This is a genomic window from Nonomuraea sp. IBHARD001 (genome assembly GCF_056106265.1).
Map to the genome: position 1 here is coordinate 6939095 of NZ_JBWBBW010000002.1, position 56445 is coordinate 6995539.

Below are 56445 nucleotides of genomic sequence, written 5' to 3' on the forward strand. Positions count from 1 at the left end.
CGATGACCGTGGGGCCCTCGCCGAGATCCCTGAGCAGGCCGGTGGCGACGAAGTAGACCGCCGACTTGCCCCAGCCGGTGCGCTGCACGACCAGCACCCTGCGCCGCTGCACGACCAGCGCCTCGATGGCGCTCCACTGGTCTTCGCGCAGCCGCGCGTGCTCGCCGGCGAGCGCCCGCAGACGCTCCTCGGCCTGCTCGCGCAACATCGCCACTTCGGGGAGGACCTCACTCATGGGGTCCTTGTTACCAGGTTCGGCCGACGTTTTCCCCCAACCGGTCAGGCTCAGGGGTACGGCCGTGCGATTGGATGGCCGTCATGGACGTCACCACCTGGCATCTCGCCCAGAACTCGCCCGCCGACCTGATCCCGGCCAAGCCCTCGCGGCTGCCCGTCGAGATCCTTCGCGCCGAGGTGGCGGTGCCCGAGTTCAGCCGGTTCCTGTACACGGCGGTGGGCGGCGCGCACCACTGGGACGAGCGACTCGGCTGGAGCAGAAAGCAGTGGGCCGCCTACCTGGAACGACCCGGCGTGGAGACGTGGGTCGCCTACCACCGGGGCACGCCCGCCGGGTACGTGGAGTTCGAGCCGCAGGCCGGAGGCGTGGTCGAGGTGCTGTGCTTCGGGCTGCTGCCGTACGCCATGGGTGGCGGGCTCGGGGGGCATCTGCTGAGCGTGGGCACGGCTCGGGCGTGGGACCTGGCCTCCAGATGGCCCGGCCTCGCGCCGACCACGCGCGTATGGCTGCACACGTGCACGCTGGACGGGCCGCACGCGCTGGCCAACTACGAGGCGCGCGGGTATCGGGTGTTCAGGACGGAGATCGGGGCCGAGAAGGCGGAGGGCGAGCCGCCGGGTTCCTGGCCCGGAGCCTGACCGGCGGGGCGTTGATGTCGCGGGGTGCCCTTTCCTTTCGGCACAATGTTCGGATGGCCCGACGAACGACCAGCACGCCCCCTCCCGAGGACTTCGAGGAGCGGATCGTCGACATCGACGTGTCCGCCGAGATGCGCACGAGCTTCCTCGAATACGCCTACTCGGTCATCTACCAGCGGGCGCTTCCCGACGCGCGCGACGGCCTCAAGCCGGTGCAGCGCCGCATCCTGTACTCGATGAGCGAGATGGGCCTGCGTCCCGACCGGGGGCACGTGAAGTCCTCGCGTGTCGTCGGCGACGTCATGGGCAAGCTCCACCCCCATGGCGACACCGCCATCTACGACGCCCTGGTCCGCATGGCCCAGCCGTTCTCGATGCGGCTGCCGCTGGTCGACGGGCACGGCAACTTCGGCTCCCCTGACGACCTCCCGGCCGCGATGCGTTACACCGAGGCCAGGCTCGCGGCCTCGGCGATGCTCATGGTCGAGTCGATCAACGAGGACACCGCCGACTTCAAGGCCAACTACGACGGCCAGGAGACCGAGCCCGTCGTCATGCCGGCGGCGTTCCCCAACCTGCTGGTCAACGGCACCACGGGCATCGCCGTCGGCATGGCCACCAACATGGCGCCGCACAATCTGGGCGAGGTCATCGCCGCGGCCCGCCATCTGATCAAGAAGCCGGACGCCACGCTCGACGAGCTCATGCGGTTCGTGCCGGGCCCCGACCTGCCGACCGGCGGTTCGATCATCGGTCTTCAGGGCATCCGCGACGCTTACGAGAGCGGGCGCGGCACCTTCCGCATGCGGGCCAAGTGCGCGATCGACCAGGTCACGCCGCGCCGCAAGGGCATCGTGGTCACCGAACTGCCCTACAACGTCGGCCCCGAGCGTGTCGTCACCAAGATCAAGGAGCTGGTGACCAGCAAGAAGCTCCAGGGCATCTCCGACCTCAAGGACCTCACCGACAGGCACAAGGGCCTGCGCCTCGTCATCGAGATCAAGAACGGCTTCAACCCCGAGGCCGTCCTGGACGAGCTCTACCGGCTGACCCCGATGGAGGAGACGTTCGGCATCAACAACGTCGCCCTCGTCGACGGCGAACCCCGCACCCTCGGCCTGCGCCAGCTCCTGCAGGTCTACGTCGACCACCGCCTCGAGGTCGTACGGCGCCGCAGCGAGTACCGCCGCCGCAAGCGCGAGGAGCGCCTGCACCTGGTCGACGGTCTCATCATCGCGCTGCTCAACATCGACGAGGTCATCCAGGTCATCAGGACCTCCGACGACTCGGCCCAGGCGCGCACCCGGCTCATGGAGATCTTCGACCTGTCGGAGATCCAGGCCGCCTACATCCTCGACACGCCGCTGCGCCGGCTGACCCGTTTCGACAAGCTGGAGCTCGACCGCGAGAAGCAGGTGCTGAGCGACGAGATCGCCGAGCTGACCGCGATCCTGTCCTCGCCCGAACGGCTCCGCCAGGTCGTCTCGGCCGAGCTCGCCCAGGTGGCCAAGACCTACGGCACGCCTCGGCGCACGGTGCTGCTGGAGTCGTCCGGCGTGGCCCGTACCAGCTCGGTGCCGCTCGAGGTGCCCGACGACCCGTGCCTGGTGCTGATGTCGTCGACCGGGCTGCTCGCGCGCACCAACGACGCGACGCCGCTGGCCGGTGCGGGCGAACGCGCGGCGCACGACGTCCTGGTCTCGGTCGTACGCTCAAGCGTGCGCGGCGAGGTCGCGGTCGTCACCTCGCAGGGCCGCGCGATCCGCGTCTCGGTGATCGACCTGCCGACGCTGCCGCCTTCGGCCAATCCTCCGACGTTGTCGGGGGGGCATCCTGTGGCCGAGTACGTCTCGCTGAACCCCGACGAACGGGTCGTGGGGCTCGGCTCGCTCGATCCGGACGGGCCAGGTCTGGCGATCGGCACGGCGCAGGGGGTGGTCAAGCGGGTGGTGCCGGACTATCCGGCCAACCGTGACGACTTCGAGGTGATCGGTCTCAAGGACGGCGACACGGTGATCGGCGCGGCCGAGCTGGAGTCGGAGGAGCACGACCTGGTCTTCATCAGCTCCGACGCCCAGCTCCTTCGCTATCCCGCCTCGCTCGTACGCCCGCAGGGCAGGCCCGCCGGAGGCATGGCGGGCATCAGACTGGACGACGGGGCATCGGCGATCTGGTTCGGCGTGGTCGACCCTTCGCGTCCGGCCCAGGTCGTCACCGTGGCCGGTTCGGCGACCGCGCTGCCCGGCACGCAGGTGGGAGGCGGCAAGGTCTCCGACTACGCCGAGTTCCCCGCCAAGGGCAGGGCGACCGGCGGCGTACGCGCCCAGCGCTTCCTCAAGGGCGAGGACGTCCTCCTCCTGGCCTGGGCCGGCCCCGCCCCCGCCAAGGCCGTCTCCGCCGTGGGCAAGCCCATCCCCCTCCCCGACGAGATCAGCCGCCGCGACGGCTCCGGCCTCCGCCTCACCCACACCATCGCAGCCGTGGGGGGATCGCTCGGCGCGTCCTCGTCGGAGGAGCCTGGCGAGGGGTGACATCGTCTCGCCACTTTCCGGCCCGCACCTCCTGGGGAGGGGCGGGCTGGGGCGTTTTTGGGGGTGCTGGTGGTGGGGTTGGGGTGGGGGCGTTGGGGCTGGTGGCGGATGGGCTGGTGGATGGGTTTGGGGCGGGCGCGGTTTGATTGGGGACTTTTGGGCGTGAGGTCTCAGGAGGCGTGAGGTCTCAGGAGGCGTGAGGTCTCAGGAGGCGTGAGGTCTCAGGAGGCGTGAGGTCTCAGGAGGCGTGAGGTCTCAGGAGGCGTGAGGTCTCAGGAGGCGTGAGGTCTCAGGAGGCGTGAGGTCTCAGGAGGCGTGAGGTCTCAGGAGGCGTGAGGTTGCGGGGTTGCGGGGTTGCGGGGTTGCGGGGTTGCGGGGTTGCGGGGTTGCGGGGTTGCGGGGTTGCGGGGTTGCGGGGTTGCGGGGTTGCGGGGTTGCGGGGTTGCGGGGTTGGACGACGAAGAGCCGGGATCTCGTTCCCCGTCTCACGTCCCAGGTCCGTACATCTCCAGCCCGTGCACTCTTCTCGGGCTCGGACCGGTTTTCGCTTCCGGACCGGCACTCCACCCCCGGCCAAACCACGCCTGCGCCCGTCCACGCCAAGCTCATCCCGCGGCCAAGCTCATCCAGCCGCCAGGCTCAGCCGGCCGCCAGGCTCAACGCCTCCCGGGCCACCTCATCAGCAGAGCCATGGCTTCCCAGCCCACACACACCACGCCCTCCCACATCCCGCAGTTCCCGCGCCCCCACCCTCACGCGCCCCACACCCCGCGGAGAAGCACGCCCCCACCCCCAAGGGGAAATCCAGCCCCCCGAACCCCGTTCAGGCCGTAGCGGGCGACACAGCCAGCGCCAGAAGCAGATCCTGAGGATCACTCCCCTGCCAATCGCGGATCAGCAAGGCCCCGGCCTCACCAGGCGTGAACGCGTCGCCTCCCAGCCCCCCGAAGCACCCCGAAGCCTCAAGCAGCCCGACGACAGGCGCATCAGGCGGCAGCGTCTCGGCGTACGCGGCGGCGTCGAGGAGGGCCAGGGCGCATCGGGCGTTGCGTCCCTTGTCGTCGGTTTCGACGCGGTCGAGTCTGCTCCTGGCCTGCGATCGCAGGTACGCGGCCAGCGATTCGGTCCTACTCACGGCAATGACCTTCCACTTTGGGTGACGACATCATCACGCAAAGTTAGCGCTGATCGTGGCACGTTCGGTAACTCGACCGCCCGGTCAGGACCCGGAAACCTCCACCAAAAGGGCGTGAGGGATGATCGGTGCATGCCTTCTTTCGACGATCTGCTGGCTGCCAACAAAGAGTACGCCCGGACGTTCACCGACTCCGATCTCACCGGACGTGCGGCCCGAGGTCTCGCGGTCGTCACCTGCATGGACTCGCGCATCGACCCACTCGGCCTGCTCGGCCTCAAGCCGGGCGACGCCAAGATCCTGCGTAACGCGGGGGCCAGGGTCACCGACGACGTCCTGCGTACCCTCGTCCTGGGTGTCACGCTGCTCGGCGTCGAGCGCGTGCTGGTGATGCCGCACACCGACTGCGGCATGTCGAAGGTCACCGACGACGACGTGCACGCGCTGGCCGCCGCCCGGGGCGTGGACACGCGCAGCCTGGAGTTCCACACGGTTCCGGACCAGCCTGCCGCCCTGCTGCGCGACCTGACCCGGATCAGGACCAGCCCGTTCCTGCCTGCGGACATGCCCGTGGGCGGCGCCCTGTACGACGTCCGGACGGGCACCCTCAGCCCGGTCGACATCTGACCTGCCCAGGAGGCGCGCCCCGACTTACCGGGGCGCGCCGTCAGGCGTCGATGTGGTCGCGGTCGACCTCGGCGGCGCTGCTGACGATGAACTCGCGCCGCGGAGCGACGTCGCTGCCCATGAGCAGGTCGAAGATGCGCTCTCCGGCCTCGGCGTCCTCGATCCTGACGCGGCGCAGGATGCGGTGGCGCGGGTCCATGGTGGTCTCGGCCAGCTGGTCGGCGTCCATCTCGCCCAGACCCTTGTAGCGCTGCACGGGGTCCTTCCAGCGCTTGCCCCGGCGCTCCAGGTCACGCAGGACCTTGTGCAGCTCGTTGTCGGAGTAGCAGTAGATGTACTTCTCCTGGCCACGGCCGGGATTGGTCAGCTCGATGCGGTGCAGCGGCGGCACGGCGGCGAACACACGCCCGGCCTCCACGAGCGGACGCATGTAGCGGTGGAACAGCGTCAGCAGCAGGCAGCGGATGTGCGCGCCGTCGACATCGGCGTCGGCCATCAGGATGACCTTGCCGTAGCGGGCGGCCTCCAGGTCGAACGAGCGCCCGGACCCGGCGCCGACCACCTGGATGATCGCCGCGCACTCGGCGTTCTTGAGCATGTCGCTCACGGACGCCTTCTGCACGTTGAGGATCTTGCCGCGGATCGGCAGCAGCGCCTGGAACTCCGAGTCGCGGGCCAGCTTGGCCGTGCCGAGCGCCGAGTCGCCCTCGACGATGAACAGCTCACTGCGGTCGACGTCGTCGCTGCGGCAGTCGACCAGCTTGGCGGGCAGCGCGGAGTTCTCCAGGACGGACTTGCGCCGCTGGTTGTCGCGGTGCTCGCGGGCCGCGATGCGGGCCTTGGCGGCCGTGGCGATCTTTTCGAGGACCGAGCGCAACTGCTGCTTCAACGCGCGCTTGGGATTGGCGAACAGCTCCTTGAGCTCGCGCGAGACCACGTGCGAGACGATCCGGGTGGCCGCCGACGTGCCCAGGACCTCCTTGGTCTGGCCCTCGAACTGCGGCTCCGGCACCCGCACGGTGACGACGGCGGTCAGCCCTTCGAGGATGTCCTCCTTGGTGACCGGGTCGTCGCCGTTCTTCAGCAGCCTGGTCTCGCGCAGCTGCTCGTTGAGCGTCTTGGCCAGCGCCCGCTCGAACCCGGTCAGGTGGGTGCCGCCCTTGGGGGTGGCGATCACGTTGACGAAGGAGCGGACGGTGGTGTCGTAGCCCTTGCCCCAGCGCAGGGCCACGTCGACGGTCAGCTCGCGCTGGACCTCGGTCGGCGTCATGTGGCCCTGGTCGTCGAGCACGGGCACGGTCTCGTGGAAGTGGCCGACGCCCTGCAGCCGCAGCACCTCGACCAGGCCCTCGTCCCTGGCGAGGAACTCGGCGAACTCCGAGATGCCGCCGTCGAAGCGGAACTCCTCCTCGACGGCCTCCTCGCCGCGCCCGTCGCGCACGGCCAGCGTCAGGCCGGGGACCAGGAAGGCGGTCTGGCGGAGGCGCACGTGGATCTCGTCGAGCGAGACCTCGGCCTCGGGCAGGAAGATCTGGCGGTCGGCCCAGAAGCGCACCCGGGTGCCGGTCAGGCGCTTGGCGAGCTTGCCGCCGTCGCGCAGGCCGGACTTCTTCTTGAACTTGGCGGCGGGCCCGTCGCCGTCGAACACGCCGGGCACGCCGCGGCGGAAGCTGATCTCGTGGATGCGCCCGTCGCGGTCGACCTCGACGTCGAGGCGCGCGGACAGGGCGTTGACCACGGAGGCGCCGACGCCGTGCAGACCGCCGGAGGCGGCGTAGGAGCCGCCTCCGAACTTGCCGCCCGCGTGCAGCTTCGTGTAGACGAGCTCGACGCCGGGCAGGCCGCTCTTGGGCTCGATGTCGACGGGGATGCCGCGGCCGTTGTCGCGGACCTCGATGGAGCCGTCGGGGTAGAGCTCGACCTCGATGCGGGTGCAGTGGCCCGCCAGCGCCTCGTCGACGCCGTTGTCCACGATCTCCCACAGGCAGTGCATCAGGCCCCGGCTGTCGGTGGACCCGATGTACATGCCTGGACGCTTGCGGACGGCCTCGAGGCCCTCAAGCACCGACAGGTGACGAGCTGTATAACCCGCCTCCGCTACCGTCACGCCCGCTCCCCTGCAAGTAGCTCGAACACGTGTGCGCAGCCTACCGTTCTTCCCCGCTGTGCGCGTAATAGCTTGCCATCACGACACGTTTGTCGTTACCCAAGGCCAGTTCCGCGTTACCTTCCGCGACATTCCGCTCTGGGCGTAGCAGGTCAGCGGTTGGGAACGTTCGCGTCCGGTTAGATGTTGTCTCAAGTGACTGCGCCCGATCCTCGCTTCGGCGGGGGTGACCCGAAAGGCGATACGTGACTGGAGCACTCGCCCCCGCCAAGCCGCTGACGGCCCTCGACCGATGCGACCGTTGCGGCGCCCAGGCCTACATCCGTGCAACCCTGCCCGTGGGTGGGGAGCTGCTGTTCTGCGCTCATCATGGGCGTCAGCACGTAGCCGCGTTGCGGGACAAGGGCGCCGACATCCTGGACGAGTCCGCTCGCCTCAGTGAAACCAGGTCAACCGCACAGGAAAGCGAGCGCTGAGCCCGCTTTCCTGACGACATAACCACATATGCAGACAGCGCACGCGGCGGTCCCGCCATTCCGGGGCTCGTCGCGTTCGTGTTTCACGAGACGCCTGCCAAAGCCAGCGCCGCCAGCACATCGCGCGCCTGCCCCTCTGGCACCCGCTCCAGCGCCCGCACCGCCAGCCGGGCGTGCTCGCCCGCGAGGTCGCGCAGCTCGGCGGCGTCGCCCGGCGGTGTGAGCCCGATCCAGGAGTCCGGCCGCAGATGCCGGGAAAGCGCCTGGCTCACCCCGAGATGCCGCCCGTACACCGTGAGCGCGTCCACGACCGGCGCCCCGGCCCCCGCGAGCCGCCCGCCCAACCGGCACGGCAGCTCGAAGGCGAGCGCCATCCGGTCGGCCAGCAGCCCGGCATAGGCCCGCGCGTCCATCGGCCCGCCCCTGAGCTCGCGCGTACGCGCCTGCCCGGCCGAGGCCAGCGCCCCGGCGAAGTCGGCCACCGCCGAGCCACCCGCCCCGACGACCAGCTCGTACGCCCTGGCCAGCAGGAAGTCGGCCACCAGCACCGCGAACCGGTTGCCCCACGCCACCCCGCCCTCGCGCTCCTCCCGCGTCCCGTCCACGGCCATTCCGGCCAGCAGCCCGAGATCGACGGCCGCACCCAGCACGTGCGCAGCCGCCAGCCCCGCCCGCGCTCCCCCGGCGTAGGAGGCCAGCAGCAGCAGCACCGCAGGCCGTACGGCTCCCGCCGCCAGGTCCTCGCGCACGCCCGCGAACCTGACGAACATCGGCCAGTCCTCGCGCACACACCCGGCCAGCACCTCGCCCACGGCGGGCAGATCGCGCCTGAGCGAGCGCGACAGGGCGGCGGGCAGCGCCGGCAGCGGGTCGAGCAGCGCGTCGGCCCTGGCCCCGTCGGGAAAGAGCGCCAGGCGGCGGCACAGGGCGAACAGCGGCCGGTCGTCGTGGAAGGTGGCATCCAGCACCCGCCAGGCCAGCAGGTAGCGCCGTGCGGAGTGCCTGCCGGTCTCGAAGTACCCGCCGTGCCTGGCCGCCAGCCGCCTGGCGTAGGGCTCGGGCCGTACCCGAACACGGCCCGAGGTGGTGAGGCTGGCGTCGATGTGCTCGGCGGCCAGCGCCCCCGACTCCAGCGCGAAGCCGATGCCCTCCCCGGTGAACGGACTGATCAGCCCGGCCGCGTCGCCCGCGAGCAGCAGTCCGGGCACTCCGCATCGGCCGGGCTCGAAGTCCATGCGCAGCGGCGCCCCGCTCATCGGCCCTTCGGCGCGCGCACCGGCGAAGCGGGGATCGCCGCCGGTCAGCGAGGCGACGAACCTCGTGTACAGCCCGCGCAGCCCCTCCTCCTCCATCGGCCCGAACAGCCCGACGCCCACATTGGCCCGCCCGCCGCCCAGCGGGAAGACCCACCCGTAGGACGGCAGCAGGTAGGCGTCGGTCACGTCGGCCAGCGGCATGTGGATCTCCAGCAGGTCGCCGAGCCCTTCGACGCCGCCGAAGTACCCCCTGGCCGCGAACCCGGTCCACTCCCTGTCGGCCGAGCGCAGCCCCGCCTGCGCGGCCAGCCTGGACGCCGCGCCGTCGGCGGCCACCACGACGGGCGCGAGCACCCGCGTGCGGACGCCGCCCGCGGCCAGCTCCACGCCGTGCACCTCGCCCGGCCCGCCGATCAGCGAGACCGCACGCGCCCGCCACAGCTCGGCCCCCTCCCGCACGGCCTGGGCGCACAGCACGGCGTCCAGGTCGAGGCGTGGCACCACCAGCCCCGACCCCTCGTAGGGGAAGTCCCGCACGCCCCTGCCCCGCATGCGCACGCGCAGCCCGCCCACGCGCTGCGCGCCCTCCAGGTCGGGCAGGACGCCGAGCTCGGCCAGATGGCGTACGGCGCCGCGGGTGAGGCCGTCGCCGCAGCACTTGTCACGCGGGAACCCCCGCCGATCGACCAGCAGCACCCGCCTGCCCCGCCTGGCCAGATGGCAGGCCGCCGCCGATCCCGCGGGCCCGGCCCCGACCACCACCGCGTCGAAGTCCAGCCGATCGGTCACGAAGCCCTGGCCACGACATGCCAGGCCAGCCCGGCGAGCGACTCCCGCGCGGGCCCTGCGGGCAGGACGCCGAGCCGGGCCTGCGCCCTGGCGGCCAGCGCCCTGGCCTCGGCCAGCACCCCGTCGACGGCTCCCGCCTCGATGACGAGCGAGGCCACCGCGAACCCGTCGGGCTCGATCCGCCCGAGCAGCTCGCGCAGCCGTACCGAGCGTGCTCCTCCGGCGGCGAGCACGCGCAGGACGGCCAGGGTGTAGACGCCCTGGCCGACGTCGCTCAGCGGGTTCTTGCCCAGGGTCTCGGCCGTGCCCCTGAGGTCGAGGGCGTCGTCGGTGAGCTGGAAGGCTACGCCCAGGTCGCGGGCGTACCCGGTGAGCGCCCGGACGTGCCCGGGCGCCAGGCCGGCGAGCTGGGCGCCGAGCAGGCACGGCAGTTCGAACAGGGTGGCGGTCTTGCGGGCGATGATCTCCATGTGGAGGGCTTCGGTCAGGTGGGTGTCGAAGGAGTTCTCCGCCTCCATGAGCTGGCCGCCGGTCAGCTCCACCATCGCGCGCGCGGTCGGCGTGCCGCAGCGCTCGTCCAGCTCGGCGAGTACGGTGACGGCCCTGGCCAGCAGGAAGGTACCCGCGACGACCGCCGCCTGCTCGCCCCACAGGGCGTTGACGCTGGGGCCGTGCCGCCTGGCCCTGGACCTGTCCATGACGTCGTCGTGGTAGAGCGAGGCCAGGTGGATCATCTCGACCGCCGCGGCGGCGCGCAGCAGGCCCCGGTGCCTGTCGCCGAACTCGGCGGCCAGCAGCAGCAGCGCGGGCCTGATGCGTTTGCCGCCCCTGCGGACCAGGGTGGTGGCCATCGTGCGCAGGGTGAGGTCACAGGCGCCGATCGCCTCCTCCACGGCGGGGCCGACGGCGGTGAGCGCCTGCCTGACGGAGGCGCTCACCAGCCAGCCCGGGGCGTCGGCGCTCACTCGTCGTGCTCGTTCCCGCGCCGGTCGGGCCTGCGCAGGAACTCCACCCTGTCCACGAGTTCGACCGCCTTGCGCAGCAGTCCGGGGTCGTCGAGGGCGCCGAGTATCTCGGCCGCCGTCCGCCCTTCGAACTGCGCCACCACGGCCAGTACCTCCTCGGCGACCTCGGCCTCGTCGGCGCTCAGGTGCGGGCGCAGCCGGTCGAGGGCCCGCCTGCCCTCCTCCAGGTGCTCGCCGGTGAGCGTGGCCTCCGAGCGCAGCGGCTGCAGCGCCACCGCACGCGCGGTGTCGGCGTAGGTGTCGTACAGGTGCTGCAGCAGGGCCCGCTCGTCCTCGCCGATCCTGGTCCGCCTCGCGCGTTCGAGCAGGCGTTCCTCGTTGGCGAAGTAGGTGTCGACGAGGAAGCGCCCGACCCTGGTCTGCTGCAGGTGACGCTGTCTGAACTCGCGTTCGACGGCCTGGTCGAGCTTGAGGTCGCGCCCGAGCAGGCGTCCGGCGGTCGAGGCCGACCGGCAGCCGCAGGCGTCCTCGTTGCCGCCCTTGCCGCCCCGGTAGACCACCGAGCCGGAGTCGCCGCCCTCGGACAGGTGCGCGGTGGCGATCTGCCGGTCGAAGTCGAGGCTCACACCCGGCCCGTAACCCACGGTCACCGAGACATCGATTTCGGTCACGGTCGAGGTCGTGTATTCGGTTGTCCTGCCGACCTTCTCGACATTCGTCCCGATATCGACACCGGCGGTGACCCCCGCCCCACCGAGGAAGGCCACACCGAGCTGGGCGATCACCTCGTCGATGGGATTGATCAGCGTACGGTTGCACGACCCGGCGAACAGCAGGCCGATCGCCGGGTGATCGGGAGTGGCGACCGGGATGAGGCCGTCCTTCACCTCGTCCAGCACGTCGGACTTGTCGATCACCTCGGCGATGGCCGCGTCGACGGTGTTGCCCGCCGCGTTCAGCGCCACGAACCTCTTCAGCTTGGCGATGGTGTCGGCCGGGTCGGCCCCGCCGTCGAAGACGCCCGGCTGCACGATGGGGTCGCCGAGCGCCGCCGCGTTGACGTCGGCCAGGACGTGGTTGTTGCTGAGGATGTTCAGCGTGCCGTCGGTGGTGTCCAGGACGAGCGAGCCGAGTGTGCCCGCGGTGATGTTGACATGTCCGACGCTGATGCCGTTGGGCGCCGGTCGCTGCCTGGCGGTGAAGGACTGGGCGTAGAAGGGGCCGGTCTCCACGACGTCGACCTCGACGAAGTCACGGCCGAAGTACACGCGTCTCGGCAGCACCCGGGTCGTGGGCAGGAACCGCTCGGGCACCTTGCGCAGCACGTAGACCACGAGGGCGGGCTCGTCGGTGCGCACCCCCTCGGCGACCCGCCTGCCGTACGCCAGGCCGGTGACGTTCGGGTCGGCCCGCAGCCCGGCCAGCTGCCTCTCCCTCGCCGCACGGGCCAGCCTTCGGCCCTTGAGGTGCCTGTCGTCGCCCGGAGTGCTCACGGTTCGCGCCTCCTGCCCTGCTTGTCAGGTCCTGCGGCGATCACCCGGCCCGGAAGGGACCGGTCGCCACCAGACGCACGGGGACACCCTCGATCGGTTCGGGGTCCGGATGCGCGCGTGCGCGATCGCCCGCATAGACGGTGATGACGTACGGCCCGGCGGGGTCGGGACGGCCGATGCCGACACCCTCGGCGGCGAAGCGTTCGACGAGCTCCGTCTTGTGCGCCGCGAGCACGACACGCACCTGGTCGAGCGAGTAGGGATCAGCCATCACACGTCACCGGCCTGCTTCTCACCCCGAGATATTTCACGCGCCAGGGCGGCTGTCAACGTTTCTCCTTCGTTTGGAACGCATTAATCACACAATAAGGCCGGGCCCGCTTTCCAGTCTCTCGGATTCGGCCCAGCCGTTCTTCCATTTCCCGCCAGACAATGGCGAAGCCCAGCACACGAGGGCCATCGGGTTTGTAGCATCACCCTCAGCGAGACGCCTCTTTATTACTGAGCTAGGAGAATATGAAATGTCACCAGACCTGGTCCAGCTCGCCACGTCGGTCGGCGCGGATCTGGACCTGGCCGGATTACCCGTAACCCAGGGCGGAAACTCGCACGAAGGAATCGACCGCACTTCGGAGGGCGTCGTCGTCTTCTACGACCCCTCTCCCGACGACGCCTACGGCGTCTATGTGTCCTGGCGGGCCAGCCCGGAACTGTTCGCCATGGCGATCGCGGCCAACACCGCCGACAGCAGGGCCGCCACACTCGGCGGAGCCGCGCTCGACGCCATGCGCAAGGCGCTCACCGAGATACTCGAAGCGGTGGGCTGGGTGGTCGACCCGCTGAACGTCGGCGTGCACGAGTCCGCGATCCGCGTGCTGCGCCGCCGCTGATCACCCGCGGGCCGCGACGCGGTAGTGATAGCCGCCCCGTACGGCGAAGCCCTCGCCCCGGTAGAGGCCGATCGCCGCCGTGTTCGGCTCCCTGGTGAGCAGATAGGCCGAGGTGGCGCCCTCCTTGGCCGTCCTGGCCAGCAGCGCGCGCACCACACTGCGGGCCAGGCCCCTGCGGCGGGCCTGCGGCCTGGTGCCCATGCAGTACAGCCCGGCCGTCACGCCCTGGGGCACGGCCCTGCCGACGGCCAGGGCGACGCCGTCCTGCTCGACGGCCGCGTAGTGGGCGGGCGTGTTCGCACAGACGCGTGCGGCACGCCCGGCCTTCTCGCCCGTGTAGCCCTCGATGCCCCACCACGTCTCCAGCCAGCCCTGCCACGGCGCCTGCTCCACCCTGACGGCGTGCTCGGGCTCCGCCACGGCGATGGCGTCGGCGACCATGTAGCAGGCGGGGTCGAGCGCCGCGTACCCCCTGGCGGCCAGCAGCCCGTCCAGGCCCGGCACGGTCTGCGGGCTGATCGAGAACGCGCTCGGCAGGCCGCGCGCGGCGTAGAACCGCTCGGCCGCGGCCACCGACGCCTCCATGTCGGCGGGCACGCCGCTCGCCAGCACCGAGTTCGCCCGCTTGGAGACGCCTCCGGCGGCCCGGAACGACCAGCCGTCGAAGTCCTCGATCTCGTCGGCCCGCCAGGCTTCATGGACAAGTGCATCGAAATCCATCCGGGCAGCCTAGTGCGGGGCTTCCGCCGGGCATCGACCGGGTGATGGGCCAGGTCCCGGGCCGATAGGCTGCTCCATCGTGCTCATCCTGCTTCCCCCTTCCGAGGGCAAGGCGCCGTCGGGCGAAGGTCCGAAGAAGTTGTCGTTCAGGTCGCTCGCGCCCGCCCGCAGGCAGGTCCTCGACGCCCTGATCGAGGTCTCGCGCGGGCCCGGCGCGCTCGATGTGCTCGGCCTCTCGCCCGGCCAGGCCGACGAGGTCGCGCGCAATCTCAAGCTGCGCCGTGCGCCCGCGCTGCCCGCGGCCGAGCTCTACACCGGCGTGCTCTACGACAACCTCTCGCATGCCACGCTGAGCCCCGAGGCCGCCGCGCGGGCCGAGCGGTCGGTGCTGATCTTCTCCGGACTGTGGGGCGTGCTGCGCCTGGGCGACCGCGTGCCGCCCTACCGCCTGTCGATGGGCGTCACCCTGCCTCCGCTCGGCGGCCTGGCCGCCTTCTGGCGCCCGTACCTCACCCGTGAGCTCGACCGCCTGCCCGGCCTGGTGGTCGACATGCGCTCCTCCACCTACGGCGGCGCCTGGCAGCCGGGGTCGCGCTCGGTCGCGGTCAGGGTGCTGCGCGAGGGCAAGGTCGTCAGCCACATGGCCAAGGCCACCCGCGGCGAGGTGACCAGGGCACTGCTCGAAGGCGGGTGCGAGCCCTCGACACCCGAAGAGCTGGCCAAGACCCTGGCCGACCTCGGCTATGCCGTACGGCTCGGCGGGGCGCCCAGGAGCGGCCGGGCCTGGACGCTGGACGTCGACGTCACCTGAAGGGAGCGACCTCGGCCGGTTCGGGGATCGGCAGCCCGGCCTTGGACCTGGCCCTGCCCACGGCCGCGGCGACGTCGTCGTAGAAGTAGCCCCACGGCGCCACCTCGGGGACCCGCTCGCCCGCCGCCGCCAGATGCGGTCTGGCCAGGGCGTGGTGGCCGCCGTCGTGGAAGACGTAGGCGAACAGGTGGTGGGCGGGCACGTCCGCCGGGTGCGGGCGGGCCCCGCGCGACCAGCGCTCGGCGGCGTGGACCAGCTCCTCCTTCACGCCCTTGTCGGCGAAGTAGCGCTCGAAGAAGTAGCGCTGGACGGTGGGGTTCAGCTCGTCGTCGTCGCATCTGGCCAGCTGCAGCTCGACATGGGCCAGGGCGATCATCGCCACGACCGGATCGCCGGAGGTGGTGCGGACCAGGTCGCGGGCGAAGGCGAACATCTCCTCCTCCGACCCCTCCCACTTGGGCGCGAGCACCTGCATACGGCCGAAGCACCCGGCGTAGGAGCGGGGGTCGCGGGCCACGATGTTGCGCCAGATCTCGTCCTTGGCCGCCCGCTCCAGCTGCATGCCGAGCGCGTAACGCTGCAGCCGTACCCAGGGGGCGACGTCGTGGGGCAGCAGCCTGGCCGCCACGACGAGCGGCTCGTAGCAGGCCTCCAGGCGCGAGAAGAACAGCTTGAAGCGGTCTTCACCGACCGACGAGGCGTAGCCGCCGCCCCTGATCGCCCAGGCCTCCTCGATCAGCGTCGAGCCGAGCCAGAGGTAGAGGTCGGGGTTGTCGCCGTCCTCCTCGTTGAGCAGATGCAGGATCGCCGCCGCCCCGCCGATCGCGGCCTCACCCAGCGCCTGCGCGCACACGGCCCGCCGCTCCCCTTCGCCCCTCGTCTCGGCCAGCAGGGTACGGCCGGCGACGAGTTCGCCGTCGCGCACGGCGTCGATGGCGGCGTCCAGCGCGGGATCCCGCCACGGCCGTCCCACGATCAGGCCCGTCGAAGGATCGGCGCGAAAACGGCTCAACCATCCCATGCCCGATCACCCTAGGGCACTTCTAATCGATCATGAAATCAGAAGAGGGCCCCTCCCGGCCGGGAAGGGCCCTCCGCATGAACAGCAGGGATCAGTCGAGGTAGTCGCGCAGAACCTGCGAGCGCGACGGGTGACGCAGCTTGGACATCGTCTTCGACTCGATCTGACGGATGCGCTCACGCGTCACGCCGTAGACCTTGCCGATCTCGTCCAGCGTCTTCGGCTGTCCGTCGGTGAGGCCGAACCGCATCGACACGACGCCCGCCTCGCGCTCCGACAAGGTGTCGAGAACGGAGTGCAGCTGCTCCTGCAGCAGCGTGAAGCTGACGGCGTCGGCCGGGACGATGGCCTCGGAGTCCTCGATGAGGTCACCGAACTCGCTGTCACCCTCCTCGCCGAGCGGGGTGTGCAGCGAGATGGGCTCGCGGCCGTACTTCTGGACCTCGACCACCTTCTCGGGGGTCATGTCCAGCTCGCGGGCCAGCTCTTCGGGCGTGGGCTCACGACCGAGATCCTGCAGCATCTGCCGCTGCACGCGGGCCAGCTTGTTGATCACTTCGACCATGTGGACCGGGATGCGGATGGTCCGCGCCTGGTCGGCCATGGCCCTGGTGATCGCCTGCCTGATCCACCAGGTGGCGTAGGTGGAGAACTTGTAGCCCTTGGTGTAGTCGAACTTCTCGACCGCACGGATCAGACCGAGGTTGCCCTCCTGGATGAGGTCCAGGAACAGCATGCCGCGGCCGGTGTAGCGCTTGGCCAGCGAGACCACGAGCCGGAGGTTGGCCTCCAGCAGGTGGTTCTTGGCCCTGCGACCGTCTTCGGCGATCCACTCCAGCTCGGCCCTGACGTCGACGGGCAGCTCGCCCAGCTCGCCGCCGAGCTGCTCCTCGGCGAACAGGCCGGCCTCGATGCGCTTGGCGAGCTCGACCTCCTGCTCGGCGTTGAGCAGCGGGACCTTGCCGATCTGCTTGAGGTAGTCCTTGACCGGGTCGGCCGTGGCACCGGCGGCGGCGACCTGCGCCACGGGGGCGTCGTCATCGTCGTCGGACAGGATGAGGACCTCGTCCTCACTCTGCACCTTCACGGCCTCGGTCTCGGCGCCCGCCTTGGGCTCGGACTCCTCCTCGGCGTCGTCTTCGACCTCGACCTCGACCACCACGTCGTCGACCTCGAGGTCTTCGAGGTCCTCAAGCTCGACGTCACCGTCGAGCTCGATGTCCTCTTCGCCTTCGAGCTCGCCCTTGGGCTTGGTCTCGGCAGCCGCCGGCCCCGTGGAGGGGGCCTCGGGCTTCGCGGTCTTCTTGGCAGGCGCGGCCTTCTTCGGCGGAGCGGGAACGGCCTTCTTGGCGGCGGGGGCCGCCTTTCTGGCCGCGGGCTCGGCTTCGACGACAGCGGTGACGGTTTCTGGCTGCTGCTCCTTGGCGGCGGCCGCCGTCTTCGTCTTGACGGGGGCGGCTGTGCGACGCTTTGCTGGTCCCCGAGACTTCTTGGGTGCCGCCGAATCCGCGGCGGTCACCACCACGGTCACGCCCTCTTTGGAGAGGCTCCGCAAGAAAGCGGCGGCGTGAGCCATGGGAATGTCCGCCTCCTCGAAGGCCTGGCGGACATCCTCTGACTCGAGGAAACCCTGCGAGCGCCCACGCTCGAGGAGTCGCTGAATGACGGGCTCGTTCAGCTCAGATGGCTTCGAGCGAGTCGAACTTGCAGGCGACACGAACACCTCTCGAACGAACGCGTGGCGACAATGGACCCAGATGCCCGCTGGGGGGCGGCTGTCTCTCCTTGAGATGATGAGGCCGCGCGGATCGCGACGGACCTGCCCAGCATTCTGGCACGACCACGCGATCCATACGGCCACCTCCCGGCGGTTGACCTCCACCCTAGGCCGACCTGAACAGTAGTGCGTACGGAAGCGGGCCACTGATACCCGAAAGCAACCCTTATGACTGTTTCATTCAGTCACTCTTCGTGGCAGCAGGAACGTGAATTGCCAGCGCGGTCACGTCATCGTCCTGCTCGTAACCCGACAACATCCGGTCAACCAGGAAGTCCAGCAACATGTGGGGACTTGTCACGACTTCAGGTGGAGCTTCGGTTACAACCGAGCAAAGTTCGGCGAGACCGGCGTCCAAACCGCGCTTTCGGTTCTCCACCAGACCGTCCGAATACAGGACGGCCGTGTGGCCCGGAGGCACGCAGAACCGGAACTGACGCCTGCTCGTCGGCCAGCCGAGCGGTGTGCCCGGCTCGGCGTCGCACAGGATCGCGGTGCCCTGTGGCGAGACCAGGACGGGCGGCGGATGCCCGGCCATCGCCAGCGTGCCCTCACCCGTGCCCGGCTCGACGACCATGTAGGCCAGCGTGGTGACCTGCTCCTCCTCCTCGGTGGCGTCGAAGACCCTGTCGAGGCCGGTCAGCACGGCCGCGGGAGGCGGATTGGTCAGCGCCAGGGCGCGCATGGCGTTGCGGATGCGGCCCATCCCGGCCGCGGCCTTGACGCCCTTGCCCATGACGTCGCCGACGACGGCCGCCACCCTGCCGTCCTGCAGCACGAACGCGTCGTACCAGTCGCCGCCGACCTGGACGTGGCGGCTGCCCGAGCGGAAGCGCTGGGCCAGCACCAGGCCCTTGATGACGGGCAGGCGGTCGGGCAGCAGGCTGCGCTGCAGCGTCTCGGCGGTCTTGTGCTCGCGCTCGAACAGCGTCGCCCGCTCGACCGCGAGCGCGCACTGCCCGGCCAGCGCCTCCAGGAAGACGCCGTCCTCCTGGGAGATCTTCTGCGGCCTGGTGAAGGAGAAGCGCAGCGCGCCGAGCGCACGGCCCGCGGCGAGCAGCGGCAGGCCCACCCAGGCGCGTTCGTCGCTGTGGGCGATGTAGCCGTCGAGCACCTTCTCGTCGCCGCCCACGTCGAGGAGCTGGGCCTTCAGGCTCTCGGGCGACTCGGCGAACACCGGTCTGCGGCTGTTGACGGCGATCGTCAGCACGCTGGAGTGCGACAGCGGGATCTCGTCGCCGGGCGCGCCGGGCACGTCGGGCATGCCGCCGCCGTTGATCAGCTTCAGCGCCGCCCTGTCGGTGTCGAGCAGGGCGACGGCCGAGCGGTCGGCGGCGAGCGCGGTGCGCCCGACGTCGATGATGACCTGGACGACCTGCTCGACCGTCAGCGCCTCGGCCAGCAGCGCCGTGGCGCCCTGCAGACGCGCGGTGCGCAGCGCCGCGGCGCCGAGCTGGTCGGTGAGCCTGCCGCGCATCTCCTCGGCCTCACGCTGCGGCGTGACGTCGGTGTTGGCGCCGACCCACTCCACGACCCTGCCGTGCCTGATGATCGGCACGGCGCGTACCTCGAAGTGGCGGTAGCCGCTGGCCCGGGTGCGCACCCGGTAGTTCCACTCGAACATGGTCCTGCCGCGCAGGGCCTCACGCCAGGCCTCTTCGGTCTGCTGGCGCTCGTCGGGGTGCACTGCCTCGAGCCAGCCGTGCGCGAGGTACTCCTCCAGGCCCTGGCCGGTGATGGCACGCCACTGCGGCGCGTCCTCGCCGACGGCGCCGCTGGGCGAGGTGATCCACACCAGCTGCGACTGGGCCTCCACCAGCGAGCGGTAGCGCTCCTCGCTGCGGCGCAGGCTCTCCTCGATCTGCCTGCTCTCGGTCACGTCGACGCCGACCAGCGCGACCGAGCGCAACGCGCCTTCGAGGTCGTGCACGGCGGAGAACGACAGCGACCAGTGCGTGGTGTCGCCCTGGGCCGAGCGGACCCGGACCCTGCCGTCGACGACGGGCGCCTCGCCCTCGGCGACGGCGCGCACGGACTGCTCGACCAACTGGCTGAGATCGGGCGCGAGAACGTCGGCGGCGGCCTTGCCCACCAGGCGTTTGGCCGGTTTGCCGACGATGTCGGCGAAGATCTCGTTGACCCGTTGAATCTGGCCTGCCGGGTCGAAGAAGGCAAAAGCGAAGGCTGCCTCTGACAACAGGCCTTGGAACAGCCCTGAGTCTGAGATGTCCACACCCGACTCCCGGGGACGGGGAACGGAGGTCTCGGCGCTCATGGTCGGCACCTCCGTCGTGTGCCAGGGTCTCCCACGCGGCACATCTCCATAACTGTGTATCGGCGTAGCGCAGCTCCGGGTGACCGGATTCTGCAGTACATCATCGGCGATGGGCAGGCGCGGACGGAAGCCCCGGCCGCCATACGGTCAACGCATCCTGTCAAAAATGCTCCACGATGCGCAGCAAGATCAGGCTACTTGGCCTTCGCCGCCCTCTTCGCCTCCTGTTTCGTGGCACGCACCTTGGCGAGGCTTTCGGGGTCGACCACATCGGCCACCGAGCGGAACGAGTCCTCCTCACCGTATGTTCCCGCCGCCTCGCGCCAGCCGGAAGGCTGGACGCCGAGCTGCTTGCCCAGCAGCGAGAGGAAGATCTGCGCCTTCTGCCGCCCGAAGCCCGGCAGTTCCTGCAGCCGCCGCAGCAACTCCCCGCCGTCGGCCGCGTCGCGCCAGATGCCCGCCGGGTCGCCGTCGTAGCGCTCGGCGACGAAGGCGGCCAGCTGCTGCACCCGGCCCGCCATCGACTTCGGATAGCGGTGCACGGCCGGCTTTTCGGCCAGCAGTGCGGCGAACGCCTCGGGATCGTAGCCCGCGATCAGGTCGGCCGACAGCTCGCCGCCGAGTCTGGTCGCGATCGTGTGCGGGCCCGCGAAGGCCCACTCCATCGGGATCTGCTGGTCGAGCAGCATGCCGATCAGGAGGGCCAGCGGGCTTCGGCCGAGCAGGTCGTCGGCCTCCGCGCTCTGGGCTAGCTGGATGCGCATGATGACAGCTTCGCACGGATGCCCGCGTGGAGAAGTGAACACAGGCCCCGAAGGGGGTTGACTCCCGCCGGAGAACCGGTGAAATGGGAGCCCGAACCTCCGACACAGCACGCCATGGGGTTTGCCCCGTGGCTGCCGAGGAATGCCAGTCCTATGCCCGCTATGGCAACCACCGTCCCGGAGTCGGTGAGCGTCCGGCTCAGCGCCGAGTTCCTGACCGTTCCCGTCGAGACCGTCGGCCGATGCGTGGCCGACGTCTGCGCCTGCGCCAGGCATCTGGGGATCGAGGCCACGCACGAGGTCGTCGAGCGCGTGGCCCGCGAGCACCTGCTGGCCCTCGTGAACTCGGCCCCGCCGCCGCGTACCCCCCGCTGAGGCCGCCGATCCGCGGTAACCGTGACCCACTGCGGCCTTTAGTCCACGGTAACCGCGAAGTCCCCGATAACATCGGGGTCACCGGGCTAGGCTCTACGCACCGTTTAGGCCTGGAATGCGAGAGAGTGAGGGGTGTGCGCCGACACCGACGAGACCCCCGGGAGAGCACTCCGCCCGACGCCGTCTTCGAGGAGATGGTGCAGGCGGCCCGCGAGCTCCTGGCCGTACGAAGCCCCTTGGACGCCGAGCTCATGGTCTCGGACATGATCGGCGCGTGGTGGGGGCGCAGAGTCAGAGGCGGAGACGTCGAGCAGGTGCTCGGCGAAGGCCTGGTCGACTATGCGGCCAAGGCGGGCACGCCCGCCTCGCTCACGCTGCTCATCGCCCTGGCCTACCTCGGTACGGCACGGCAGGGCGCCAAGGCCGAGGGCGCGGCGCTGGCGATGATGGAGTCGGGCGTGGCCAGGCCGCGATGGGCCGACCGGGTCGGCGCGGTCAAGCCGGCCGGCTGCTACGTCTCGCGCGACGCCTACGGCGACCAGGACACGGTGATCTGCACGTTCGCCTACCGAGGCGGCAGCGCGCACGCGCCTCCCGTGCCCCAGCCACCTGCCCCGCAGGACCATAGGCAGCAGAGCGGGACCGCTCCAGCCCCGCAACCGGCCGAGGACAGGCACGCCCTGGTCATGGTCGTCGACTACAACATGTCCGGCATGGCGCGAGACGCCTGGGTCTCCTCGCAGGTCGACAAGCTGCTCGAAGAGGCCAGGCGCGAGGCTGACGCCACGCCGATGCTCCTGCTGCAGGAGATCGAGCCCCAGCAGGCCAGAGCGCTGCTGGAGTCGGCGATGAAGGCCACCCGCGAGCCGAAGACCCCGCCGCCCGTCAGCGACAGCTACAGCGCCTACCACGCCTTCGCCCGCTCCCGCCTCAAGGCGCTTCCCCCCGGCCGCAAGCGGCCCGCGCCGCTGCACAGCGAGGCGCCCTACAGCCGCGAGCGCAGGGCGATGCTCGCGGCCGAGTTCCTCGCCTCGGACGCGGCCGAGCACCTGTCGGACCCGTCGGCGGCCTCGCGGTGCGCCGATCACATCATCGACTACGGCTGCGACATCGACTTCGGCCGTCCGCTGCGGGTCAGCCCGACCAAGTGCGAGACGTTCCTGCTGGACTGGCTGCCGCGCAAGGTGATGCTGAGCCCGGCCCAGCAGGAGGCGATGCCGCACGTGCTGTCGGCGTGGGTGCGTTTCTCCGCACGCCGTACCGGGCTGCCCGAGCAGGGGTTGCGGCTGACACTCGACGCGGTCTGGGAGGCCACGGCGCGCTTTCCCGAGGCCTATCGCGATCCGGCCTCCTTCGGGGTGGACCTGGCGCTGCTGGAGCGGCTGCTGCCCGACGGCGATCTGTCGGCGCTGGCCAGGCGGGTGTTCGCCTTCCCGTACCTGCAGGGTGTGCACGGCGACGTCGACCTGGACACGCTCGACCCCTCGGACGCGACCGACAGGCGCACGCTGCTCGAGGTCGACCTGGCCACCGAAGGGCCGCTGGCCGACAGGGAGGAGCACCTGGCCTGGCACGAGGAGATCGCGACCAGGTTGTGGGAGGGCGACCCCCCGCAGTTGTGGGAGGCGGCCCAGCGGCTGCTCGACCTGGGCCACGAGCGGCTCGACGTGCTGCACGTCCTGATCGAGATCGCCGAGCGCATCGGCGGCGACCCGGACGAGCTGGCCGCCGCTCTGGACGACATCGCCGACATACCCGACGAGATCTAGAGTTTTCTTCCATGTCGATGTATCGAGCGCTGGGCGGCGGGCGCTATCTCGCCACCGAGCACGCCCAAGGCCCGTGGGATCCGGCCAAGCAGCACATGGGGCCGGTCAGCGCCCTGCTGGTGCACGAGCTGGAGCAGACGGCGCCCAGGCCGGGTCTCGCGCTCGCCCGGCTGGCCGTCGACGTGCTCGGGCCGGTGCCGCTGGGCGAGATCACGGTCGCCACCGAGGTCGTACGGGACGGCAAGCGGGTGCAGTGCCTGGCGGCCACCGTGTCGTCGGACGGCCGTGAGCACGCCAGGGCCACCGCGTGGCGTATCCGCGAGAGCCCGACGCCCGCCTCCGAGCTCGGGCCGCCTCCCGGGCCCGTGCCGCCGCCCACCGACGAGGTCGCCTCCTCGTGGCTGGCCACCGGGTTCGGGCACGGCAGGGCGACCGACTGGCGTTTCGTCTCCGGCACGCCGATGGCCGTGGGGCCCGCCGTGGTGTGGGGCCGGGTGGGCGTGCCGCTGGTCGAGGGCGAGGAGATCACACCGCTCGAACGGCTGGTGCTGTTCGCCGACAGCGGCAACGGCGTCAGCTTCGCCGTGGGCTTCGACACCCATCTGTTCGCCAATGTGGACCTGACGATCTCGCTGCTGCGCGCTCCCGTCGGCGAGTGGATGCGCCTGGACGCCGAGACGGTGATCGGCCCCGCCGGTCGCGGCCTGACCACGACGACGCTCCACGACACCGAAGGGCGACTCGGCGTCGCCACGCAGACCCTGTTCGTGGCGCCGCGCTGAGCGCACCGCGATGATGGGCACCATGGTGATCGACCTGAACGCGGACCTCGGCGAGGGCTTCGGCATCTGGCGGCTCGGCGACGACCTGGCCCTGCTCGACATCGTCACGAGCGCGAACGTCGCCTGCGGCTTCCACGCGGGCGACCCGGTGACGATCAGGCGCACGTGCGCTGCGGCCGTCGACAGGGGCGTGGCGATCGGCGCCCAGGTCTCCTACCGCGACCTGGCCCACTTCGGCAGGCGTGAGATGGACGTCGAGCCGGAGGAGCTGTGCGCCGAGGTGCTCTACCAGCTCGCCGCCGTCGACGGCATCGCCAGGGCCATGGGCGGCAGGGTGGCCTATGTCAAACCGCACGGCGCGCTCTACAACCGCATCTGCCGCGACGCCGTACAGGCCAGGGCGGTGCTGGACGCGGTCGTCGACTACGACGCGACGCTGCCGGTGCTGACGCTGCCCGGCTCGGCCGTGCACGCGGTGGCCGCCGACGCTGGCGTGCCCACGGTGGCCGAGGCGTTCGCCGACCGGGCCTACACCCCCTCGGGTGCGCTGCTGCCGCGCCGGGAGCCGGGTGCGGTGCTGCACAACGCGGCCGAGGTGGCGGCGCGCGCGGTCCGCATGGCCGTCGAGGGCGCGGTGACGGCGGCCGACGGCAGTGTGCTCGCGGTCTCGGCCAGGTCGATCTGCGTGCACGGCGACACACCCGACGCCGTACGGCTGGCCCGTGCGGTGCGCGACGAGCTGGAGGCGGCGGGCGTGTCCGTGCGGGCCTTCGCGTGAGCGCGATCAGGGACGCCGGTGAGCACGCCCTGCTCGTCGAGACCGGCTCGCTCGCGCTCTCGCATCGGCTCGACGCCCTGGTACGGGCCGGTTCGGGCGCGCTGGCGCGGGTCGTCGAGGTGGTGCCCGGCCCGGCGAGCGTGCTGGTGGTGGCGCCGGGCGTCGCGCTCGACCGGCTGCGTACGGCGCTCGCCGGCCTGCTGGAGGTGGCCGGGTCGGGCGAGGAGGGCGACGGGCGTCCGGCGGGTGCGGTGGTGACGCTGCCCGTGGTCTACGACGGGGCCGACCTGGAGGAGGTGGCGAGGCTGAGCGGGCTGAGCACGGGTGAGGTGGTCGCCAGGCACACCGGCGCCGAGCTGCTCGTCGGCTGGATGGGGTTCGCGCCCGGCTTCGGGTACCTGACCGGCCTCGACCCCGCCCTGCACCTGCCCAGGCTGGCCACGCCTCGCACGTCGGTGCCCGCCGGGTCGGTCGCGGTGGCGGGGCCGTACTCGGCCGTGTACCCCTCGGCCTCGCCCGGCGGGTGGCGGCTGCTCGGGCGCACGGCGCGGCGGGTGTGGGACGTGCGCGCCGATCCGCCCGCGTTGCTGCGGCCCGGGGTGCGGGTGCGGTTCGAGGCGGCCGCCGCATGATCGAGGTGCTCGCGCCTGGCCCGTACTCCACCGTGCAGGACCTGGGCAGGCCCGGCTATGCCCATCTGGGCGTGCCCGCGTCAGGCGCGGCGGACGCTCCGGCGTTGCGGCTGGCCAACCGGCTGGTGGGCAATGCCGAGTGCTGCGCGGGCCTGGAGCTGACGCTGGGCGGGGCCAGGCTGCGTCTCACCGCTCCCGCCTGGGTCGCGGTGACCGGCGCGCCCTGCGTGGTCTCGGCGCCGGGAGCGGGGCTTTTCGCACCGTTCTGGGGGGCCGAGGGCGTGGTGCTGGAGTTCGGCGCGCCGGTCGTCGGGTTGCGGACGTATGTGGCGGTGCGTGGTGGCATCGCCGTCGAACCGGTGCTGGGCAGCCGCTCGACCGACTCGCTGTCCGGGCTCGGCCCCGCTCCCCTGCGCGCGGGCGATCTGCTGCCGGTCGGCGACGGCACGCCCCTTTCCGCGATCACCGCCGACCTCGCCCCTCCCCCGCCGCCCCGCGCCCCCGTGCTGCGCCTCACCCGTGGTCCGCGCGACGACTGGTTCACCCCCTCGGCCCTCGCCACGCTCGCCGCGGGCCCGTACACGATCTCGCAGGACAGCAACCGCGTGGGGGTACGGCTGCGCGGTCCCCGGCTGGAACGCGCCCGGACGGGTGAACTGCCGAGCGAGGGCATGGTGGCCGGAGCCGTCCAGGTGCCTCCCGACGGCCTGCCGATCGTCTTCCTGGCCGACCACCCGCCGACGGGCGGCTACCCGGTCGTCGCCGTCGTCCGCACGGCCGACCTGCCGATCGCCGCCCAGCTCCGGCCGGGCCAGAACGTCACGTTCAAACTCTGACCCCCCTCACCCAGCGAGCACCGCCGCCATCCGCGCCTTGGCCGCGTCGAGCAGGTCGCCCGGCACCTCCTCGAACAGCTCGACCGCGGCCTCGCCGCCCTTGGGCTCCCACACGCCCGCGACCCGTCCCTCGAACACCACGACGGGCGAGATCCACCCGGCCGCCCGGCTGACCCTCGGCTTCACCGCCGCGGGGACGAGCGCCTCCAGGTCACGGGGGGCCGCGAGGATGTACTGGTCGAAGCCGGGCAGCAGGTGCACCTCACGCGACGGCCGCGCGGCGGCGACGTCGTCGAGGTGCTCGGTGAGGGCGAGCAGCGTCGTGCCTTCGACCTCGACCTCGGTCAGCTCGGGGGCCAGGTCGCGGAACCAGCCCTTGAGCACGGCCTTGCGTGCGACGCCGCCGAACAGCCACTTGTCGAACATCTCGGGCGTGGCGGGGCCGTGCGCGGCGAGGAAGGCGCGGGCCACCCTCGGGCCCGCCTCCTCGGGCGGCGGCGGGTCGGTGGGCCAGGCGGGCAGCCAGTGCCGTGGCGAGGTGAAGGTGACCTTGCCCTCGCGCGGCGGCCCGTAGCACAGCTCGCCCAGGCGGCTGAGCGGCTTGAGCAGCGCGCCCCAGCCCGAGGTCAGCGCCTCACGCAGATGGGCGTCGCCGGTCACGCGCACGACCTCGTCGACGAGCTCCTCACGGGTCAGGCAGCCGCTGCCGAGCGCGGCGGGCACCGCCTCGATGATCGCGCCGATCTCGGCCGCGGTGACGCCGTGGCCGCGCTGCCACACGCCCTTCTCCCACGCGCGCAGCGTGCCGAGCGCCGAGCAGTGGTCGGCGAGCAGGTCGGAGGGCAGCAGGTGCAGGGTGCCTCGCATGATCCACGTCTTGGTGAGCGTGCGCTCGCTCCACAGCGCGCGTTCGACCTCGCCGGGGTCGGGGGCGGCCTGCCTGATCGCGACGGCCTGTCGCGCGGAGGAGGCGACCTGGGCCTGCACCCCGCACAGCCTGCGGGCGACCTCGACGGCGCTCGTGCCGTCGGCGCCGCTCACGTGCTGGCGGCCGAGCCGCCAGGCCAGGATCTGGGACCACGTCAGCTGTGCGTTCACGGTATCCGTTTCTACACCGTGCCACCGACAGGACCACCGACAGGGCGAGGCCCCGGGACGTGGTGCTCCCGGGGCCTCGTGACGCGTGCGGACTCAGCCGGACTCAACCGGACTCAGCCGGTGAAGCCCATGTCCTGGTAGCGGAAGTCGTAGAAGCCGCGGGCACCGATATTGGCCAGCGTGTCCTTGGTCGCGACGTTCTGCGGCCTCTGGTACAGCGGCAGCACGTTGACCTCGGGCCAGATCAGCTTGTCGGCGGCGTTCGTGTCGGTGCGCGCGGTGCCGATCTCCAGGGCGCCGCCCGCCTTCTGCATGGCCGCGTCGATCTCGGCCGAGCCGGTCCGCCCGAAGTTGGCGTTCCACTGCTTGTCGCCCTTGGAGTCCGTGGCCGCGTTGGCGTAGATGCCGTAGCTGCTGGAGACCGGGTACGGCGTGCCGATGTAGGCGAACGGCGTGATGTCGAAGTTGCCGGGAATGACGTACTTGGTGAAGAAGTCGTCGCTCGGCACGGCCTGCAGGGTCAGCTTCACGCCGATCTGCGCGAGCATGTTCTGCGTGAGCTCACCCTCCGACTTGCTGAGCTGCACGCCCGACGGCACCACGAACCTGACGTTGAGCTGCTTGCCGTCCTTCTGCCTGACGGTGCCGTTGAGCTTCCACCCGGCCGCGTCGAGCATCTGCTTGGCCTTGTCCGGGTTGTAGACGCCGAGCTCTCCGGCGTTGTCCTGGTAGCCCTCCTGGGTGTTCATGAAGAAGTGGTTGTTCAGCAGCACGATCGGCCAGTCCAGGCCCTGCAGGTCGGACTGGGCGATGGCCTGGCGGTTGATGCCGAGCTGGATGGCCTGGCGTACGTTGACGTCGGAGAGCAGGTCGCTCGAGCCGTTGAAGGTGAAGTGCCGGAAGTCGGGTCCGGCCGCCTGCCTGACCTGGGCGCCCGCCGTGGCCTTGGCCCTGGCGTAGTCGGGCGCCGACGGGCCCACGTCGGTGACGTCGAGCTCGCCGTTGCTGAAGGCGCCGATGAGCGAGTCCTGCTCGGAGGCGCGGAAGATGATCTGGTCGAGCTTGGCCTTGTCGCCCCACCAGGCGTCGTCGCGGACGAGTGTGATCGTCTTGGCGGTCTGGTCGAAGCCCTTGAACTTGAACGGGCCGCTGGTGACCGGGATCTTGTTCAGCCAGGCGTTGTTGAAGGCGTCGGGCGAGGTGTTCGCCGACTTCGGCAGCAGCGGGCCGAACAGCGACTGCCAGTCGCCGAACGGCTTGGCGAAGGTGACCACGACCTCGTACGGCCCCGACCCCTGCGCCACGCTCTCGATGTCCTGGTAGCCGGTCGTGGTGGCGGTGCGGAAGTCGGCGTTCTTGCCGTTCATCGCCTCCCACTGGGCCCGGTAGTCCTCCCAGGTGATGGCCGCGCCGTCCGACCACTTCGCCTTCGGGTTCAGCGTGTAGGTGACGACCTGCTTGGGCGAGGTCGCCGTCACCTTCGCGTCGCTGACGAAGTCGGTGTTGGGGGCGATCTCCGCCTTCTCGTTGGAGCGGAAGGCCGTCGGCAGCAGGGCGTCGCTGACCTTGGCCGCCATGGCGAGGTTGCCGTCGACGTGGTTCCTGTTCCACTGGGTGGGGAACTCGTTGAGCCCCCAGCGCAGCGTGCCGCCGTCCTTGACCTGGTCGCGCGGTTTCAGGTTGATGTCGAAGGCCTTGACCGTGGCGCCGGGCCCGGTGCCCGTGCCGCTCCCTCCGCTGGAGCCGCCCTCTCCTGAACCGCCGCCGCACCCCGCCAGGGCCAGCGATCCGGCCACGACGACGGCCATGGCGAGCCGGGATCTGTTCACGTCTTCCTCCTAGACAACTTCGAGCTTCTCGGCGTAGTGGCAGGCCACGCCGTGGTCATCGCCGAGCGGTCGGACGTCGGGCTCGACCTCCACGCACTGGGTGCGCTCCTGCTCGGTGAGGGTCCTGAACTTCGGACAGCGCGTGCGGAACCGGCATCCGGAGGGGGGATCGGCCGGGCTCGGCAGGTCGCCTTCGAGCAGAATGCGGCGCCGTGAGCGTTCGAGCGCCGGATCGGGCAGCGGGATCGCCGACAGCAACGCCTGGGTGTAGGGATGCATGGGCGCGTCGTAGACCTCGTCGACGTCGCCGATCTCGGCGATCCGGCCGAGATACATGACGGCCACGCGGTCGGCGATGTACCTCACGACGGCCAGGTCGTGCGCCACGAACAGGTAGGACAGGCCGAGCCTGGCCTTCAGCGAGTCGAGCAGGTTGATCACACCGGCCTGGATCGACACGTCGAGCGCCGAGACCGGCTCGTCCAGCACGACCAGGCGGGGTTCGAGTGCCAGGGCCCTGGCGATGCCGATGCGCTGGCGCTGGCCGCCGGAGAAGTCCTGCGGGTAGCGGGCGGCGTAGGCGGTGTCCAGGCCGACCAGGCGCATCAGCTCGTTGATCCTGGCGCCAGGCTTGCGCACGCCGTGGGTACGCAGGGGCTCGGCGAGCAGGTCGTAGACGGTCATACGGGGGTCGAGCGAGGCCAGCGGGTCCTGGAAAACGACCTGCATGTCACGCCTGACGGCCATGCGGTCGGCGCCGCCCAGCGCAGCGGTGTCGCGGCCGAGCACGACGATCCGGCCGTCCTGCGGTTTGACGAGTTCCAGGATCTCCATCAGCGTCGTGGTCTTGCCGCATCCGGACTCGCCGACCAGGCCGAGCGTCTCGCCCTGCCGTACGTCGAAGCTGATGCCCGCCACCGCCTGGACGGTGCCGACCCTGCGCTTGAAGACCGCGCCCTTCATCAGTGGGTACTGCTTGACCAGCCCGTCGACCTCCAGCACCACGGGACGCTCGGCGCGCTCGCGGGGCAGCGGCTCGGCCTCGGGCACGGCCTCGTGCCTGCCCACCGGCCCGGGCGTGACCTCCGCCGAGCGGATGCAGGCCGCCTCGTGCCCGGGCCCGACCGGCAGCAGCGGCGGCTCGGCGTCACGGCAGGCGTCGACGGCCATCGGGCAGCGCGGCTCGAACGGGCACCCGGGCGGCAGCGCGGTCGGCGACGGCGGGTTGCCCTCGATCGGCACCAGCCGCTGGGAGTCGCCCTGGTCCAGCCTCGGGATGGAGCCGAGCAACCCCACGGTGTACGGCATGCGCATGCGGTAGTAGATGTCGTCGACGCCGCCCACCTCGACCGGCCGCCCCGCGTACATGACGAGCACGCGGTCGACGAAGCCGGCGACCACCCCGAGGTCATGGGTGATCATCACGATGCCCGCGCCCGTCTCGCGCTGTGCGGTCTTGAGCACTTCGAGGACCTGGGCCTGGATGGTGACGTCGAGCGCGGTGGTCGGCTCGTCGCAGATGATGACGTCGGGGTCGTTGGCGATGGCCATCGCGATGACGGCGCGCTGGCGCATGCCGCCGGAGAACTCGTGCGGGAAGGCCAGCGCCCGTTGGCCGGGGTTGGGTATGCCGACCAGGTCGAGCAGTTCGACGGCCCGTCTGGCCGCCTCCTCCTTGCCGACCTTCTGGTGGATGCGCACGGCCTCGGCGATCTGGTCGCCCACCCGGTAGACGGGTGTGAGCGCCGACAGCGGGTCCTGGAAGACCATGGAGATGGTCTTGCCCCTGAAGGCGGTCAGGCTGCGCTCGGGTGCGCCGATGAGCTCCTTGCCGTGCAGTCTGACCGAGCCGGTGACGGTGGCGCTGGGCGGCAGCAGGCCCATGACGGCGGCCGATGTGACCGACTTGCCCGACCCCGACTCGCCGACGATGCCGAGCACCTCGCCCGGTCGCACGCTGTAGGAGACGCCGCGCACGGCGTGCACGGGCCCGAAGGAGACGTTGAGGTCGGTGACCTCCAGGACGGGTTCGCTCACTTGTTCCTCTTCGACGTGGGGTCGAAGGCGTCGCGCAGGGCGTCGCCGATCAGGTTCACCGCGAGCACGGTCAGCACCAGCAGGCCCGCGACGAACCAGAACGTCCACGGGGCGTAGACGGCCGTCTTGGAGCCGTCGGCGATGAGCGTGCCGAAGGAGACGTCGGGCGGCTGGATGCCGAAGCCGAAGTACGACAGCGAGGTCTCGGTCAGGATGGCGGCGCTGACGTTGAGCGTGGCGTCGACGATGAGGAGCGAGGACAGGTTGGGGATGATGTGCCGGAAGATGATCTTCACCGGCGACACGCCCATGAACCTCGCGGCCTGGACGAACTCCCGCTGCTTGTAGGAGATCGTCATCCCTCGCACGATCTTGGACGTCACCATCCACAGGAACAGCGCCAGCATCAGCACGAACAGCAGCCACTGCCCGTCGCCGAACAGCGGCGACATGATGGCCAGGATGAGGAAGGCGGGCAGCACGAGCAGCAGGTCGGTCACCCAGGTCAGGGTGCGGTCGGTCCAGCCGAGGAAGTACCCGGCGAAGGCCCCGACCACCGCGGCGAGCGCCGTGGAGATGACGGCGGCCAGCAGGCCGACGATGAGCGACTTCTGCATGCCGCGCAGCGTCACCGCGTAGACGTCGGCGCCGGTCTGCAGCGTGCCGAACCAGTGCTGCGACGACGGCGGCGAGAGGAAGGCGGTGAAGTCCTTGTCGGTGTAGGTCCACGGACTGAACAGCGGCCCGACGAACGCCAGCACGAACATGAGCGCCAGCAGCAGGAACCCGACCCGCCCCTGCGTCGAGCCGAAGAAACGCCCACCGACCACGCGCAGCCTGGAGGGCGCCTTCACCTCGTCCTCGACGACGTTCAGCTCCTCGGCGAGCTGCTCCTCGGGAAGCGTCACGGGATCACCCCACCCTCACGCGCGGGTCGAGCACGGCATGCAGCACATCGGCGGCCAGCGAGGCCACCAGGACGGCGAACGCGGTCAGGCAGCTGATCGCCGCGACCGTGTTGACGTCGTTGGTGAAGATCGAGTTGACCAGCTGCTCACCCAGGCCGTGCCAGCCGAAGATCTTCTCGGTGAAGGTCGCGCCGGTGACCAGCGAGCCGAAGGTGAAGGCGAAGTACGTCACCGCCGGGATCAGCGCCGTCCGCAACGCGTGCTTGGTCAGCGCCTTGCGCCTGCTCAGCCCCTTGGCCATCGCGGTGCGGATGAAGTCGGCGCCGAGCACGTCGAGCATCATGTTGCGCTGGTAGCGGCTGTAGACGGCGACGAGGCCGAGCGAGAGCGAGATCGTCGGCAGCACCAGGTGCTGGATCCGGTCGACGAGCGAGCCCCAGAACCCGGCGTCGAGGCCGGGCGTGGTCTCACCGCTGACCAGCAGGACCTGCGAGCCGAAGACATTGGTGTTGGCCCACGTGGCCACGATGATCAGCATGTTGGCCAGCACGACGGTCGGGATGGCGAGCACGGCGAAGGAGATGCCGGTGGAGAGCCGGTCGAACCAGCCGTACTGCCTGACGGCCGCATAGGCGCCGATGAGCACGCCGGTGATGCTGCCGAGGAAGAGCCCGATGAGGATCAGCCGCAGCGTCACACCGACCCTGCGTGCGATGTCCTCGTTGACCGAACTACCGGTGACGGTCTTGCCGAAGTCGCCGTGTATCACGCCTCCGGCCCACGTCAGGTAGCGCTCGAACAGCGGCGTGTTGTCGTTGAGGTTGAGCGCCGTCAGCTGCGCGTCCACCACGGCGGGCGGCGGCTTGGGCGTGCGGTCGGCATAGTTGGAACGCGGATCGAGCGCACTGGCGGCCAGCATGTAGGCCAGGCTTGAGGCCACGACGATGAGCACCAGGTAGTTCAGCAGCCTGCGGAACAGAAAGCCCGCCATCGTCCCCCCTCCGACGACCACACAACGTAGCCATATTGCTACACCATGTAATCATCGCCGGGTAGGCGAGTACCAAAGAGGGGTGTGGTTACCGTCCGGAAAGTTCGTCGACGGCCGCGCGCACGTCTTCACTGGTGATGGTGGTGAGCTCGTCGGAGCTGGCGGAGCCGCCGAGCCCGGCCAGCCGCACGTCACGGCGCATCGCGGCGCGCTCGAACAGCGACCTGGCGAACCTGCCGTTGCCGAGCCCGTCGATCAGCCGCTCGGAGCAGACCCAGCGGAAGACCTCGTCCAGGTCGTTGCGGGCGTCGTCGTCGAAGCGGTCGCCCGACTTGTCGGCCAGCAGCACCGCGATCTCGGCGAGCTGGGCCGGGGAGTAGCTGGGGAACTTCACCCGCTGGTTGAACCTGCTGGACAGGCCGGGATTGGTGGCGAGGAAGCCGTCCATCTCGCGCTCGTAGCCCGCCAGCACGATGACCAGCCGGTCGCGGTCGTCCTCGGCCCGCTTGAGCAGCGTCTGCACCGCCTCCGCGCCGAAGGCGTCGCCGCCGGAGTAACCGGAGTTGACCAGGCTGTAGGCCTCGTCGATGAACAGCACGCCGCCCAGCGCCCGGTCGACCAGCTCGTTGGTCTTGATCGCCGTCGCGCCGAGGTGCTGGCCGACCAGGTCGGCCCGCTGCGCCTCCACGACGTCGGGCCTGGCCAGCAGGCCGAGCGCGGCGAAGACACGGCCGAGCACCCTGGCCACGGTGGTCTTGCCGGTGCCCGGCGGGCCGGTGAAGACGAAGTGCCGCATCTGCGGCGGGGTGGGCAGGCCGCGTTCCTGACGCATCCTGGCCACCTGGAGCTGGGCGGCGATGGCGTGCACCTGGCGCTTGACGGGTTCGAGCCCGGCCATGCGGTCGAGGTCGGCGAGCGCCTCCTCGATCGTCGGCGTGGCCTGGTAGCCGCTGAACCTGGCCGTCAGCTCGCCCCACGCCTTGGTCAGGTCGGCGGCCGTCGTGGTGACCAGGTCTTCGGTCGTCGGCGTGCCGCCCGCGCCCACGACACGCACGTCGCGGGCCTGCGCCGCCGCCTCGACCAGGCTGCGGACGAACCTGGCGTTGCCCAGCTCGTCGACCAGGCCCCTGCGCTGCACGTCCTCGTAGCGGCCGAGCAGCATGGGCGCCGCCTCCCTGGCCATGCGGTCGCCGCGCCCGCGCTGGAGCAGGGCGGTGATGTCGACCAGCTCGGCGGGCGAGTAGCTGGGGAAGCGCACACGGGTGGCGAACCTGCTGGACAGGCCCGGGTTGGAGGCGAGGAAGCCGTTCATCTCCTGCTCGTATCCGGCCAGGATGATGATCAGCCGGTCGCGGTCGTCCTCGGCCCGCTTGAGCAGCGTCTGCACGGCCTCGGCGCCGAACCTGTCGGGCTGGCCGTCGGAGGAGTTGATCAGGCTGTAGGCCTCGTCGATGAACAGCACGCCGCCCAGCGCCCGGTCGACCAGCTCGTTGGTCTTGATCGCCGTCGCGCCGAGGAACTCGCCGACCAGGTCGGCCCGCTGCGCCTCCACCACGTAGGGGGTCTCCAGCAGGCCGAACGCATAGAAGATCTTGGCTAGCGTGCGGGCGACGCTGGTCTTGCCGGTGCCGGGCGGGCCGACGAAGACGAAGTGCCTGGTCGTGGTGCCCGCCTGGTACCCGGCTTCGGCGCGGAGCCTGGAGGCCTCGATGGAGGCGGCGATCGATCGCACCGACTCCTTGACCGGGGCCAGGCCGATCATGTGTTCCAGCTCGGCCAGGGCGTCCTCGACCGAGATCGGCGGCGGTGCCGACGCGCGTTCGGCCTGGCGTTCGGGGCCGCCTTCGCGTACCCGCATCCTGACCGGCTCCTCCTCGTGCAGTGCGGCCCTGGCCCGGCGTGCGACGACGAACCTGTAGACCAGCACGCCCGCCGCCGCGCCGTAGGCGCCCCACAGGGCGGCGGCGGGCGAGAGCGGCGACAGCGCGAAGGCGAGCACGGCCGCGGCGGCCAGCGCCATCAGCGCGGTCAGCCAGGGCGGCACCCACCGGACGAGGTGCGCCGCGCCCGCGACGAGCAGGCCGAGCAGCACCAGCAGCGTCGGCGCGAGCGACTGCGACCCGAACACGCCCATGAACAGGGGCAGCAGCAACGCCCACCCCATCAGCACCAGCGCGGTCGCGGCCGCGCGGGGGAACCTCAGCGTCAGGGCGACGAACCCGAGTGCGAGCAGGGTCAGCAGGAACGTCTTGAGCAGGTCCCAGCCGAGAGCGGCGCCGATGCCGACCGAGCCGACCAGGACCGCGACGTGCATCACCCTGCGGGCCACCGGCGGTAGCTGGAAATAACGCAACCGCACCTGTTCAAACAGATCCCGTGCGGCGGCACGCCCCGCCGGTCGGGCCCTGTCGGAGTCCCGCATCACGCCTCCCCGGTCCGACCCTGGTTATACCGCACCGGGACGGCAATTGGGCGTCTGTGACACGCTGCTGTTCAGTTGTCCGGGTCAGCGTCGCTGGTGCCGCCCCGGGTACTGTCCCACGAGCACCTGCTTGGGCGTCACGCGCAGCACTTCGGCCTCGGGGTCGGGCAGCGCGACGCCCCTGATCTCCACCCAGAACCTGCGGTGCAGCGGGTCGGCGGCGAACAGCGCCACACGGGGATCGCGCCCGACGGCGTCCCAGGCGTCGGCGTCGGCATTGAGCCGCAGCTCACCGGCCGGACTGACCGAGGTGACCGCGCCGACGGCCAGCGCGCGCGGCCCCGCCGGATCGGCGCACGCCAGCACCACCTCCCTGGCGTAGGTGAAGGCCTGACGCACCTCTCCGCTCAGCCCGACGGGCGAGCGCACGTCGCCGGGCGCGGCCCTGGCCTCGGCCATCAGCAGCGAGGCACGCCAGGGGCCGGGCGCGCCCCTCCACCACGCCCGCGCCCCGCGCACCGCCGCCACCAGCACCACCGCGCCCAGCGCCGCCGCCGCCACCCGCCAGGCCCGCACCAGCGCCTCATCGGCCGAAGGCACGCCTGCCACGGCCAGCGCGCCGCCCGTCACGGCCGCGAGCGCCGCCAGCACCAGCGCCACCGCCGCCGCGCCCAGCCACCTGTCCCCGGCCCCCGCACGCCCGCGCCGCCCCGCCCACCACACCAGGTACGGCAGCGCGGCGGCGAGCAGGCCGAGCCTGGCGTCGACGGCCAGCGCCAGCACGGTCACCAGCGCGACACCCGACCAGGCACGCCCGAGCAGCACCCACAGCGTGACCCCGGCGTTGCGCCTGGCGATCCGCTCACCCCCCACCTTGGCGAACTCCGTCAGAGCCGGGATCGGACGCCCACGCCACGCCTCGGCCAGCACGCGTACGGCCAGCAGAACGGGTCCGTTGAGCACCACGATCCCGGCCAGGCCCGCCCAGCCGGCGCTGCGGAACGGCAGGGCGAGCGCGACGGCGAACGAGACGACCACCACCACGGTGATCGTCACGGTCGCCCCGAGCCACGGGTCGCGTCCGAACATCGAGGGCAGGTGCCGCCACACCTTGATCCGCTCGGCCTGGCGCGCGGTGAGCGGGAGCAGGGCGAGCAGCACGCCGAGTTCGACCGCCCTGGCCTCGACCGCCTTGCCGTACCCGATGGCCGCGACGCCCGCGCCCGCCATGGTGAGGGCGAGCAGGATGAGCATCTGGCGCGACCACACCTCCAGGGAGCGCCTGGCCCTGCCGGTCTCGCGCGGTTCGAGCAGCGAGGCGGGGTCGTGGTGCGGGCGCGGCCTGCTCCAGCGCAGCAGGGTGAGGCCGAGGTTGACGCGGGCGGCCGGGTGCGCGGGGTCGAGGCGCAGGGCGGCACGGTAGGCGGCCTCGGCCCGGCGCAGTTCGCCGCGCAGCAGGGCCAGGTCCCCGGCGAGGGCGTGCGGGTCGGGCTCCTCGGGGGCGAAGCGCCCGGCGATGGCGGCCTCCGAGGTGGCGGCGTACCAGCGGCCGGGCACCCGCTTGAGGACCGCGCCGAGCCTGAGCCTGGCGCTCCAGGAGCCGGGTGCGAGCCTGGCTGCGGCCTCGGCCGAGGCGAGCGCGTCGAGGTCCTTGCCCAGCCGCTCCCAGGCCAGGCTGGCCAGCCGATGGCCCCACTCCCCCGAGGGGTCGAGCTCGACCGCCTTCAGCGCGGCGTCGAGTGCGGCTTCCGGCCGCTCGCCCGCGAGCCGGTCGACGGCCAGGACGCACCATTCCCGGGGATTGTCGGGGTCGCGGGGAGACGGCGGCGAGTCCTGCGCTTCGTTCCCCACGTTCGCCATGGTCTGTTCCGCACGACAACTTTCCTAGATCGGGACATATGCCTGTATCTCTCTAGAGAGGTACGGCACGCACATCCGTTCCCCCGATACCCGTGTCAGGGGGTACGGCATCGCCTAAGCTGCCACGCATGTTCGTGCGGGCTCGACCCGGCACATGACCCTCCTCGGGATCGAGACCGCGTCAGCCACGCGGCGTGCCACCCAGGAGCACCGGGCAGGCCGGTGGTCCGTTCTCGTGCTGCTCAGCCTCAGCCTCCTGCTCATCACCGTCGACGCCACCGTCCTGCACATCGCCGTGCCCGCGCTCACCGCCGCGCTCAGGCCGAGCTCGACCCAGCTGCTGTGGATCATCGACGTGTACTCACTGGTGGTGGCGCCGCTGCTGCTGACGTTCGGCACGCTGGGCGACCGCTACGGCAGGAAGCGGCTGGTGCTGGCCGGGTTCGTGCTGTTCGGGATCGCCTCGGCGGCGGCCGCGGCGGCCTCGACGCCGTTCGCGCTCATCGTGGCCAGGGCCATGCTCGGCGTCGGCGGTGCGATGATCATGCCGGCCACGTTGTCGATCATCAGGCAGGTCTTCATCGACCGCCGCGAACGGGCCATCGCACTCGGCGTGTGGAGCTCGGTCGCCGCGGCGGGCGCGGCCATCGGGCCGCTGATCGGCGCGCTGCTGGTCGAGCACCTGTGGTGGGGCGCGGTCTTCCTGATCAACGTGCCGATCCTGGCCGTGCTGCTGCCCGCCGCCGTCAGGCTGCTGCCCGACTCGCGCGAGCGCCGCGGCCAGCCGTGGGACTCCCTCAGCGCGCTGCTGTCGGTGCTCGGCCTGCTCGCGCTGGCCTTCGGGATCAAGGAGCTCGGCTCGGGGCGGCCAGGCGCGGTCGTCGTGCTGGCGGCGGGCGTGGCGCTGCTGGTGTGGTTCACCCGGCGGCAGCGGCGCATCGCCGTACCCCTGCTGGATGTGGAGCTGTTTCGGCTGCGGGAGTTCAGCACCGGGGTCGCGGGGGTGCTGTTCGGGGTGTTCGCGCTGGTCGGGCTGCAGCTGATGCTGGCGCAGTACCTTCAGCTGGTGCTCGGCGACAGTCCGGTCGGCGCGGCGCTGCGGATGTCGCCGCTCGTGCTCGCCGCGATCGTCGGCGGGCTGACGGCCGCGCATCTGCTGCCCAAGGTGGGGCTGCGGGCCACGATGAGCGGCGGTCTCGCGCTGGTCGCGGTGTCGCTGGCGCCGACGTTGACGTGGGGGGTCGAGGGGCATCCGGTGATGCTCGCCGTGTGCTTCGTCGGCATCGGGTTCGGGGTGCAGGTCGCCCTGCTGGCCGCCTCCGACACGATCATGTCGGCCGTGCCCGAGTCACGGGCGGGCGGCGCGGCCGCGATCGAGGAGACCGCCTACGAGCTCGGCGCCGGACTCGGTGTCGCGGTGCTGGGCACGATCACCTCGGTCGTCTACGCGCCCGCGCTGAAGGCGGTGCCCGGTGTGCCCGCGCCCTCGATGGAGCAGGCGCGCCAGTCGCTGGCGGGCGCGGCGGGCGTCGCCAGGCATCTCGGCGGGCCCACCGGCGACTCCCTGCTCGGCGCCGCACGCTGGGCCTTCGTGCACGCGTTGCACACGACCATCCTGGTGAGCGTCGTCCTGCTCGGCCTCACGGCGGCCGCCGTGGTGGTCCTCATCCGACGCAGGTGAGGTTTGGAATGAAACGCACCGGTCAGACAAATACCGTGAGACGGACCCTCCACGATCTTGCCGCGCTCGCCGCCCGTGTCGGGGTCGGCGGCATCTTCTTCGCCAACGGCTGGCACAAACTCGAAGCGGGCCTCAACGCGACCGAGACCCAGTTCAGCCAGCAGGGCGCGCCCCTGCCCAAGGTGTGGGCGCCCGTCACCATGCTCACCGAGCTGATCGGCGGCGCGCTGCTCGTCGCCGGGCTCGTCGTGTCCGTGCTCGGCCTGATCCTCTTCCTGGAGGCGCTCGCCGTGACCCTCGTCGCGGCCGGTGACGGCGGCATGCCGCTGACCGGCGGCGACATCGAACTCCTCGTCGCGCTCGGCGCCGCCGCCGTCCTGCTGTCGGTCGTCGGGGCCGGTCGGGTGTCGGTCGACCACATGGTCGTCATCCGCCGCCGCGAGGCCGAGGCGGCGGCCGACTTCGCCGCAGACGACGAGGCCGACAAGGTCATCGCCTCCCTGCGCGAGCCCTGGGACACCCCGGCGACTCCCCCGCGCGAGCAGCCCGCGGAGCCCGTCCAGGCCACCGACCCCGTGCCGCCGGCCGACGCCGTCCCCGAGCCCGCCGTGGCAGGCGACACGCTCGTCGCGGGCAAGCCGAAGGCCGCCCGCACGCGCAAGCGGCCCGAGGCTCCCGAGCAGGACCCGCCTCAGTCCCCGTAGGAGAACGAGGTCGCCGCCTTCGGCCCCTCCTCGCGCACCTGGGCGACGGCCGCACGCAGATCGTCGAGGAACGGATCGATGATGTGCTCCATGTGCGGGCTGAGCAGAATGTGCAGCGACGGCGGGGGGAGCGCCGTCGAGACGTCCCACGCCCGCTCCAGCATCACCGCCGACACCGACTCCAGATCCAGCCCCGGATCGGCGAACACGACCAGGATGCCCGCCTCGGGGGGAACCTCCACGCGCAGGCCGTCGATGCCGCCGACCCCCTCGGCCAGGCGGCGCGCACTGCCGTGAATGCTCGCCGCCGCCCGCACGTAGCCCTGCCTGCCGAGCGTGCGCAACGTGGTCCAGGCCGCCGCGATCGTACTGCCCGGCCTGGAGCCGCCGAAGCCGACCCGCTGGTAGCCCCGGTAGTGCCAGCCGGGCTCGGCCAGGGTGAAGGTGTGCAGCCCTCCTAGACCGGCGGACGACCGTGGGCCAGGGCGTGGCGGTGGTCGCAGGGCGCCTGGGGGGTTCGTTCTCTGAGCGCCGGCCAGCGATTGCGCCACAATATTGATGCACATAATTGTGTGTCAAGATGTCCGCATGACAACGCGCGAGACGATGGCAGCCAGCGCTGCCGAGGTAGTCGCCGAGGATCTTCGCAAGCGCCTCCTCCGGCTTGAGCTGTACCCGGGCAGCCCCCTTCGCGAGGCCGAACTGTCGGAGAGGTACGGCGCCGGCAGGCACACCGTGCGGGCCGCGCTGGCCAAGCTCGAAGCCGAAGGCGTGCTCGTCCACGACCGCCACCGAGGCGCACGGGTACGCGAGTTCGACTCCTACGACGTCAACGACGCCTTCGACCTGCGCGAAGCGCTGGAGATCGAGGCCGTGCGCCTGCTCTGCGCACGGCGGCCCCCGCTGGACGGCCTGCGTGCCGCCGTCGATCGGCTCGACGCCCTGGAGACGGTGGAGCGGCAGACCGGCTCGGCCGACTCCACGCTGGAAGCCCTCGCGGCCGATCGGCTGGTGCATCGGGCGCTCATCGAGGCGACCGGGAGCATGCGGATGGTGCGGGCCTACGACAGCATCGACACCGAGATCGCCTATTGCTACGCGCTCTGCCGTGCCACGTCGATGCCGCCCGACAACCACGAGCACCGCAGGCTGCTCAACGCCCTCACGGCCGCCGACGAGCCGGCGGCGCTGGCCCTGCTCGTGCCGCATCTGGACGCCGCACGCGCGCAGTGCCTCACGGCGGTGCGCCGCTGAGGGCCCGCCTACCTGTGCGTCGCCGTCTCGGGCGTCCGGTCGCGACGTCCGAGCCGCAGGGCGCCCTGGGTCATCGCGATGCCCGCGAGGATGACGATCGCGCCGACGGGCTGGTTCCAGGCGATGTGCTCGTTGAGGATCAGCACGCCGGAGATGGTGGCGAAGACAGGCAGCAGATACGTCACGGTCGAGGTGGTGGTCACGCCAGCCAGCTTCTGCACCCGGTACAGCAGCAGATAGGCGAAGCCGGTCCCGAACGCGCCGAGCGCCGCGACACTCCACCAGGCCGTCGCCGAGGCATCCGCCGGAACCACGGCGACACCCGCGATGAGCGTGATGACCAGCAGTTGCACGGTCCCGCTCAGCAACTGCCCGGTCGCCAGCACGACCGGCGGCTCACTGCGCCTGCCGGTGACGAACCTCCCCAGATAGGAACCGCCGATGCCGTAGCACAGCGCCGCGCCGAAGCAGGCGAGGCTGCCCGCGACCTGGCCGCCCTCCAGCGGCTGCCACACGCCGAGCACCACCATGACCCCGGCGAAGCCGAGCCCGAGACCGGCCATCCTGCCGCCGGTCGGCTTCTCGCTGCGCAGCAGCAGGGTGAAGGCGAGGGTGCACAGCGGCGTGGTCGCATTCCAGATCGCGGCCACGACCGACGAGACGTACTGCTCGCCGTACGCGAAGAGGGTGAAGGGCAGGGTGGTCAGGACGACGGAGGCGACCTGGAAGTGGCCCCAGAGCTTGGGGTCGCGCGGCAGGGCCTGACGGGTGGCGACCAGCACCAGCACCAGCGCGGTCGTGCCGATCGCCATCCGGGTGAGCGAGACCTGCAGCGGGTGCATCTCGGCGACGGCGTTCTTTATGAAGAAGAAAGAGTTGCCCCACACTACGGCCAGCACCAGGTAAGCGGGCAGCCACCGCCCCACGTTCTTGGTGCCCTTGATGCCCTTGGTGCTCACGCCACGCCTTTCCCGCTCAGAAGTGTAAGGAGCGTAGCGGGGTACGGGCGTGATGCCCAGGGTTTTGTCGGTCTATCGAACTATCGTTCAAATATGGCAGCATTTCTATTGATTCCAGGTGCCGGGTGCACCGCGTGGTACTGGGAGCCGCTGGCCGGTGAGCTGCGGCGGCGTGGACATCAGGCACTGCCCGTCGACCTGCCGTGCGACGACGACGGGGCCGGGTTCGAGGACTATGCCGAGGCGGCCGTCGCCGTCGCGGCCGAGCGCCAGGAGGGACCGCTGGTCGTGGTGGCGCACTCGCTCGGCGGCTTCACCGCTCCCCTGGTGTGCGAGCGACTGCCCGTCGATCGGCTGGTCCTGGTGACGGCGATGATCGGCTCGCCGGGCGAGGCACCGGGCGACTGGTGGGGCAACACCGGCCTCGAAACCGCGCGCAAGGAGTTCGCGGCCGAGTCGGAGCTGACGCCGGAGGAGATGGACGACTGCTTCTACCACGACGTGGAGTGCGCGCTGGCCGCCGCGGTCTCGCGCACGGAGAAGGATCAGTCCAGTACGCCGATGGAGCGGCCTTGGCCGGTCACGGCCTGGCCGGAGGTGGCGACGAGGTTCCTCGTGTGCACGCGCGACCGCCTCTTCCCGCCCGCGTTCGTGCGTGCCGTCCTGGCCGAGCGGCTGCCCGGCGTGCCCGCCGACGAGATCGCCTCCGGGCACATGCCGATGCTGGCCAGACCGGCGGAGCTCGCCGACTATCTGATTTCCCAATCAACGTCATAGAAGATGCCTATTTAGCCACAAATTTCACTACATGCCTTGTTTGGGCGTTTTGGTGATCAGCTTGTGGTCATCCTGCGGCCATGGGATCTCCTACGTGAACCACACCCTCAAGAAGATCACCGTGGCGGGCGGCGCGCTCGCCGTCGCCATGGGCCTGGCCATGACCGGCTCGGCCGCCTCCGCCGACCCGGCCGCCGGCAAGGTCACCTTCAATGTGATCAGCGACGTGCAGGGCGACCTGGCCGACTTCGGCCGTGCGCTCGACCAGATCAAGGCGGTCAACCCCGAAGGCAGGGCGCTGGTCGTCAACGGCGACATCACCCCGCGCGGCTACGATTTCGAGTACGCCGCCGTCAAGCAGGTCCTCGACGCCAAGCCGCACCCGGCCGACACCTTCTTCACCATCGGCAACCACGAGTTCTACGTGCCGAAGTACTGCAACCCGAACAAGCTCTGCCAGAACACCTGGCCCAACGGCACCGCCGAGTCCACGCTGTTCAAGAACTTCTACGACTTCACCGGCCTGGACAAGGTGTACTACGAGCGTGTCGTCGGCGGCGTGCCGATGCTCTTCCTCGGCACCGAGAAGTACATGAAGTACCACGACGCCACCAAGTGGGACGAGGTCTGGTTCAGCGAGGAGCAGCTCGGCTGGCTGGAGCAGCGCCTGGCGCACTGGGCGGCCCAGGGCAAGCCCGCCTTCGTCTTCTCCCACCACGTGCTGCCCGACACCGTCTCCGGCAGCCGCAACAAGCTCTACTCGGCCGACTACCTGCAGGCCGACCGGCTGATGAAGGCGCTCGGCCGCTACAAGGACGTCTTCCTGTTCACCTCGCACACCCACTGGGACCTGAACCTGGCCGACTGGGCCGTGCGCAAGGTCGTCCCCGGCACCGGCAACCTCGAAGGCTTCACGGTCGTCAACACCGGCGCCGTCCAGACCCAGTGGACCGACGACGGAGCCGGAGGCGAGAAGGCGCTGAGCGGCTCGGAGAACAGCGGCCTGCAGGTCGAGGTGAGCGGCGGCGAGGTCCTCATCAGGGCACGCGACTTCTACCGCAACTCCTGGGTGAAGGAGCTGCGGGTGCCCCTGCACACCCCGTGCACGGCCACGCCGTGGGCCAACACGATGGTCTACGAGAAGGGCCAGACCGTGACCTGGCAGGGCCAGGCCTGGCGCGCCAAGTGGTGGACCCGCAACCAGGAGCCCACCCCCGCCAGCCCGCACGGCCCGTGGGAGGCCGTCGGCGCCTGCTGACCCCTCACAGCCTCAGCTTCCGCAGGAGGCCCTTGACCTCGTCGTCCGGCGTGGCCTCCAGGTAGATGTTCTCGACCTCGCAGAGCCCGCCCCGGACGACGAGCTCGGCCGGAGGCCCCGACGCGTAGGTGAACACGAGCCTCGTCGCCGGGCCAGGACCCGGCTCGCACGTGCCGTCCAGTGGCCGGCGCCCGAGCAGGTTGAGCGCCTTGGCCAGGGCGTCGGCGTCCGTGCCGACCTGCCGGGGACGGGCGGAGGAGGGGCCGCACACGGTGAGCCCGGTCGGCCCCTCGGGCACCAGGTACCTCTCCTGACCGCGGCGCCCGCTTCCCCGGCCGCACAGGCCCTCCAGCGGCACCTGGAAGGACCTCCAGCGCCCGGAGGTGTAGGAGGCGTCGATCAGGTCGCCGATGTAGGCGCCCGTCTTCAGGGTGCCGTTGGTCGTGGTCGCACAGAGGTTGACGTCACGCGCCGTGCCGATCCAGGACGAGGCGCCGTCGGCGTGGGTCAGGCTGATCAGGTAGTTCGCCGGAGGGTCGGCCATCAGGGTGCACGCCCTCGGTGAGAAGCCCAGGGGCACCAGGTTCAGATCGGCGGTCATGGCCGACAGGTCGGACTCGGGCAGCTGGACCCGGGCCTGCAGCGCCCCCTGCCCGCCGTAGCGGCAGATCGCCGCCTCGAAGGGGATGTCCGGCACGAGCCGTTCGCCCGAAGTTCTGCCCTCGGCCGGGGCCCAGCCCCCCGCCTTCCCCGGGCTGCCGCCCCAGCGCGCCGGGCACGGCGCCGCCGTCGCCGGTGCGGCCTCGGGCGCACTTCCGCAGCCGGACAGCAGCAACACCAGGCACCCGGCGAGCACCGGTCTCGTCCACGGCATGGCCACGATCCCCATCGGCCTCACAGTTCGAATCGTTCCACCCTGCGCAGCTTGTTCATCGCGTCCAGCGCCGCCACCTTGTACGACTCGGCCAGGGTCGGATAGTTGAACACCGCGTCGACCAGGTAGTCGATCGTGCCGCCGCAGCCCATCACCGCCTGGCCGATGTGCAGGAGCTCGGTGGCGCCCGTGCCGAAGACGTGCACGCCGAGCAGGGAACGGTCCTCGGGCGAGACCAGCAGCTTGAGCATGCCGTACGTGTCGCCGATGATCTGGCCGCGTGCCAGTTCGCGGTAGCGGGAGATGCCGACCTCGAACGGGACGTGCGAGCCGGTCAGCTCGTCCTCGGTCCTGCCGATGAAGGAGATCTCCGGGATGGTGTAGATGCCGATCGGCTGCAGGTGGTGCAGGCCGCGCAGCGGCTCCTCGCAGGCGTGGTGCGCGGCGATGCGGCCCTGTTCCATGGAGGTCGCCGCCAGCGAGGGGAAGCCGATGACGTCGCCGACGGCATAGATGTGCGGCACGGCGGTGCGATAGAACTCGTCGACGCCGATGCGGCCCCTGTCGTCGGCGCTCAGCCCGGCCGCCTGCAGTTCGAGCGCGTCGGTCATGCCGTGGCGGCCCGCCGAGTACATGACGGTCTCGGCGGGGATCTTCTTGCCGCTCTCCAGCAGGGTGAGCGCGCCGCGCGGACGGCGCTCGACGGCCGCGACCGTCTCGCCGAACCTGAAGGTGACCGCCAGGTCGCGCAGGTGGTACTTCAGCGCCTCGACGATCTCCAGGTCGCAGAAGTCCAGCATGCGGTCGCGCCGCTCGACGACCGTGACCTTGGTGCCGAGCGCGGCGAACATCGAGGCGTACTCGATGCCGATCACCCCGGCGCCGACCACGACCATCGTGTCGGGCACGGCGGACATGTTCAGGATGCCGTCCGAGTCGATGATCGTCTCTTCGTCGAACTCCACCGATTCCGGTCTGGCCGGGCGGGTCCCGGTGGCGATGATGATCTTGTCTGCGGTGACCTTGACATCGCGGCCGCCGTCGTCGAGCACCGACATCGTGTGCGGGTCGACGAACCTGGCCGAACCCGTCAGCACCGTCACGTGGTTGCGGGCGAGCTGGCTGCGGATGACGTCGACCTCCCTGCCGATCACATGCTGGGTCCTGATCCCCAGGTCCGCGACCGTGATCTCCTCCTTCACCCGGTAGCTCTGGCCGTACATCTCACGCTGGTTGAGGCCGGTCAGGTACAGCACCGCCTCGCGCAGGGTCTTGGAGGGAATGGTGCCGGTGTTGATGCAGACGCCGCCGATCATGTTGCGGCGCTCGACAATGCCTACGCGCTTCTCCAGTTTGGCCGCGGCGATCGCCGCCTTCTGGCCGCCGGGGCCAGATCCCACCACAAGGACATCGAAGTCGGTCACATCGCCAGTGTGCTGGCAGGCGGCGGCCGGGAGAAGCCTCCGCGACGGGATGTCGGCCGCCATTCACCACGCGTGCGTATGGGGGTGTACCGCCATACGGCTCGACGGCTCGCCCCCATGGCCCGGGCCCGGCCGCGCCCCTAGCGTCGTACGGGTGATCAGTTTGCGGGCCGTGACCAAGAGATACGGCGACAAGACGGCGGTCGACGACCTGTCGATCGAGATCAGGGCGGGTGCGGTGACCGGCTTCCTGGGGCCCAACGGCTCGGGCAAGTCCACCACCATGCGCATGATCCTCGGTCTCGACCGGCCGACCAGCGGGCAGGCGCTCATCGACGGGCGGCCCTACCACTCCTACCCCCACCCCCTGCGCAAGGTCGGCGCCCTGCTGGACGCCAAGGCGCTGCACCCGGGCCGCAGCATCCGGGCGCACCTGACCGCGACCGCGCGCAGCAACGGCATCTCGCGCGGGCGGGTCGCCGAGGTGCTGGACCTCGTGGGACTGAGCGAGGTGGCCAGGCGGCGGGCGCGCACGCTGTCGCTCGGGATGAGCCAGCGGCTCGGCATCGCGTGCGCGCTGCTCGGCGACCCCGAGGTGGTGATGTTCGACGAGCCGGTCAACGGGCTCGACCCCGACGGCGTGCGGTGGATCAGGACGCTCATGCGCTCGATGGCCGACGAGGGGCGCACGGTGTTCGTCTCCAGCCATCTGATGAGCGAGATGCAGCTGACCGCCGACCACCTCGTGGTCATCGGCAGGGGCAGGCTGATCGCCGACGCGCCGCTGGCCGAGGTGATCGCGGGCAGCTCCCTCAGCGCCGTCACCGTCCGCAGCCCGCACGCGGGCGCACTCGCCGCCGCCCTGGTCGCCGCCGGTCTGAAGGTGGTACGGCAGGGCGAGCACGAACTCGTCGCCACCGGCGCGACCGTCGAACGCGTGGGCGACCTGGCCTTCGAGGCCGGATTCCGGCTGCACGAACTGAGCCCGCGCGAGGCCTCGCTCGAACAGGCCTACCAGGAGCTGACCACGAGCAGCGTCGAATACGGGGTACGGGCATGACGGCGACACGCACTCTGGACGCGGCCTCGGCCGAGTGGGGCAAGCTCTGGTCGGTGCGCTCGACCTGGTGGTGCCTGCTCGGCAGCCTGGCCGTACTCGGTCTCGGCACGCTGACCATGGGCGGCGGCACGATCAGCCAGGCGCTCAACGACGGGGCCGGGCACGTGGTGCTGCCGCTGGGCGACTCGGTGGGCTCGGCCGCGGCGTTCGCGGTGTTCGGCTTCGCCACACTGGCCCTGCTGGCGATCACCGGCGAGTACGACTCGGGCTCCATCCGCTCCACCCTCCAGGCCACGCCCGTACGCGGCCGGGTGCTCACGGCCAAGGCGCTGGTGCTCGCGCCCGTGCTCGGCGTGGCCGGTCTGGTGGGAGGCGCCGCGTCGGCGGTGGTGTCGTGGGTGGCCTTCCCACCGCTGTTCGGCCGGGGCGGTCACGTGACGCTGCCCGCCGACGAGATCGTGCTCGACGTGGCGGCGCTCGGCGCGTTCTGCGCGTTGCTCGCCCTGATCGCCCTGGGTCTCGGCACGGCGCTGCGCAGTACGGCGGGCGGGCTGACCGTGCTGTTCATGATGATGGTCGGGCTGCCGATGATGCTGATGATGACCGGCGTCTCGTTCGCCGTCGAGCTGTCGTTGCGGATGCCGCTGTTCGCCGGGCTCGCCCTGGTCGACGCGGCCGAGACGCTGACCGGCTCGCCGATGCCGTACGGGCGGGCCGAAGGGCTGGCCTGGCTGGCCGGGTGGACGGTGCTGTCGCTGGTCGCCGGTCTGCTCGTGCTGCGCAGGCGCGACGCCTGAGCCTAGACTTCCCGGCTGTGACGGGGCATGGGGCGAGGCTGACACGGGCGCTGGCAGGCGTCGTGATCGGGCTGCTCACCGCGGTGGCCGAGCTCGGCTTCCTGGCCGTCGTCCCGCTGCTGGGCGCGGACCGGGCCCGCCGGGCGGCCGATCGGCTGACGGGCTGGGAGCGGGCCAGGCTGGCCTCGTGCTTCGGCCTGGTCCTGGCCCCGAGCGGACGCGGACGCGTCTACGCCTATCTCGCCTCGCGTGCCGTGGTCGGCCTGCTCGGCGGGTACCTCGTCCTGGCCGGGTGGTTCGTCGGCGGGCTGCTGCTGGCCGGGTCGTCGTGGGCGCTGGTGACCGGCGGCGCCGACCTGGTGTGGCTGCGGCTGCCCGGGTTCAGCCTGGCCACCCGGGCCTGGACGCTCGGCCTGGGCGGAGCCGCCCTGACGATGGCGCTGTCGGCGGTGTGCACCTATGCCGTGGTCGCGGCCGAGCGGCTGCTGGCCCTGCGTTTCGTCGGGCCCGACCGGCAGGAGGTCATGCGGCTGCGCATCGACGAGCTGACCGCGACCAGGTCAGGCATCGTCGCGGCCGTCGACGACGAACGCAGGCGCATCGAACGCGACCTGCACGACGGCGTGCAGCAACGCGGCGTCGCCCTGTCGATGCTGCTGGGCCGGGCTGCGCACACGAGCGACCCGGCCAAGGCCGCGGACCTGGTCGGCCAGGCCTACGCCGAGTCGCGCACGCTGCTGGACGAGCTGCGCAGTGTGGCCTGGCGCGTCTACCCGACCGCGCTCGACGAACTCGGGCTGCGGGCGGCGCTGGCCGGGCTCGCCGAGCGTTCGGGCGCGCCGGTGAGCGTGCACTACGGCCTGGCCGCCGAGCCCGTGCGGGAGGCGGCGACCGCCCTGTACTTCGTGACCAGGGAAAGCGTCACCAACGCCATCAAGCACGCCCGCGCGACTGACATCCTGGTGCGTGTGAGCGAGGACGGTTCGACCCTGCGGGTGGTGGTCTCCGACGACGGCGTGGGCGGCGCCGACGGCAACGGCGGCGGGCTCGCCGGACTGGCCCGGCGGGTGCTGGCGCTGGACGGCACGTTCGAGGTGCACAGCCCCCGGGGCGGCCCGACGACGATCACCGCGACCCTCCCCAAACCCGGAGGCGTGCGATGAGGCTGGTGCTCGCCGACGACTCGGTCCTGCTGCGCGAAGGGCTGTCACGGCTGCTGCAGGACGTGGGGCACGAGGTGCTGGCCGCCGTGGGCGACGCGGAGAGCCTGCTGGCGGCCGTGGCCGAGCATCGGCCCGACGTCGCCGTCGTGGACGTGCGCATGCCGCCCGGCCACACCGACGAGGGCCTGCGCGCCGCACTGGAGATCCGCTCACGCTGGCCGGACGTCGGGGTGCTGGTGCTGTCGCAGTACGTCGAGAAGTCCTATGCGGCCAAGCTGCTGACCGGGGACACGACCGGGCTGGGCTACCTGCTGAAGGACAGGGTGTCGGAGGTGCACGACTTCCTGGCCTCGCTGGAGCGCGTCGGGCACGGCGGCGCCGCCTTCGACCCCGAGGTCGTCCGCCAGCTCCTGGCCAGGACCGCACGCGCCGATCCCCTGAGCAGGCTGAGCCCGCGTGAGCGCGAGACGCTCGAACTCCTGGCGCAGGGCCTGGTCAATCCCGCCATCGCCGAGCGCATGCACGTGTCGCTGAGCACGGTGGAAAAGCACGTCAACGCGGTGTTCGACAAGCTCGGCCTGGCCGCAACGCCCGGGTACAGCCGCAGGGTGCTGGCCGTGCTCCGCTACCTCGACGAGGAGTCCTGAGCGCGGGCACGACCCGGCGTGTGCGGGGCGGGGTTCACGGCCATTGGGCGGGGACGCCCGCCATCACCCTGTCCACGATCGCGGTCGCGCCCTCCTGCCTGGCGCAGTGCGCGCAGCAGTACCAGCGCCTGTCGACCTGGACGCCATGGCCGATCACCTTGGCCCCGCAGTGCTCGCAGATCGGGGCCATGGCCTGGATCGCGCACTGGAAGGAGTCGAACGTGTGCACCGCGCCCTGGGCGTGCACTTCGAACGACATGTCGTAGTCATTGCCGCAGACTTCGCAGACGGCCATCGGGTCCCCCACCTCTCACCGTGCTTCTCCTGGCCGGAGATACCCAGGTCAGAGGGGGGAGCCCAGGGCTTTGACGAATGCTGACCGAAGCCTTACGCCGCGGCGCCGCCGTCGACCACCAGGTCGGTGCCGACCGCGAAGCCCGCCTCGTCCGAGGCCAGGTACAGCACGGCCGAGGCGATCTCCGCGAGCGTGCCCACGCGGCCGATCGGGTTGCCGCTCCGCATCCGCTCGTCGCGGTCGGCCACGCTCTCGCCCGGACGCATGGACATGGGCGTGTCGCTCGCTCCCGGGCTGACGGCGTTGACGCGGATGCCGTGGCGGATGTGGTCGAGCGCCGCCGACCTGGTCAGGGCGCTGACGGCGGCCTTGCTCGCGATGTAGGCGCCGAGCCCCTCCAGCCTGCGGTGCGCGCCCAGGTTGGAGGCGGTGTTGACGATCACGCCGCCGCCGTTGGCCCGCATGTGCGCCACCTCGTACTTCATCGACAGCCACACGCTGCTCACATTGACCTCCAGCAGGCGTCTCCACTCCTCGGTGGCCAGGCCCTCGACCGTGCCCGCCGCGAAGGTGCCCGCGTTGTTGAAGGCGACGTCGAGCCCGCCGTACCTGCTCACCACCGTCTCCACCATGCGGGCGGCGTCCTCCTCGCGGGTGAGGTCGGCCGTGACGTGGCTCGCCTCGCCGCCCAGCAGCGCCACGGTCTCGGCCAGCGGCCCCGCCGTGCGCCCGGCGACCACGACCCTGGCGCCTTCACGGGCGAACGCCTCCGCCGTCGCCCTGCCGATCCCCGAGCCGCCCCCTGTCACCAGGACGATCTTTCCGGCAAAACGCATGACTCCTCCAAGTGAATTCAAGACCGATCAGTCCAACAAAGACAGCGCCTGCTCGGCCGCCTCCCTGATCCGCACGGGATCGGGCCCCGCCTTGGCCAGCACGCGCATGCCCTGCAGCACGGTCAGCAGCAGCCTCGCCACCGCGTGCGGGTCCCTGCCCTGCGGCAGCTCCCCCTGGGCGGCGGCCCTGACGAGGGCGGAGGTGAGGGCGACCTCGATGCGGTCCCACGCCCGCCGTACCTGGGAGGCGGCCTCCTCGTCGTGGGGGGCGAGCTCGATCGCGGTGTTGACCACGAAACAGCCCAGCCGCTCGACATCGGTGGCGGCCTCTTCGGCGTAGTGCCTGACCAGTGCCTTCACCGCGGGAAGCGCGGGCCCCGGCTGCGAGAGCAGGACGACGGGATCGACCCTGGACTCCAGGTAACGCGCGAGCGCCCGCATGTAGAGCTCACGCTTGGCCCCGAACGTGGCATACAGGCTCGCCCGCGCCACCCCCAGATGCTCGACCAGATCGCCCATCGACGTCGCCTCGTAGCCGCGCGCCCAGAACAGCTCGAGCGCCAGCCCGAGCGCCACATCGGGATCGAACTCCTTCGTCCTCGCCATGCCCGGAACCGTACGCCATTCAAGAACGATCAGTCAAATATAGCCCCAGCAGAGGAACACACAACAGCCCAAGCCCCGCCAGCGCGTACGGCAGGCCGACGAGGGAGGCGAGCCAGGCGACCAGCAGGGGGCTGATCACGAACCCGGCGTAGGAGAGCGTCGACACGCCCGAGACGAGCACACCCGAGGGGTCGTCCGCCGCCGCGCGGCTCAACAGGGCGGGCAGCACCGGCCCGAGCGCGAACCCGGTCAGTGCGAATCCCGCCAGCGACCACCACACGCCCGGCCCGAGCGCGGCCAGCACGATGCCGCCTCCCCCGCCGATCGCCGCCAGGCCGCAGAGGGCGCGCAGACTCACATCCGGCAGAGCCTGAGTGGTGAGCCTGCCCGCGGTGAGCGCCGCCATGTAGGCGGCAGGCGCGGCGGCGGCCAGGAGAGCAGGGGCGCCGCGAGTATCCTCCAGCAGGAGGACCGCCCACTGCTCGACGGCGTTCTCGACAACCAGCGTACAGGCGGCCACCCCACCCGGCACGACAACCGCCCACCGCAACCACCCGCCCTTTCGGCGCCCCGGCGCGGGCGCTCGCCCATCGGCCGGGCCTGCACCTGTGCGCCGCCTGTCTTCGCGGTGTCCCAGCTCGGGCGGCTGCTCGTCTGCCGAGCCCGCCCCCATGCGCCGCCCCGGCTCGGCCACCCCCGCGCCGATCGTCAGGCGTGTCGCATACGCCGCCGCGCACAGCAGCAGGGCCGCGACCGCGCACACCAGCACGCCCGGTGTCGCGCCGAGTTGCCTGGCCGCCCCCGCCGCCGGTGCCGCGACGATCACCGCGAGCGGGAAGGCGGCGTGCACCGGCTGGAAGAGGCGGCGGCCGAGGTCGCGTTCGGCTCGGCCGGTGGCCATGTTCAGGGAGACGTCGAGTGCTCCGCTGCCGGCGCCGACGACCAGGAGCACCAGGGCGAGGGCGATCACCGATCCCGCCAGGCCGATCGCCGCGACGCCTCCCGCGAACACGGCCGTGCTCAGGGCCAGGGCCGCCCGTTCCCTGCCCCCGGCCAGCCGCCCGGTGAGCACCATCGCGGGAATCGCGCCGATCGGCACCGCGCCCAGGGCCAGGCCCAGCTCGGCCGTACCGGCGCCGAGCCCGGCCTTGACCGCGGGGAGCAGCGCCGCCCAGGCTCCCCAGAAGACGCCCCACGCCGCGCACACGACGATCAGCGGCAGCGCCGATCTCCCCGTTGTCATCCCGTGTTGATACCGCGCCTAGTTGAACTGGGCCAGCCCCCGCTTGGTCCAGCCGCCGTCGGCCGCGATGAAGCCCTTCTTGAACCAGCTGGTGAACTGGCGGGCCGTGACGACCGCACTGTCGGAGTACTCGATCTTGTTGGGGTTCCAGAGCCCGAGCTTGCGGTACTTCACCAGCTGCGCCGAGGCCGCCTTGGTGGTACGGCCCGGCGGGACGTCACCGTTGCGCAGGTCGATCCAGGCCTTGCCCTTGGCCGTCCAGCCGCCGTCCTTGCCGATGAGGCCGTAGCCGCACCAGCGCCTGTGCTGGGCCTTGGCGACGGAGGCGCTGTCTGCGTACTCCACCTTGTTCGGATTGAAGGCGCATTTCGCCGTGCCTGCCGCCTGGACCGGAGCGGCCAGGAAGACGGCCGCGCCGCCGCCTGCCAGCATGCCGCCGAGCACGGTGATCGTCAGTACTTTTCGCATGTTCTACTCCCCGTTCGTGTGGACTTCTCCAGAGTCGCGAGCCGGATCGGCGGTGCGTTCTCGGCCGGTTCACGGCTGCCGCACAGGAGCATGTCGGTCCGGTAACGGCGAGGGAGAAATGCCACTTACGCTGCACTTTCCCCACAAGTCCCACACGTTTGGCGTATGAGTTGTCGTCTTGTGTGGCTAAAGGCATTGAGCCGGGGAAGAGGCGGGGGCTAGGTTGGCTGACACGCCAGTTCGACTGCAAGCTCTCGCCAAGGCTCCGTCAAGGACGTCTGCACAGGGTGAGGTAAGGCAAGAGAGGGGGCAGACCCATGAGACGCATAAGGATCGCCAGAACGCCGGTCAGGCGACGCCCGGCACGCACGTCCGATCTGGACCTGCGGACTCCATCGGGTCGCCGCCTGCCGTACTGAAACGATCTTTACACCAGCCTTACGGGGCAAACTGTAGAGAATGTGATGTAACAGGACATCACGCCGGGGGGCTCGATGAAGAGGCTTGTGGTCGTGCCGCCGCACGTCGCGCGGCACAAGATCCGCGACATTCGTTCGACCGATCGCCGCAGGCCTCCGGCGCCGGACCCCAAGGTCGTCGACCTGCGGGCGTACTCGGGGCGCAATGTCATCCGCTTCCCCGAGGGGCCCACACCGGCCGCTTGACCTGCTGCCCGATCTACGGTTACTCGCGGTAGTACGGGTCGAGGACGGTGCCCTCGCCGTGCTCGTCCGAGTAGGTGTAGACCTCGCGGCCCTCGATGAAGACGCGCAGTGCCCTGCTCATCACGTCCAGCGGGTCGCCCGACCAGATGACGACATCGCCGTCCAGGCAGGGGCGCAGCGAACCCACCCGGTCGTCCAGCTTCATGATCTTGGCGGGGTTCACGGTGATGGTGCGCAGGGCGGTGTCCCTGTCGAGGCCCTCCTTCACCGCCAGTGTCACCTGGTGCACCAGGAAGTGGATCGGTACGACCGGGTGATCGGTGGTGATCGCCAGCTGCACGCCCGCCCTGGCCAGGATGCCCGGGTTGCGCAGGGAACGCTGGCGCAGCTCCACCTTCGACCGCGCGGTGAACAGCGGTCCCATCACGACCGGGATCCCGCGCTCGGCCAGGACGTCGGCCAGCAGATGCGCCTCCGTGCCGTGATTGACGATCAGCCGGTAGCCGAACTCGTCGGCCAGCCGGATCGCGGTGGCGATGTCGTCGGCCCGGTGCGAGTGCTGCGACCAGGGCAGCTCGCCGTCGAGCACCCTGACCAGCACCTCCAGCGTGTTGTCGCGGTCGAACGGCTTGCCCTCGGCCTCGGCGTGCTCGCGCTTGCGCTTGTAGTCCTGCGCCTTGGTGAAGGCGTCCCTGATCACGGCGGCCACACCCTGGCGGGTGGAGGGCAGCTTCTTCTGGTCGCCGTACACACGCTTGGGGTTCTCGCCCAGCGCGCTCTTCACACTGGCGGGCTGGCGGATCACCATGTCGTCGACACGCCTGCCCCAGCACTTCACCGCCACGGTCTGACCACCGATCGGATTGCCGGAGCCCGGCTTGATCACCACAGTGGTCACACCACCGGCCAGCGCGTCGGCGAACGCAAGATCGGCCGGGTTGATGGCGTCGAGCGCGCGCAGCCTGGCGCCGTTCGGGTCGGTCATCTCGTTGGTGTCCTGGCCGGCCCAGCCTTCGCCGTCCTCGTGCACGCCAAGATGCCCGTGCGCCTCGACGAAGCCCGGCAGCACCCAGCCGCCCGCCGCGTCAACGGTCGGCACGCCGTCGGGCACCGCGACGTCGGCGCCCACCGCCACGATGACACCGTCCTGGATCAGAACGGTTCCACTCTCGATCGTCTCCCCCTCGACGGGGACGACTCTGCCATTGGTGATCGCAACATTCTTCATAGCGGCCAACTTACGCGCCTCGCCGCCGCGCACGACTCCCGGACGCCACGAACATGGGAATCGCCAGGAAGAACCGATCCCGGCGCGCCCTGTCCGCCAACCCCGCCAGCCACCCCCGAGCCCGCTCCTCGGTGATCGCCCCCGACCGCACGGCCACGGCCGCATAGCCACCTACCATCGGCATCGCCGCGTCCCCCGTGAAGATCCCGGCCGTCACCTCCACCTCGACGTCCTCGAACCCGGCCTCCAGCAGGAGGCTCCGATAGGCACGCGCCGACCGGGGCGAGGCGACCTCGTCGGCACGGGCATGGACGACGGCCCTGGTCAGCGCCGGATCGTCGGAGTCGAGCACGATCGTGTCCCAGTCCTGCCCGACCAGTACGGCCCGGCCGCCCGCGACCAGGACCCGGTGCGCCTCGGCGAGCGCGGCGGCGGGATCGGCGATGTCGTGCAGCACCTTCTCCGCACGGTAGCCGTGGAGGACGCCGTCCCCGAACGGCAGATCGGTCGCGGAGGCCACGCGGAGATCGGCTGCCGGGTGGCGGCGGCGGCCCTCGGCGATCATCGCGTCGTCGAGGTCGAGGCCGACGGCTGTCAGGCCGCGCCCGGTCATCTCGGCCACGGCCAGGCCCGTGCCGCAGCCGACGTCGACCGCGGTCGTGCCGTACTCCAGTCCGAGCAGTTCGTAGGTGCGTTCACGCAGGGCGACGGCGGCGGGCATGCGGTCGACCTGGTCGAGGAGGGTGAGCAGGGCGGTGGGCGTGATCTCGTTGGACATGTCGCTGAGCATGCGACTTAATGTCGACATGAAGTCAAGCATCGGCGAGGTGGCCGCCCGCTTCCGGGTGGCCACGCATGTGCTGCGGCACTGGGAGGCCGTCGGGCTGCTCGATCCGGAGCGCGTCGGCGGCGACCGCCGCAGGTACGGCCGCGCCGACGAGTACCGCATCGCGATGATCATTCGAGGCAAGGAGGCCGGGTTCAGCCTGGAGGAGATCCACGAGATGCTCAACGCCGCCGACCCCGCCACCCGGCGCGACACCCTGGCCCGCCGCAAGGCCGCCCTGGAACTCCGGATCGCCGAGGCGCAGGCGTCCCTGGAGATCCTCGACTGCGCCCTTGCCTGCGATCATCCCGATCTGATGGGGTGCGCGCACTTCCGTTCGGCCCTGGACGTGATCGTCGATCGCGCCCATGATGGTTCCGCTGCGAAACTATCCATTACCTGACGTACTCTCGGGGCATGAGCACGCAAGCACCCGACTCCGCCGCCGAGCCCGTCCCCGCCAGGACCGTTCGCGACCTCACCGGCATGCTGGTCCACGCCGCCCACGTGATGAACACCAAGCTCGCCGCCGCCCTGGCCGAGGTCGACACGACCCCTCGCGCCCACTGCGTGCTGTTCCACGCCCTGGAGGCCGAACGCACCCAGATCCAGCTCGCCGAGATCGCCGACCTCGACAAGACGACCATGGTGGTCACCGTGGACGAACTGGAGGCAGCCGGGCTGGCCGAGCGACGGCCGTCCAGCACCGACCGGAGGGCTCGGATCATCGCGGTCACACCCCTGGGGGTGGAGAGCGTACGGCGGGGACAGGCGATCGTGGACCGGGTGCACGCGGAGGTGTTGAACTCGCTGCCCGACGCCGAGCGGGGGGCGTTCACGGCCGGGTTGG

Annotated in this window: 54 protein-coding genes (2 of these 54 only partly in view); 24 read left to right on the forward strand and 30 right to left on the reverse strand. The window is 71.0% G+C overall.

Annotated features, from left to right (window positions below; genetic code table 11):
- Positions 1-235, reverse strand: the 5' end (the start) of a protein-coding gene (locus tag ACTWNK_RS33180; protein WP_474308856.1) for a RecQ family ATP-dependent DNA helicase. The gene continues 1883 nt to the left of window position 1, outside the view; 235 of the gene's 2118 nt are visible here — the first part of the coding sequence; its start codon is at positions 233-235; its stop codon lies beyond the left edge, outside the window.
- An 83-nt stretch (positions 236-318) separates the two neighbouring features.
- On the opposite strand from ACTWNK_RS33180, the gene ACTWNK_RS33185 reads away from it, so the two are divergent.
- A complete protein-coding gene (locus ACTWNK_RS33185; protein ID WP_474308857.1) occupies positions 319-876 on the forward strand; it encodes a GNAT family N-acetyltransferase in 558 nt (185 codons plus the stop codon).
- 53 nt (positions 877-929) lie between these two features.
- Entirely contained in the window at positions 930-3407 is a 2478-nt protein-coding gene (locus ACTWNK_RS33190) for a DNA gyrase/topoisomerase IV subunit A (RefSeq protein WP_474308858.1), read from the forward strand.
- An 823-nt stretch (positions 3408-4230) separates the two neighbouring features.
- Here the strand turns inward: ACTWNK_RS33190 and ACTWNK_RS33195 are convergent.
- Positions 4231-4542: a hypothetical protein gene (locus tag ACTWNK_RS33195; RefSeq protein ID WP_474308859.1), complete on the reverse strand. Its 312-nt coding sequence runs from the start codon at positions 4540-4542 to the stop codon at positions 4231-4233.
- A gap of 132 nt (positions 4543-4674) precedes the next feature.
- Between ACTWNK_RS33195 and ACTWNK_RS33200 the strand changes: the two genes are divergently transcribed.
- Positions 4675-5169: a beta-class carbonic anhydrase gene (locus ACTWNK_RS33200; RefSeq protein ID WP_474308860.1), complete on the forward strand. Its 495-nt coding sequence runs from the start codon at positions 4675-4677 to the stop codon at positions 5167-5169.
- A 40-nt stretch (positions 5170-5209) separates the two neighbouring features.
- Here ACTWNK_RS33200 and ACTWNK_RS33205 read toward each other — a convergent pair whose 3' ends face one another.
- Entirely contained in the window at positions 5210-7276 is a 2067-nt protein-coding gene (locus ACTWNK_RS33205) for a DNA gyrase/topoisomerase IV subunit B (RefSeq protein ID WP_474308861.1), read from the reverse strand.
- A 245-nt stretch (positions 7277-7521) separates the two neighbouring features.
- Here ACTWNK_RS33205 and ACTWNK_RS33210 point away from each other — a divergent pair, with 245 nt between their 5' ends.
- Positions 7522-7752: a DUF7455 domain-containing protein gene (locus tag ACTWNK_RS33210; RefSeq protein WP_474308862.1), complete on the forward strand. Its 231-nt coding sequence runs from the start codon at positions 7522-7524 to the stop codon at positions 7750-7752.
- A gap of 83 nt (positions 7753-7835) precedes the next feature.
- On the opposite strand, the gene ACTWNK_RS33215 is transcribed toward ACTWNK_RS33210, so the two are convergent.
- The 4 genes from ACTWNK_RS33215 to ACTWNK_RS33230 are packed head-to-tail and all read right to left on the reverse strand — an operon-like array spanning position 7836 to position 12526.
- Positions 7836-9797 carry a geranylgeranyl reductase family protein gene (locus ACTWNK_RS33215; RefSeq protein ID WP_474308863.1) on the reverse strand — a complete coding sequence of 654 codons (1962 nt, stop codon included), beginning with the start codon at positions 9795-9797 and terminating at the stop codon, positions 7836-7838.
- Positions 9794-10762 carry a polyprenyl synthetase family protein gene (locus ACTWNK_RS33220; RefSeq protein WP_474308864.1) on the reverse strand — a complete coding sequence of 323 codons (969 nt, stop codon included), beginning with the start codon at positions 10760-10762 and terminating at the stop codon, positions 9794-9796. The genes ACTWNK_RS33215 and ACTWNK_RS33220 overlap by 4 nt, the downstream gene beginning before the upstream one ends.
- Positions 10759-12255: a hypothetical protein gene (locus ACTWNK_RS33225; protein ID WP_474308865.1), complete on the reverse strand. Its 1497-nt coding sequence runs from the start codon at positions 12253-12255 to the stop codon at positions 10759-10761. The genes ACTWNK_RS33220 and ACTWNK_RS33225 overlap by 4 nt, the downstream gene beginning before the upstream one ends.
- 40 nt (positions 12256-12295) lie before the next feature.
- The gene (locus ACTWNK_RS33230; protein ID WP_474308866.1) at positions 12296-12526 is read right to left on the reverse strand and encodes a hypothetical protein; all 231 of its coding nucleotides are present in this window, start codon (positions 12524-12526) and stop codon (positions 12296-12298) included.
- A gap of 250 nt (positions 12527-12776) precedes the next feature.
- Here ACTWNK_RS33230 and ACTWNK_RS33235 point away from each other — a divergent pair, with 250 nt between their 5' ends.
- Positions 12777-13145, forward strand: coding sequence for a hypothetical protein (locus ACTWNK_RS33235; protein ID WP_474308867.1), 369 nt, complete (start codon positions 12777-12779; stop codon positions 13143-13145).
- On the opposite strand, the gene ACTWNK_RS33240 is transcribed toward ACTWNK_RS33235, so the two are convergent.
- Positions 13146-13865: a GNAT family N-acetyltransferase gene (locus ACTWNK_RS33240; protein ID WP_474308868.1), complete on the reverse strand. Its 720-nt coding sequence runs from the start codon at positions 13863-13865 to the stop codon at positions 13146-13148. It abuts the gene before it with no gap.
- Between the two features lie 79 nt (positions 13866-13944).
- On the opposite strand from ACTWNK_RS33240, the gene ACTWNK_RS33245 reads away from it, so the two are divergent.
- Positions 13945-14676, forward strand: coding sequence for a YaaA family protein (locus ACTWNK_RS33245; RefSeq protein WP_474308869.1), 732 nt, complete (start codon positions 13945-13947; stop codon positions 14674-14676).
- Here the strand turns inward: ACTWNK_RS33245 and ACTWNK_RS33250 are convergent.
- The 4 genes from ACTWNK_RS33250 to ACTWNK_RS33265 form a co-directional block, all read right to left on the reverse strand.
- Positions 14669-15697: a hypothetical protein gene (locus ACTWNK_RS33250; protein WP_474308870.1), complete on the reverse strand. Its 1029-nt coding sequence runs from the start codon at positions 15695-15697 to the stop codon at positions 14669-14671. The two genes, ACTWNK_RS33245 and ACTWNK_RS33250, sit on opposite strands and share 8 nt — an antisense overlap.
- A gap of 91 nt (positions 15698-15788) precedes the next feature.
- Positions 15789-17414 (reverse strand): RNA polymerase sigma factor, encoded by a 1626-nt coding sequence (locus ACTWNK_RS33255; protein WP_474311054.1) that lies wholly within the window; start codon positions 17412-17414, stop codon positions 15789-15791.
- 241 nt (positions 17415-17655) lie between these two features.
- Positions 17656-19749, reverse strand: coding sequence for a SpoIIE family protein phosphatase (locus tag ACTWNK_RS33260; protein ID WP_474308871.1), 2094 nt, complete (start codon positions 19747-19749; stop codon positions 17656-17658).
- Positions 19750-19943: 194 nt separating this feature from the next.
- Positions 19944-20513: an HhH-GPD-type base excision DNA repair protein gene (locus tag ACTWNK_RS33265; RefSeq protein WP_474308872.1), complete on the reverse strand. Its 570-nt coding sequence runs from the start codon at positions 20511-20513 to the stop codon at positions 19944-19946.
- Between the two features lie 162 nt (positions 20514-20675).
- On the opposite strand from ACTWNK_RS33265, the gene ACTWNK_RS33270 reads away from it, so the two are divergent.
- From ACTWNK_RS33270 to ACTWNK_RS33295, 6 genes are all read left to right on the forward strand, one after another.
- Complete coding sequence (locus tag ACTWNK_RS33270; protein WP_474308873.1) at positions 20676-20888, forward strand: hypothetical protein; 213 nt, start codon at positions 20676-20678, stop codon at positions 20886-20888.
- A 194-nt stretch (positions 20889-21082) separates the two neighbouring features.
- Positions 21083-22657, forward strand: coding sequence for a hypothetical protein (locus tag ACTWNK_RS33275; protein WP_474311055.1), 1575 nt, complete (start codon positions 21083-21085; stop codon positions 22655-22657).
- An 11-nt stretch (positions 22658-22668) separates the two neighbouring features.
- Positions 22669-23439: a thioesterase family protein gene (locus ACTWNK_RS33280; RefSeq protein WP_474308874.1), complete on the forward strand. Its 771-nt coding sequence runs from the start codon at positions 22669-22671 to the stop codon at positions 23437-23439.
- Positions 23440-23461: 22 nt separating this feature from the next.
- Positions 23462-24217 (forward strand): LamB/YcsF family protein, encoded by a 756-nt coding sequence (locus tag ACTWNK_RS33285; protein WP_474308875.1) that lies wholly within the window; start codon positions 23462-23464, stop codon positions 24215-24217.
- Complete coding sequence (locus ACTWNK_RS33290; RefSeq protein ID WP_474308876.1) at positions 24214-24849, forward strand: 5-oxoprolinase subunit B family protein; 636 nt, start codon at positions 24214-24216, stop codon at positions 24847-24849. Before ACTWNK_RS33285 ends, ACTWNK_RS33290 begins: the two co-directional genes overlap by 4 nt.
- Complete coding sequence (locus ACTWNK_RS33295; protein ID WP_474308877.1) at positions 24846-25685, forward strand: 5-oxoprolinase subunit C family protein; 840 nt, start codon at positions 24846-24848, stop codon at positions 25683-25685. The genes ACTWNK_RS33290 and ACTWNK_RS33295 overlap by 4 nt, the downstream gene beginning before the upstream one ends.
- Positions 25686-25691: 6 nt before the next feature.
- Here ACTWNK_RS33295 and ACTWNK_RS33300 read toward each other — a convergent pair whose 3' ends face one another.
- The 7 genes from ACTWNK_RS33300 to ACTWNK_RS33330 all read right to left on the reverse strand — a co-directional run bounded on the left by ACTWNK_RS33300 (position 25692) and on the right by ACTWNK_RS33330 (position 36830).
- Positions 25692-26783 carry a winged helix DNA-binding domain-containing protein gene (locus ACTWNK_RS33300; RefSeq protein WP_474308878.1) on the reverse strand — a complete coding sequence of 364 codons (1092 nt, stop codon included), beginning with the start codon at positions 26781-26783 and terminating at the stop codon, positions 25692-25694.
- A gap of 113 nt (positions 26784-26896) precedes the next feature.
- The gene (locus ACTWNK_RS33305; RefSeq protein WP_474308879.1) at positions 26897-28612 is read right to left on the reverse strand and encodes an ABC transporter family substrate-binding protein; all 1716 of its coding nucleotides are present in this window, start codon (positions 28610-28612) and stop codon (positions 26897-26899) included.
- Between the two features lie 9 nt (positions 28613-28621).
- Complete coding sequence (locus tag ACTWNK_RS33310; RefSeq protein ID WP_474308880.1) at positions 28622-30649, reverse strand: dipeptide ABC transporter ATP-binding protein; 2028 nt, start codon at positions 30647-30649, stop codon at positions 28622-28624.
- Positions 30646-31557 (reverse strand): ABC transporter permease, encoded by a 912-nt coding sequence (locus tag ACTWNK_RS33315; protein WP_474308881.1) that lies wholly within the window; start codon positions 31555-31557, stop codon positions 30646-30648. The genes ACTWNK_RS33310 and ACTWNK_RS33315 overlap by 4 nt, the downstream gene beginning before the upstream one ends.
- A 4-nt stretch (positions 31558-31561) precedes the next feature.
- Positions 31562-32548 (reverse strand): ABC transporter permease, encoded by a 987-nt coding sequence (locus ACTWNK_RS33320; protein ID WP_474308882.1) that lies wholly within the window; start codon positions 32546-32548, stop codon positions 31562-31564.
- A gap of 88 nt (positions 32549-32636) precedes the next feature.
- Positions 32637-34970 carry an AAA family ATPase gene (locus tag ACTWNK_RS33325; protein ID WP_474308883.1) on the reverse strand — a complete coding sequence of 778 codons (2334 nt, stop codon included), beginning with the start codon at positions 34968-34970 and terminating at the stop codon, positions 32637-32639.
- An 84-nt stretch (positions 34971-35054) separates the two neighbouring features.
- A complete protein-coding gene (locus ACTWNK_RS33330; RefSeq protein ID WP_474308884.1) occupies positions 35055-36830 on the reverse strand; it encodes a hypothetical protein in 1776 nt (591 codons plus the stop codon).
- A 154-nt stretch (positions 36831-36984) separates the two neighbouring features.
- Between ACTWNK_RS33330 and ACTWNK_RS33335 the strand changes: the two genes are divergently transcribed.
- Both ACTWNK_RS33335 and ACTWNK_RS33340 read left to right on the forward strand, forming a co-directional pair.
- On the forward strand, positions 36985-38511 hold the full coding sequence (locus tag ACTWNK_RS33335; protein ID WP_474308885.1) for an MFS transporter: 1527 nt from the start codon (positions 36985-36987) through the stop codon (positions 38509-38511).
- A gap of 35 nt (positions 38512-38546) precedes the next feature.
- Entirely contained in the window at positions 38547-39215 is a 669-nt protein-coding gene (locus ACTWNK_RS33340; protein ID WP_474308886.1) for a DoxX family protein, read from the forward strand.
- On the opposite strand, the gene ACTWNK_RS33345 is transcribed toward ACTWNK_RS33340, so the two are convergent.
- Complete coding sequence (locus tag ACTWNK_RS33345; RefSeq protein ID WP_474308887.1) at positions 39203-39766, reverse strand: hypothetical protein; 564 nt, start codon at positions 39764-39766, stop codon at positions 39203-39205. The two genes, ACTWNK_RS33340 and ACTWNK_RS33345, sit on opposite strands and share 13 nt — an antisense overlap.
- Positions 39767-39803: 37 nt before the next feature.
- Between ACTWNK_RS33345 and ACTWNK_RS33350 the strand changes: the two genes are divergently transcribed.
- A complete protein-coding gene (locus ACTWNK_RS33350) occupies positions 39804-40469 on the forward strand; it encodes a GntR family transcriptional regulator (protein ID WP_474308888.1) in 666 nt (221 codons plus the stop codon).
- Positions 40470-40477: 8 nt separating this feature from the next.
- On the opposite strand, the gene ACTWNK_RS33355 is transcribed toward ACTWNK_RS33350, so the two are convergent.
- Positions 40478-41428: a DMT family transporter gene (locus ACTWNK_RS33355; RefSeq protein WP_474308889.1), complete on the reverse strand. Its 951-nt coding sequence runs from the start codon at positions 41426-41428 to the stop codon at positions 40478-40480.
- 93 nt (positions 41429-41521) lie between these two features.
- Here ACTWNK_RS33355 and ACTWNK_RS33360 point away from each other — a divergent pair, with 93 nt between their 5' ends.
- Together ACTWNK_RS33360 and ACTWNK_RS33365 are read left to right on the forward strand one after the other, a co-directional pair.
- On the forward strand, positions 41522-42205 hold the full coding sequence (locus ACTWNK_RS33360; RefSeq protein WP_474308890.1) for an alpha/beta fold hydrolase: 684 nt from the start codon (positions 41522-41524) through the stop codon (positions 42203-42205).
- Positions 42206-42299: 94 nt separating this feature from the next.
- On the forward strand, positions 42300-43463 hold the full coding sequence (locus ACTWNK_RS33365; RefSeq protein ID WP_474308891.1) for a DUF4073 domain-containing protein: 1164 nt from the start codon (positions 42300-42302) through the stop codon (positions 43461-43463).
- Between the two features lie 4 nt (positions 43464-43467).
- Here ACTWNK_RS33365 and ACTWNK_RS33370 read toward each other — a convergent pair whose 3' ends face one another.
- Both ACTWNK_RS33370 and sthA read right to left on the reverse strand, forming a co-directional pair.
- The gene (locus tag ACTWNK_RS33370; protein WP_474308892.1) at positions 43468-44352 is read right to left on the reverse strand and encodes a hypothetical protein; all 885 of its coding nucleotides are present in this window, start codon (positions 44350-44352) and stop codon (positions 43468-43470) included.
- Between the two features lie 5 nt (positions 44353-44357).
- Positions 44358-45761, reverse strand: a complete 1404-nt coding sequence (sthA, locus tag ACTWNK_RS33375) for a Si-specific NAD(P)(+) transhydrogenase (protein ID WP_474308893.1) — start codon at positions 45759-45761, stop codon at positions 44358-44360.
- A 154-nt stretch (positions 45762-45915) separates the two neighbouring features.
- On the opposite strand from sthA, the gene ACTWNK_RS33380 reads away from it, so the two are divergent.
- The 4 genes from ACTWNK_RS33380 to ACTWNK_RS33395 are packed head-to-tail and all read left to right on the forward strand — an operon-like array spanning position 45916 to position 49428.
- Positions 45916-46821, forward strand: coding sequence for an ABC transporter ATP-binding protein (locus ACTWNK_RS33380; RefSeq protein ID WP_474308894.1), 906 nt, complete (start codon positions 45916-45918; stop codon positions 46819-46821).
- On the forward strand, positions 46818-47618 hold the full coding sequence (locus ACTWNK_RS33385) for an ABC transporter permease subunit (protein ID WP_474308895.1): 801 nt from the start codon (positions 46818-46820) through the stop codon (positions 47616-47618). The genes ACTWNK_RS33380 and ACTWNK_RS33385 overlap by 4 nt, the downstream gene beginning before the upstream one ends.
- A 17-nt stretch (positions 47619-47635) precedes the next feature.
- Positions 47636-48781, forward strand: coding sequence for a sensor histidine kinase (locus ACTWNK_RS33390; RefSeq protein WP_474308896.1), 1146 nt, complete (start codon positions 47636-47638; stop codon positions 48779-48781).
- Positions 48778-49428, forward strand: coding sequence for a response regulator (locus ACTWNK_RS33395; protein ID WP_474308897.1), 651 nt, complete (start codon positions 48778-48780; stop codon positions 49426-49428). The genes ACTWNK_RS33390 and ACTWNK_RS33395 overlap by 4 nt, the downstream gene beginning before the upstream one ends.
- A 34-nt stretch (positions 49429-49462) precedes the next feature.
- On the opposite strand, the gene ACTWNK_RS33400 is transcribed toward ACTWNK_RS33395, so the two are convergent.
- From ACTWNK_RS33400 to ACTWNK_RS33420, 5 genes are all read right to left on the reverse strand, one after another.
- Entirely contained in the window at positions 49463-49723 is a 261-nt protein-coding gene (locus tag ACTWNK_RS33400) for a hypothetical protein (protein WP_474308898.1), read from the reverse strand.
- Positions 49724-49815: 92 nt separating this feature from the next.
- Positions 49816-50559, reverse strand: coding sequence for an SDR family NAD(P)-dependent oxidoreductase (locus tag ACTWNK_RS33405; RefSeq protein ID WP_474308899.1), 744 nt, complete (start codon positions 50557-50559; stop codon positions 49816-49818).
- Positions 50560-50586: 27 nt separating this feature from the next.
- The gene (locus tag ACTWNK_RS33410; protein WP_474308900.1) at positions 50587-51165 is read right to left on the reverse strand and encodes a TetR/AcrR family transcriptional regulator; all 579 of its coding nucleotides are present in this window, start codon (positions 51163-51165) and stop codon (positions 50587-50589) included.
- Positions 51166-51184: 19 nt separating this feature from the next.
- Entirely contained in the window at positions 51185-52408 is a 1224-nt protein-coding gene (locus tag ACTWNK_RS33415; protein WP_474308901.1) for an MFS transporter, read from the reverse strand.
- A gap of 18 nt (positions 52409-52426) precedes the next feature.
- Positions 52427-52876, reverse strand: a complete 450-nt coding sequence (locus tag ACTWNK_RS33420) for a hypothetical protein (RefSeq protein ID WP_474308902.1) — start codon at positions 52874-52876, stop codon at positions 52427-52429.
- A gap of 494 nt (positions 52877-53370) precedes the next feature.
- Between ACTWNK_RS33420 and ACTWNK_RS33425 the strand changes: the two genes are divergently transcribed.
- Entirely contained in the window at positions 53371-53541 is a 171-nt protein-coding gene (locus ACTWNK_RS33425; protein WP_474308903.1) for a hypothetical protein, read from the forward strand.
- Between the two features lie 19 nt (positions 53542-53560).
- Here the strand turns inward: ACTWNK_RS33425 and ACTWNK_RS33430 are convergent, their stop codons facing one another.
- Entirely contained in the window at positions 53561-54769 is a 1209-nt protein-coding gene (locus tag ACTWNK_RS33430; protein ID WP_474308904.1) for an amidohydrolase, read from the reverse strand.
- 10 nt (positions 54770-54779) lie between these two features.
- The gene (locus ACTWNK_RS33435) at positions 54780-55577 is read right to left on the reverse strand and encodes a methyltransferase domain-containing protein (protein WP_474308905.1); all 798 of its coding nucleotides are present in this window, start codon (positions 55575-55577) and stop codon (positions 54780-54782) included.
- On the opposite strand from ACTWNK_RS33435, the gene ACTWNK_RS33440 reads away from it, so the two are divergent.
- Both ACTWNK_RS33440 and ACTWNK_RS33445 read left to right on the forward strand, forming a co-directional pair.
- Positions 55576-55998 carry a helix-turn-helix domain-containing protein gene (locus ACTWNK_RS33440; protein WP_474308906.1) on the forward strand — a complete coding sequence of 141 codons (423 nt, stop codon included), beginning with the start codon at positions 55576-55578 and terminating at the stop codon, positions 55996-55998. The genes ACTWNK_RS33435 and ACTWNK_RS33440 overlap by 2 nt on opposite strands.
- A 14-nt stretch (positions 55999-56012) precedes the next feature.
- A protein-coding gene (locus ACTWNK_RS33445; protein WP_474308907.1) for a MarR family winged helix-turn-helix transcriptional regulator crosses the window boundary here: on the forward strand, positions 56013-56445 show its 5' portion. Its footprint extends 74 nt past the window's final position; only the first 433 of its 507 coding nucleotides appear in the window; it begins with the start codon at positions 56013-56015; the stop codon falls past the right edge of the window.

Bases quoted from the DNA above. Each gene is read 5' to 3' on its own strand.
- ACTWNK_RS33280 (WP_474308874.1), top strand. From the start codon at position 22,669: ATGTCGATGTATCGAGCGCTGGGCGGCGGGCGCTATCTCGCCACCGAG.
- ACTWNK_RS33330 (WP_474308884.1), bottom strand. From the start codon at position 36,830: ATGGCGAACGTGGGGAACGAAGCGCAGGACTCGCCGCCGTCTCCCCGC.
- ACTWNK_RS33265 (WP_474308872.1), bottom strand. From the start codon at position 20,513: ATGCGCATCCAGCTAGCCCAGAGCGCGGAGGCCGACGACCTGCTCGGC.
- ACTWNK_RS33415 (WP_474308901.1), bottom strand. From the start codon at position 52,408: ATGACAACGGGGAGATCGGCGCTGCCGCTGATCGTCGTGTGCGCGGCG.
- ACTWNK_RS33240 (WP_474308868.1), bottom strand. From the start codon at position 13,865: ATGGATTTCGATGCACTTGTCCATGAAGCCTGGCGGGCCGACGAGATC.
- ACTWNK_RS33425 (WP_474308903.1), top strand. From the start codon at position 53,371: ATGAAGAGGCTTGTGGTCGTGCCGCCGCACGTCGCGCGGCACAAGATC.
- ACTWNK_RS33230 (WP_474308866.1), bottom strand. From the start codon at position 12,526: ATGGCTGATCCCTACTCGCTCGACCAGGTGCGTGTCGTGCTCGCGGCG.
- ACTWNK_RS33360 (WP_474308890.1), top strand. From the start codon at position 41,522: ATGGCAGCATTTCTATTGATTCCAGGTGCCGGGTGCACCGCGTGGTAC.
- ACTWNK_RS33435 (WP_474308905.1), bottom strand. From the start codon at position 55,577: ATGTCGACATTAAGTCGCATGCTCAGCGACATGTCCAACGAGATCACG.
- ACTWNK_RS33285 (WP_474308875.1), top strand. From the start codon at position 23,462: ATGGTGATCGACCTGAACGCGGACCTCGGCGAGGGCTTCGGCATCTGG.
- ACTWNK_RS33260 (WP_474308871.1), bottom strand. From the start codon at position 19,749: ATGAGCGCCGAGACCTCCGTTCCCCGTCCCCGGGAGTCGGGTGTGGAC.
- ACTWNK_RS33325 (WP_474308883.1), bottom strand. From the start codon at position 34,970: ATGCGGGACTCCGACAGGGCCCGACCGGCGGGGCGTGCCGCCGCACGG.
- ACTWNK_RS33440 (WP_474308906.1), top strand. From the start codon at position 55,576: ATGAAGTCAAGCATCGGCGAGGTGGCCGCCCGCTTCCGGGTGGCCACG.
- ACTWNK_RS33235 (WP_474308867.1), top strand. From the start codon at position 12,777: ATGTCACCAGACCTGGTCCAGCTCGCCACGTCGGTCGGCGCGGATCTG.
- ACTWNK_RS33250 (WP_474308870.1), bottom strand. From the start codon at position 15,697: ATGGGATGGTTGAGCCGTTTTCGCGCCGATCCTTCGACGGGCCTGATC.
- ACTWNK_RS33395 (WP_474308897.1), top strand. From the start codon at position 48,778: ATGAGGCTGGTGCTCGCCGACGACTCGGTCCTGCTGCGCGAAGGGCTG.
- ACTWNK_RS33200 (WP_474308860.1), top strand. From the start codon at position 4,675: ATGCCTTCTTTCGACGATCTGCTGGCTGCCAACAAAGAGTACGCCCGG.
- ACTWNK_RS33320 (WP_474308882.1), bottom strand. From the start codon at position 32,548: ATGGCGGGCTTTCTGTTCCGCAGGCTGCTGAACTACCTGGTGCTCATC.
- ACTWNK_RS33430 (WP_474308904.1), bottom strand. From the start codon at position 54,769: ATGAAGAATGTTGCGATCACCAATGGCAGAGTCGTCCCCGTCGAGGGG.
- ACTWNK_RS33370 (WP_474308892.1), bottom strand. From the start codon at position 44,352: ATGGGGATCGTGGCCATGCCGTGGACGAGACCGGTGCTCGCCGGGTGC.
- ACTWNK_RS33270 (WP_474308873.1), top strand. From the start codon at position 20,676: ATGGCAACCACCGTCCCGGAGTCGGTGAGCGTCCGGCTCAGCGCCGAG.
- ACTWNK_RS33405 (WP_474308899.1), bottom strand. From the start codon at position 50,559: ATGCGTTTTGCCGGAAAGATCGTCCTGGTGACAGGGGGCGGCTCGGGG.
- ACTWNK_RS33400 (WP_474308898.1), bottom strand. From the start codon at position 49,723: ATGGCCGTCTGCGAAGTCTGCGGCAATGACTACGACATGTCGTTCGAA.
- ACTWNK_RS33420 (WP_474308902.1), bottom strand. From the start codon at position 52,876: ATGCGAAAAGTACTGACGATCACCGTGCTCGGCGGCATGCTGGCAGGC.
- ACTWNK_RS33295 (WP_474308877.1), top strand. From the start codon at position 24,846: ATGATCGAGGTGCTCGCGCCTGGCCCGTACTCCACCGTGCAGGACCTG.
- ACTWNK_RS33275 (WP_474311055.1), top strand. From the start codon at position 21,083: ATGGTGCAGGCGGCCCGCGAGCTCCTGGCCGTACGAAGCCCCTTGGAC.
- ACTWNK_RS33190 (WP_474308858.1), top strand. From the start codon at position 930: ATGGCCCGACGAACGACCAGCACGCCCCCTCCCGAGGACTTCGAGGAG.
- ACTWNK_RS33350 (WP_474308888.1), top strand. From the start codon at position 39,804: ATGACAACGCGCGAGACGATGGCAGCCAGCGCTGCCGAGGTAGTCGCC.
- ACTWNK_RS33335 (WP_474308885.1), top strand. From the start codon at position 36,985: ATGACCCTCCTCGGGATCGAGACCGCGTCAGCCACGCGGCGTGCCACC.
- ACTWNK_RS33385 (WP_474308895.1), top strand. From the start codon at position 46,818: ATGACGGCGACACGCACTCTGGACGCGGCCTCGGCCGAGTGGGGCAAG.
- ACTWNK_RS33410 (WP_474308900.1), bottom strand. From the start codon at position 51,165: ATGGCGAGGACGAAGGAGTTCGATCCCGATGTGGCGCTCGGGCTGGCG.
- ACTWNK_RS33185 (WP_474308857.1), top strand. From the start codon at position 319: ATGGACGTCACCACCTGGCATCTCGCCCAGAACTCGCCCGCCGACCTG.